47 protein-coding genes (1 of these 47 only partly in view) are annotated in these 42,964 nt (G+C 35.5%); 16 read left to right on the forward strand and 31 right to left on the reverse strand.

Annotation, left to right across the window (positions count from 1 at the left end):
- The 3 genes from M0G43_RS10380 to M0G43_RS10390 form a co-directional block, all read right to left on the reverse strand.
- Window positions 1–372, reverse strand: the 5' portion of a protein-coding gene (locus M0G43_RS10380) for a hypothetical protein (RefSeq protein ID WP_248025962.1). 246 nt of this gene lie to the left of the window's left edge; only the first 372 of its 618 coding nucleotides appear in the window; it begins with the start codon at window positions 370–372; the stop codon falls past the left edge of the window.
- Between the two features lie 138 nt (window positions 373–510).
- Complete coding sequence (locus M0G43_RS10385) at window positions 511–1,071, reverse strand: 2'-5' RNA ligase family protein (protein WP_317231457.1); 561 nt, start codon at window positions 1,069–1,071, stop codon at window positions 511–513.
- 3 nt (window positions 1,072–1,074) lie between these two features.
- Complete coding sequence (locus M0G43_RS10390; RefSeq protein ID WP_248025966.1) at window positions 1,075–1,986, reverse strand: EamA family transporter; 912 nt, start codon at window positions 1,984–1,986, stop codon at window positions 1,075–1,077.
- Window positions 1,987–2,161: 175 nt separating this feature from the next.
- On the opposite strand from M0G43_RS10390, the gene M0G43_RS10395 reads away from it, so the two are divergent.
- From M0G43_RS10395 to M0G43_RS10420, 6 genes are all read left to right on the forward strand, one after another.
- Complete coding sequence (locus M0G43_RS10395) at window positions 2,162–2,995, forward strand: flagellar motor protein MotB (protein WP_248025969.1); 834 nt, start codon at window positions 2,162–2,164, stop codon at window positions 2,993–2,995.
- Window positions 2,996–3,125: 130 nt separating this feature from the next.
- Window positions 3,126–4,421: a phosphoribosylamine--glycine ligase gene (locus M0G43_RS10400; protein ID WP_248025972.1), complete on the forward strand. Its 1,296-nt coding sequence runs from the start codon at window positions 3,126–3,128 to the stop codon at window positions 4,419–4,421.
- Between the two features lie 11 nt (window positions 4,422–4,432).
- On the forward strand, window positions 4,433–4,897 hold the full coding sequence (locus tag M0G43_RS10405; RefSeq protein ID WP_248025974.1) for a GNAT family N-acetyltransferase: 465 nt from the start codon (window positions 4,433–4,435) through the stop codon (window positions 4,895–4,897).
- 80 nt (window positions 4,898–4,977) lie between these two features.
- On the forward strand, window positions 4,978–7,179 hold the full coding sequence (locus M0G43_RS10410) for a T9SS type A sorting domain-containing protein (protein WP_248025980.1): 2,202 nt from the start codon (window positions 4,978–4,980) through the stop codon (window positions 7,177–7,179).
- A gap of 47 nt (window positions 7,180–7,226) precedes the next feature.
- Window positions 7,227–7,523, forward strand: a complete 297-nt coding sequence (locus M0G43_RS10415) for a DUF3817 domain-containing protein (RefSeq protein WP_248025981.1) — start codon at window positions 7,227–7,229, stop codon at window positions 7,521–7,523.
- Window positions 7,523–8,773 carry a mechanosensitive ion channel family protein gene (locus M0G43_RS10420; RefSeq protein ID WP_248025982.1) on the forward strand — a complete coding sequence of 417 codons (1,251 nt, stop codon included), beginning with the start codon at window positions 7,523–7,525 and terminating at the stop codon, window positions 8,771–8,773. Before M0G43_RS10415 ends, M0G43_RS10420 begins: the two co-directional genes overlap by 1 nt.
- 68 nt (window positions 8,774–8,841) lie before the next feature.
- Here the strand turns inward: M0G43_RS10420 and M0G43_RS10425 are convergent, their stop codons facing one another.
- The 4 genes from M0G43_RS10425 to M0G43_RS10440 all read right to left on the reverse strand — a co-directional run bounded on the left by M0G43_RS10425 (window position 8,842) and on the right by M0G43_RS10440 (window position 11,442).
- Complete coding sequence (locus M0G43_RS10425; protein WP_248025986.1) at window positions 8,842–9,537, reverse strand: OmpA family protein; 696 nt, start codon at window positions 9,535–9,537, stop codon at window positions 8,842–8,844.
- Between the two features lie 10 nt (window positions 9,538–9,547).
- Window positions 9,548–10,030 (reverse strand): lipocalin family protein, encoded by a 483-nt coding sequence (locus M0G43_RS10430; RefSeq protein ID WP_248025988.1) that lies wholly within the window; start codon window positions 10,028–10,030, stop codon window positions 9,548–9,550.
- A gap of 106 nt (window positions 10,031–10,136) precedes the next feature.
- The gene (locus tag M0G43_RS10435; RefSeq protein WP_248025992.1) at window positions 10,137–10,526 is read right to left on the reverse strand and encodes an acyl-CoA thioesterase; all 390 of its coding nucleotides are present in this window, start codon (window positions 10,524–10,526) and stop codon (window positions 10,137–10,139) included.
- Window positions 10,527–10,554: 28 nt separating this feature from the next.
- On the reverse strand, window positions 10,555–11,442 hold the full coding sequence (locus M0G43_RS10440; protein WP_248025995.1) for a DUF72 domain-containing protein: 888 nt from the start codon (window positions 11,440–11,442) through the stop codon (window positions 10,555–10,557).
- Between the two features lie 143 nt (window positions 11,443–11,585).
- On the opposite strand from M0G43_RS10440, the gene M0G43_RS10445 reads away from it, so the two are divergent.
- Both M0G43_RS10445 and M0G43_RS10450 read left to right on the forward strand, forming a co-directional pair.
- Window positions 11,586–11,999, forward strand: coding sequence for a glyoxalase (locus M0G43_RS10445; protein WP_248025998.1), 414 nt, complete (start codon window positions 11,586–11,588; stop codon window positions 11,997–11,999).
- Window positions 11,996–12,442 carry a transcription elongation factor gene (locus M0G43_RS10450; protein ID WP_248026000.1) on the forward strand — a complete coding sequence of 149 codons (447 nt, stop codon included), beginning with the start codon at window positions 11,996–11,998 and terminating at the stop codon, window positions 12,440–12,442. Before M0G43_RS10445 ends, M0G43_RS10450 begins: the two co-directional genes overlap by 4 nt.
- Here M0G43_RS10450 and M0G43_RS10455 read toward each other — a convergent pair.
- The 4 genes from M0G43_RS10455 to corA all read right to left on the reverse strand — a co-directional run bounded on the left by M0G43_RS10455 (window position 12,435) and on the right by corA (window position 15,933).
- The gene (locus M0G43_RS10455; RefSeq protein ID WP_248026002.1) at window positions 12,435–13,115 is read right to left on the reverse strand and encodes a DUF2461 domain-containing protein; all 681 of its coding nucleotides are present in this window, start codon (window positions 13,113–13,115) and stop codon (window positions 12,435–12,437) included. The genes M0G43_RS10450 and M0G43_RS10455 overlap by 8 nt on opposite strands.
- A 76-nt stretch (window positions 13,116–13,191) precedes the next feature.
- Entirely contained in the window at window positions 13,192–13,749 is a 558-nt protein-coding gene (locus M0G43_RS10460; protein WP_248026003.1) for a hypothetical protein, read from the reverse strand.
- A gap of 201 nt (window positions 13,750–13,950) precedes the next feature.
- Window positions 13,951–14,841 carry a mechanosensitive ion channel family protein gene (locus M0G43_RS10465; RefSeq protein ID WP_248026004.1) on the reverse strand — a complete coding sequence of 297 codons (891 nt, stop codon included), beginning with the start codon at window positions 14,839–14,841 and terminating at the stop codon, window positions 13,951–13,953.
- Window positions 14,842–14,865: 24 nt separating this feature from the next.
- On the reverse strand, window positions 14,866–15,933 hold the full coding sequence (gene corA, locus M0G43_RS10470; RefSeq protein ID WP_248026009.1) for a magnesium/cobalt transporter CorA: 1,068 nt from the start codon (window positions 15,931–15,933) through the stop codon (window positions 14,866–14,868).
- A 180-nt stretch (window positions 15,934–16,113) separates the two neighbouring features.
- On the opposite strand from corA, the gene M0G43_RS10475 reads away from it, so the two are divergent.
- From M0G43_RS10475 to M0G43_RS10485, 3 genes are all read left to right on the forward strand, one after another.
- Window positions 16,114–16,338, forward strand: a complete 225-nt coding sequence (locus M0G43_RS10475) for a hypothetical protein (protein WP_248026014.1) — start codon at window positions 16,114–16,116, stop codon at window positions 16,336–16,338.
- A 121-nt stretch (window positions 16,339–16,459) separates the two neighbouring features.
- Entirely contained in the window at window positions 16,460–16,879 is a 420-nt protein-coding gene (locus M0G43_RS10480) for a hypothetical protein (protein ID WP_248026016.1), read from the forward strand.
- Between the two features lie 105 nt (window positions 16,880–16,984).
- On the forward strand, window positions 16,985–18,712 hold the full coding sequence (locus M0G43_RS10485; RefSeq protein ID WP_248026018.1) for a sodium:solute symporter family protein: 1,728 nt from the start codon (window positions 16,985–16,987) through the stop codon (window positions 18,710–18,712).
- Here the strand turns inward: M0G43_RS10485 and hisIE are convergent, their stop codons facing one another.
- The 19 genes from hisIE to M0G43_RS10580 form a co-directional block, all read right to left on the reverse strand.
- Complete coding sequence (gene hisIE, locus M0G43_RS10490) at window positions 18,713–19,309, reverse strand: bifunctional phosphoribosyl-AMP cyclohydrolase/phosphoribosyl-ATP diphosphatase HisIE (RefSeq protein WP_248026022.1); 597 nt, start codon at window positions 19,307–19,309, stop codon at window positions 18,713–18,715. It abuts the gene before it with no gap.
- Window positions 19,293–20,060, reverse strand: a complete 768-nt coding sequence (gene hisF, locus M0G43_RS10495) for an imidazole glycerol phosphate synthase subunit HisF (RefSeq protein ID WP_248026033.1) — start codon at window positions 20,058–20,060, stop codon at window positions 19,293–19,295. The genes hisIE and hisF overlap by 17 nt, the downstream gene beginning before the upstream one ends.
- 2 nt (window positions 20,061–20,062) lie before the next feature.
- Window positions 20,063–20,794 carry a 1-(5-phosphoribosyl)-5-[(5-phosphoribosylamino)methylideneamino]imidazole-4-carboxamide isomerase gene (gene hisA, locus M0G43_RS10500; protein ID WP_248026043.1) on the reverse strand — a complete coding sequence of 244 codons (732 nt, stop codon included), beginning with the start codon at window positions 20,792–20,794 and terminating at the stop codon, window positions 20,063–20,065.
- Entirely contained in the window at window positions 20,791–21,378 is a 588-nt protein-coding gene (gene hisH, locus M0G43_RS10505) for an imidazole glycerol phosphate synthase subunit HisH (protein ID WP_248026053.1), read from the reverse strand. The genes hisA and hisH overlap by 4 nt, the downstream gene beginning before the upstream one ends.
- 22 nt (window positions 21,379–21,400) lie before the next feature.
- Window positions 21,401–22,534, reverse strand: a complete 1,134-nt coding sequence (gene hisB / locus M0G43_RS10510; protein ID WP_248026056.1) for a bifunctional histidinol-phosphatase/imidazoleglycerol-phosphate dehydratase HisB — start codon at window positions 22,532–22,534, stop codon at window positions 21,401–21,403.
- Window position 22,535: 1 nt separating this feature from the next.
- Entirely contained in the window at window positions 22,536–23,570 is a 1,035-nt protein-coding gene (gene hisC / locus M0G43_RS10515) for a histidinol-phosphate transaminase (RefSeq protein WP_248026058.1), read from the reverse strand.
- A gap of 1 nt (window position 23,571) precedes the next feature.
- On the reverse strand, window positions 23,572–24,852 hold the full coding sequence (gene hisD / locus M0G43_RS10520) for a histidinol dehydrogenase (RefSeq protein ID WP_248026065.1): 1,281 nt from the start codon (window positions 24,850–24,852) through the stop codon (window positions 23,572–23,574).
- Window positions 24,849–25,706 (reverse strand): ATP phosphoribosyltransferase, encoded by an 858-nt coding sequence (hisG, locus tag M0G43_RS10525; RefSeq protein WP_248026075.1) that lies wholly within the window; start codon window positions 25,704–25,706, stop codon window positions 24,849–24,851. Before hisG ends, hisD begins: the two co-directional genes overlap by 4 nt.
- A gap of 260 nt (window positions 25,707–25,966) precedes the next feature.
- Window positions 25,967–26,782, reverse strand: coding sequence for a prohibitin family protein (locus tag M0G43_RS10530; protein ID WP_248026079.1), 816 nt, complete (start codon window positions 26,780–26,782; stop codon window positions 25,967–25,969).
- Between the two features lie 15 nt (window positions 26,783–26,797).
- A complete protein-coding gene (locus tag M0G43_RS10535) occupies window positions 26,798–28,831 on the reverse strand; it encodes a VWA domain-containing protein (protein ID WP_248026081.1) in 2,034 nt (677 codons plus the stop codon).
- Between the two features lie 48 nt (window positions 28,832–28,879).
- Window positions 28,880–29,626 carry a 3-oxoacyl-[acyl-carrier-protein] reductase gene (gene fabG, locus M0G43_RS10540; RefSeq protein WP_248026089.1) on the reverse strand — a complete coding sequence of 249 codons (747 nt, stop codon included), beginning with the start codon at window positions 29,624–29,626 and terminating at the stop codon, window positions 28,880–28,882.
- 119 nt (window positions 29,627–29,745) lie between these two features.
- Window positions 29,746–30,618, reverse strand: coding sequence for a succinate--CoA ligase subunit alpha (gene sucD, locus M0G43_RS10545; protein ID WP_248026092.1), 873 nt, complete (start codon window positions 30,616–30,618; stop codon window positions 29,746–29,748).
- A gap of 75 nt (window positions 30,619–30,693) precedes the next feature.
- The gene (locus M0G43_RS10550) at window positions 30,694–31,089 is read right to left on the reverse strand and encodes a nuclear transport factor 2 family protein (protein WP_248026093.1); all 396 of its coding nucleotides are present in this window, start codon (window positions 31,087–31,089) and stop codon (window positions 30,694–30,696) included.
- The gene (locus M0G43_RS10555) at window positions 31,090–32,025 is read right to left on the reverse strand and encodes a UDP-3-O-(3-hydroxymyristoyl)glucosamine N-acyltransferase (RefSeq protein WP_248026095.1); all 936 of its coding nucleotides are present in this window, start codon (window positions 32,023–32,025) and stop codon (window positions 31,090–31,092) included. It lies immediately after the preceding gene.
- 6 nt (window positions 32,026–32,031) lie between these two features.
- A complete protein-coding gene (efp, locus tag M0G43_RS10560) occupies window positions 32,032–32,598 on the reverse strand; it encodes an elongation factor P (RefSeq protein WP_248026098.1) in 567 nt (188 codons plus the stop codon).
- 110 nt (window positions 32,599–32,708) lie between these two features.
- Window positions 32,709–33,494 carry an acyl-ACP--UDP-N-acetylglucosamine O-acyltransferase gene (gene lpxA / locus M0G43_RS10565; protein ID WP_248026103.1) on the reverse strand — a complete coding sequence of 262 codons (786 nt, stop codon included), beginning with the start codon at window positions 33,492–33,494 and terminating at the stop codon, window positions 32,709–32,711.
- Window positions 33,495–33,504: 10 nt separating this feature from the next.
- A complete protein-coding gene (locus M0G43_RS10570; RefSeq protein WP_248026106.1) occupies window positions 33,505–34,911 on the reverse strand; it encodes a bifunctional UDP-3-O-[3-hydroxymyristoyl] N-acetylglucosamine deacetylase/3-hydroxyacyl-ACP dehydratase in 1,407 nt (468 codons plus the stop codon).
- Complete coding sequence (gene lpxD / locus M0G43_RS10575; RefSeq protein WP_248026119.1) at window positions 34,898–35,926, reverse strand: UDP-3-O-(3-hydroxymyristoyl)glucosamine N-acyltransferase; 1,029 nt, start codon at window positions 35,924–35,926, stop codon at window positions 34,898–34,900. The genes M0G43_RS10570 and lpxD overlap by 14 nt, the downstream gene beginning before the upstream one ends.
- A 120-nt stretch (window positions 35,927–36,046) precedes the next feature.
- On the reverse strand, window positions 36,047–37,267 hold the full coding sequence (locus M0G43_RS10580) for an HD domain-containing protein (RefSeq protein WP_248026122.1): 1,221 nt from the start codon (window positions 37,265–37,267) through the stop codon (window positions 36,047–36,049).
- Window positions 37,268–37,303: 36 nt separating this feature from the next.
- Between M0G43_RS10580 and M0G43_RS10585 the strand changes: the two genes are divergently transcribed.
- The 5 genes from M0G43_RS10585 to M0G43_RS10605 all read left to right on the forward strand — a co-directional run bounded on the left by M0G43_RS10585 (window position 37,304) and on the right by M0G43_RS10605 (window position 41,872).
- On the forward strand, window positions 37,304–38,857 hold the full coding sequence (locus M0G43_RS10585; protein ID WP_248026125.1) for a bifunctional response regulator/alkaline phosphatase family protein: 1,554 nt from the start codon (window positions 37,304–37,306) through the stop codon (window positions 38,855–38,857).
- A 90-nt stretch (window positions 38,858–38,947) separates the two neighbouring features.
- Window positions 38,948–39,412, forward strand: a complete 465-nt coding sequence (gene tsaE / locus M0G43_RS10590; protein WP_248026135.1) for a tRNA (adenosine(37)-N6)-threonylcarbamoyltransferase complex ATPase subunit type 1 TsaE — start codon at window positions 38,948–38,950, stop codon at window positions 39,410–39,412.
- Between the two features lie 250 nt (window positions 39,413–39,662).
- Window positions 39,663–40,214, forward strand: coding sequence for a hypothetical protein (locus M0G43_RS10595; protein ID WP_248026137.1), 552 nt, complete (start codon window positions 39,663–39,665; stop codon window positions 40,212–40,214).
- 63 nt (window positions 40,215–40,277) lie between these two features.
- Complete coding sequence (locus tag M0G43_RS10600) at window positions 40,278–41,477, forward strand: alanine dehydrogenase (protein WP_248026140.1); 1,200 nt, start codon at window positions 40,278–40,280, stop codon at window positions 41,475–41,477.
- Between the two features lie 20 nt (window positions 41,478–41,497).
- Window positions 41,498–41,872, forward strand: coding sequence for a hypothetical protein (locus M0G43_RS10605; RefSeq protein ID WP_248026143.1), 375 nt, complete (start codon window positions 41,498–41,500; stop codon window positions 41,870–41,872).
- A gap of 29 nt (window positions 41,873–41,901) precedes the next feature.
- Here the strand turns inward: M0G43_RS10605 and M0G43_RS10610 are convergent.
- On the reverse strand, window positions 41,902–42,964 hold a 1,063-nt coding region (locus tag M0G43_RS10610), incomplete at its 5' end, for a T9SS type A sorting domain-containing protein (RefSeq protein ID WP_248026145.1).

The raw sequence follows: 42,964 nt of genomic DNA on the forward strand, positions 1-42,964 counted from the left end.
AATGAATGTGTAGAACGTATATTTTCCATCAGCATCTGTTTTGACCCAACCTCTGTGATGAATATAGCGTTTGTCATTTTTCTTTCTTAAATCATAAAATCCATTTTCATCTGGTTGTGAAATGTAGATGATAACATCTTTTGCAGGTGTTACACCGTCGCTTTGATAGACCGTTCCTGTAATCTTCAGTTTGTCTTGTTTTGAAGCAAAATCTGGAATACTGTCAGTATTATTCAGTTGCTTTTCTGAATAATCATATAAGGCGTGACGCTCTAAATAATCTTCTGTAGTACTCAATTCTTGAGCAATGATACTGGAAGCAGAAGTCATCAAAATTGCGATAAAGCAGATAAAGTTTTTTAGATTTTTCATAGGACTTTTATTATTAATCAGTTTAAAACTAAATATTTAAGTCCGACAGGTCTAAAAAAACTTATAAAGTCAAAAAAACTACGATAAAGTGAAATTTATGGTCAAATTCTTCGATGAAAACCTATTTTGATTTTGCTGTTATTTTGCAGAATTTAACTCAATTTTGAAGGCCACATCCCATTTTTCAGAGTTATCAGGATTGAATTTTCTTTTCAATACGGTCAAATGATTTACGCCAAATGAAGCACTATATGTTTGGTGTTTAAAATAATTCCAATTGCGCTGAAATTGATCGATGTCATCAGGTTTTGCAATCGTAATATGAGGATGAGTTATAAATGGAGTTAGACGCTTTGAAAACTTCAAGCGCTTTCTAAAAATCTCAACTAAAAATTTTTGAAGAGCTATGATTTCTTCCCTATTATGCTCAAGATATATGACATTGGTACTTTCAAAAATTTTAAAATTGTTAATATTCACAGTGAATACTTTCATCCAAGCGCTGTATAAGGAAAGTTCTTTCTTCAGAATTTCTTCGAAAGATTCATCAGCAACAACCCTTATCATCGTAATATGGGGTTTTGAATTTACATATTTAGCATAGCCAAATTTAGTTTTAGATTCTCTTTTGATTCTTTGTATCTCATTACTAACCTTTTCACAAGGTTCAATTATTATAAAAAATTCAAAAAGCATCATTTACTATTTTCGGAATCTATTAAAGATAATAAATTTTTTCTTCGTGTTAATGAAATAAACACCAGTCAACAGAATGATTGCAGCAATGATGGACTGTGTGGTAATCAACTCATCGAGAAAATACCAACCCAGAAGTAGCGCTATAATAGGATTGACATATGTGGAAGTGGCCACTTTTTCTGGAGAGACTATTCGTAACAAATAATTGAATGCAGTGAAGGCTACAATGCTTCCAAAAAGAATGAGCAAAACCATAGACCAAAGTACGTCATTGCTCCACGTGTTTGGTGCAGACCATTCTTCGCCAAAAACCATACTAGCCGTGAACAACATCATCCCTCCCATCACCATTTGATAGCCAGTGTTGATGAAAAAGTTGGAAGGTAAATCTGCCTTACCGACAAAGAGACTGCCATAAGCCCAACTGACCATACAGGCAAAAATCATTACCATTCCTATAATGCTTCCTTCCTTATTAATGACTTGTTTTTGGCTTACCAACAAATAGATGCCAACAATGCCCAGAATAACGCCTATGATAGACATTGGCTGGATTTTCTTTCCTTGCAAAATTTTCATCAATATCAAAACCACTAATGGCTGTGCTGAAATTTCCAAGGCGGCAAAACCACTATCGACATATTTTAATGCCCACACCACCACTCCATTTCCGAAAGTCAAGAATAAAAAGCCTGCAATGGCTGTATTGATGAGTTGCTTTTTCGTTATGGCCAATGAAAGACCCATCAATTTTGCAATCAAAAAGATGAGGCATCCAGCAGTTGTGAATCGAATCGAAGCCAACATAAAAGGAGGCAATTCTGTAACCGCAATTTTATTCAGAAGATACGTTGAGCCCCAAATCACATAGATTGAAAAGAACGAAAGAACGATAAGAGCGGTGTTGCGTTGCAAAAGATTAAGATTGGTTTTTCAGTTGTAAAATTAAGCATTTAATGCTTCTGCTTGCCTATTTAAGATTTTATAATATTGAGTTAAAAACGTTAAAAAAATCTAAAATTTAACAATTTGAACATCTTAAAGGTTTTTACATCCGTAGTTATAGAAAACCATTTAAACTATAATAATTATGAAAAAACTTTCAATAACACTTTTAGCAGTCGTTTTATTATCATCTTGTGTTTCTAAAAAGAAATACGTGGCGTTAGAAACCGAAAATGGACAGTTAAAAAGTGAACTGACCAAAACGAAAGTCGAAAAAGAAGATCTTGAGGCAAAATTTAGTGCCATTCAAGCAAGAGTAGACCAATACAATAAAAAAATCAACTCTCTTACAGAAGAAAACAACGCCAAATTGGTACAAGCCGATGGAACAGTGATCTCTGAAAACACTAAAAAGAACATGAGAGAAACTTTAAAGAAAGTTCCACCAGCTTATTTTGTAAACGTGAAAACGTTGAAAGATTCGATGAATTTGGCAGTTTCTTATAATCTTAAAAATTCAATGGACACTACTAGTCTAGAAGAAGATGAAGATATCGCCATTGATATTAATGAAACAGTAGTTATGATTTCAATTTCTGATAAAATGTTGTTCAATTCTGCTAGCTATAAAGTGAGCAGCAAAGCAAATGATATTTTACAGAAAATTGCCAATGTGATCAATTCTGAACCAAGCGTTGAAGTGATGGTAGAAGGTCATACAGATTCAAAAAGCATCCGTACCTCGAGTATTGCTGATAACTGGGATTTGAGTGTATTGCGTGCCACTTCGGTAGTTCGTAAACTACAAGATGACTACAATGTAGCTCCAGAAAAATTGATTGCTGCTGGTAGAAGTTTTTACCATCCATTGGCAGAAAATGATACAAAAGAAAATAGAGCCACTAACAGAAGAACGCGTATTGTGATTCTTCCTAACATTGATAAATTCTTTGCATTAATGGCTTCAAATGAACAATAATTTATTTGAACGAATTAATTAATCCGAGAAAAGACTGTTTGTTTCAAGCAGTCTTTTTTTTGGTTTTACTATTAAATTTTCAATCCAAATTATTTATACCTTCGTTTAATTTATTTCGCTATTCAAAACCTTGAAAAAAACATCTTCATTCAGTAAAAAATTTCTCTTTGTGTCACGTTGGGGAGAAATCTTGGACACAGCATATGCGGCATTGTCAGAAGGAAACGACGTCAAATTATACATTGAAGACAAACATTGTCGAGAAATTGGCACTGGCTTTATCAAGAAAGTTAAGGATTGGAAAAAGCAGATTGACTGGGCAGATGTCATCATTTTCGATTATACCGGTTATGGCAAGGTTTGTAATGAATTAAGAGCTTCTGGAAAGCTGGTGATTGGTGGCAATGAATACACAGATTCATTGGAGCTCGATAGAAATTTTGGTCAGAATGAATTGAAGAAGCATAAAATAAAAACGCTTCCTTATAAAGAGTTTGTCAATTTTCAGGATGCCATTGAGTATGTTCAGAAAAATCCGGATGCATATGTCATTAAACCTTCTGGAGAAACCCAAGAATTGAAGCAACTTCTATTTGTAGGTAGTGATGACGAAGGTTTGGATGTTATTAGGGTTTTAAAAGCCTATGATAAATCTTGGGGAAATGATTTTGGCAACTTTCAACTTCAGAAAAAGGTCAAAGGCGTTGAGATTTCTGTTGCGGCATTTTTCAACGGAAAGGAATTTCTTCGACCGCTAAATATCACATTTGAGCACAAAAAACTATTCCCGAAGGAATTAGGTGTTTCTACTGGCGAAATGGGTTCAAGTATGTTTTGGGTGCACGACTCCCCTATTTTTGATGCCACGCTTAAAAAGTTTGAAGCCACCTTGGCAAAAACCAATTTCGTTGGACATATAGATATCAACTGTATCGTTAATGGCAACGGAATTTATCCATTGGAATTTACTTCGCGTTTCGGCTATCCGCAGATATTCATTCAGCGAGCAGGTATTTTGGAACCTATTGGGCAACTTCTTTATAAGATTGCTAAAGGCGAAAGTTTTAAAATCAATACCAAAAAGGGTTTTCAGGTTGGTGCTTTTATTGTGGTGCCTCCTTTTCCGTATGATGACAAAAAAGCGTTCGAATTGTTTTCAAAAGATGCTGTAGTGGTTTTTAGAAAAGATATGAAAGAAGGCATCCATCCGATGCATCTCAAGAAAATTAATGATGAATGGCTCATTACCGGAAATACTGGAATTGCCCTTTTGGTGACAGGAACTGGACTGTCTATGAAAGACGCTCAAAAAATGATGTATAATCGCATCAGTGCTATTATCGTCAACAACGGTTATTATCGCACGGACATTGGAGATCGCTGGTTTGAGGATTCTGACAAACTATTTTCTTGGGGATTGCTGTAATATTATATTAAGTGGAAACAACTTTCAGTTTACTTAACTCAAATGATTCGAAGCAGTTTTTTGACATTCTTCCGAAAGATTGGCAAGATGAGATTGTTCCCTTTTGGGATAATTATAGAGTTGATTCCAAAATATATGTTATTAAGGAAGATGAACAAATCATTGGTGGAGGCGTCGTTTTTTCTACCTGCCCACCAGATGTTGACTATTATAAAAAGGAAGCACAACAGTGGTTTGATAAGAATTTTCATTATTTAGGATTTATCTGGATTGATAAAAATAAACGCAATAGAAATCTTGGTTCTTACTGGCTTTACGAATTGAAAAAAGCATACCCAAATCAAAAGTATTGGTTATTGATTGAAGAAGAACATCTTCATCGGTTTTATCAAAAAAATGGATTTGTTTTAGATAAAATGATTGTGAATAACGGAACACCAGAATGGTTATACACTTTTGAATCTGCTCAATTTTAAGGCAATAAAATCCAATGGAATAGCATTAATCGGCCATACTTTTTTACATTTGTGTATTCATCAATAAAATTGCTACATCCATGAAAAAAATTACAATAGGTATTTTCTGCCTTATTTCTTTATTGTCTTTTGATGGTTTTGCACAACATACTGTGGCGCGCGATTGGAATGAAGCTCTATTAGAGGCTATAAGATCTGATTTTTCAAGACCTACTGTGCATGCAAGAAATCTGTTTCATACTTCTTTAGTGATGTATGATGCATGGGCTGTTTTTGATTCAGAAGCTGAAACTGTTTTACTTGGCAAGACTTTTGGAGGTTTTAATTGTCCTTTTAATGGAATTACCACTCCTTCAGATGTTGATGCTGCTAGACATGAAGTATTAAGCTATGCAGTATTTAGGTTGCTGTCGCATCGTTTCGCCCTTTCACCTGGTGGACAATCGACACTTAATTCTTTTAATGATTTATTGGCATCTTATGGTTACGACAAGAATTTTACATCAATTGATTATAGTTCTGGTAGTTATGCCGCTCTTGGGAATTATCTTGGTGCCAAAATGATTGAATTCGGTTTGCAGGATAATTCCAACGAACAAAATGGATACGCAAATGAATACTACATTCCTTCAAATGAGCCTATGATTATGCAATCAGGCTTCTATGCGGATAGTTATGATTTGGCCGACCCTAATCGTTGGCAACCACTGGCGTTTGATACATTTGTAGACCAAAGTGGTAATGTATTTCCGGCCGCCACACCTCCATTTTTAGGTCCAGAATGGGGAGATGTAACACCATTTTGTTTGAAGAATGAAGATTTAGAAATTTTAAATGATGGATTTGATAGCTATGTTTACAACAATCCTGGACCGCCAGCCTATATACAGAATTCTAATGAAGATGGCATAGACGATCCATATAAATGGTATTTTTCGCTTGTAGCATCATGGTCGTCGCATTTAGATCCTGACAATACTACAATGATTGATATCTCACCAGGATCACAAGGGAATATCAATTTTGAAGATTTACCACAAACTTTTGAAGAATACAAACTTTTCTATGACTTTATGGAAGGTGGAGATCCAAGCACTGGTCGTGCTTTGAACCCAGTGACCAATATGCCTTATGTGCCAAATATGATCAAACGTGGCGACTATGCACGGATACTTGCTGAATTTTGGGCCGATGGACCGGCGTCTGAAACACCTCCAGGACACTGGTTCACGATTCTAAACTATGTGAGTGATCATCCTTTATTGGAAAAACGATTTGGAGGACAAGGACCCATTCTGAATGATTTAGAATGGGATGTTAAAAGCTACTTGTCATTAGGTGGGGCAATGCACGATTGCGCAGTTGATATTTGGGGAATTAAAGGGTACTATGACTATATAAGACCAGTATCCGCAATAAGATATATGGCATGGAAAGGGCAAAGCAGTGACATGTCATTGCCAAACTACGATCCTCATGGTTTACCGTTGATTCCTGGAAGAATAGAGCTCATTGAAACTGGAGATCCTTTATCTGGAGATTCTGATGAAAATGTCGGAAAAATCAAGATTTTTGCGTGGAAAGGACCTGATTATATTTCAGATCCAGAAACAGATATTGCACATGTGGATTGGATTTTAGGAACAAAATGGTGGCCGTACCAACGTCCTACATTTGTTTCACCTCCATTTGCAGGTTATTTATCAGGACATTCTACTTTTTCAAGAGCTGCAGCTGAAAATTTGAGTCTTATAACAGGAAGTCCTTATTTTCCTGGAGGCATTGGGATATTTGATGCTGAACAAAATGAGTTTTTAGTTTTTGAAGAAGGCCCGACTCAAGATATTGAGCTGCAATGGGCTACATACACAGATGCTTCAGATCAGTGCAGTCTTTCAAGAATTTGGGGTGGTATCCATCCTCCTACTGATGATATTAAGGGAAGGATTATTGGACATAAAATTGGTATTGACGCTTATAATTTGGCATTGGACTATTTCAATGGAACTTTGAGCGTTGTTACGCCAGAAGAAAATCTTTCTGCTACAAAATTATTTCCTGTTCCATTCAATAATAGTTTGAATATCAGCTCAAATTACAACGGATTGATGACCATCCATCTGACTTCAATTGATGGAAAAGAAGTTTTGAAAAAAACTGTCAATAAACAAGTGAATACTGTTTCTCTGAATACTGAAACTTTGCCGACAGGCTTCTATTTTGTTAAATTGATGGACAACAATAGCAACCTGATTTCAGTAAAAAAAGTCATCAAAAACTAAAGTTTTACAACTGCATGAGGTATTTTTGCACTACAAAATAATACCTCATGTTTCCACTTGTAAAAACCTTTAGAATTGTTGCATTTTTCGAAGGAATCTCATATTTGCTTTTGTTTTCGAATATGCTCATTACAAAGCCTAATTTTCCAGAACTTTACAAAGCAATTTTATATCCTTTGGGAATGACCCACGGCTTGCTGTTCATTGCTTATATAATTCTCGCAATTCTTGTTGGCTCAAGACTTAAATGGGATAATAAAACATTGTTTATTGTTCTATTGGCCTCTGTAATTCCCTTCGGAACATTTTTCGTTGAGAAAAAGTATCTCAAACCAATATCATAATGAACGAGTTTTACGCACATTATTTTTGCGACTATTTTACCGAATTGGGGCTGTCTGATAGGATGGTGACTTTTCTCAATATGGTCACTTTATTGCTGATTCTGTGCATCCTAATTTTCATTTCTGATTTCATCGCAAGAAAAATTTTAGTTCAAGCCTTCACCAGGTTTGCTAAACGTTCGAAAACTAATTTTGACGATTTATTGGTTAGCCATAAGGCACCAAGAAATATTGCACATTTAGTTCCATTGTTTTTAACTATTGAATTAGTGCCTCTTGTTTTTTATGATTACCCGCAATTTGAAAGGATATTCACTGTTTTCTTAAAAGTTTATGGCGTCATTTTGACCATTTGGATTTTAAGAAGCATTTTAAGAGCTCTTGAATCTTATTTTAAAACGGTTCCAAGGTTACGCGACAAACCAATTGATAGTTATATTCAAGTGGTCATGTTATTTGTTTGGATCACCGGTTTTGGGCTGTGTTTCGTAGTGTTAACAGGAGTTCCTCTATGGACATTTTTTACCACACTTGGTGCTGCATCCGCAATTTTACTTTTAATCTTTAAAGATACCATTTTAGGTTTTGTGGCCAGTATTCAAGTATCCATCAATGATTCTGTCAGGATTGGTGATTGGATTACGATGGATAAATATGGCGCTGATGGTGATGTCATCGAAATCAATCTTGCTACGGTACAGGTTCAGAATTTTGATATGACCATCACTCACATTCCTACCTATGCATTGCTTTCTGATTCTTTCAAGAACTGGCGAGGAATGCAAAATTCAGGTGGAAGGCGAATTAAACGTTCCATTCTATTGAAGGCAAAGAGTATCCACTATTTATCTGATGAACGGGTTGAAGAATTAAAACAAATACAATCGATTAAAGAATATTTGAATACCCGCCAAAGCGATATTAAGAATTACAATACTAACAACGATATTGACAAATCACTGCTCATCAATGGTCGAAATTTGACAAATCTGGGTGTTTTTAGAAAGTACGTTCAAACTTATATCCAGAATCATTCAGGTATCAATAAAGAAATGTTTATCATGGTGAGACAATTAGCTCCTACTCCTCAAGGAATTCCATTGGAACTTTATGCCTTCAGCAGTGATAAACGTTGGGAAAATTATGAATACATTATGTCTGATATTTTTGACCATGTCCTGGCTGCAGTTCCTTATTTTGATTTAGAGATTTTCGAACTGGCACCCTCTATTTCTTACCCTGAAGCATAATAAAAACCGTTTAAGAAAATAAGTTGAATTCTTCTTAAACGGTTTCAATATTTAAAACTAAAAATCTATTAGTTTTTCGCTTTTTCCATTGCTTCTTGTTTCATTTGCTCATTTGCAATAATCGCAAGCTCAACACGTCTGTTTTTGGCTCTTCCTTCAACAGTGTTATTGTCGTATTTAGGTTGATTTTCACCGTACCAATTGGTTGTGAATCTTCCTGATGAAACACCTTTACTTGACAAATAAGAAGTCACAGATTGAGCACGTTGTTTTGAAAGTGTCATGTTATAATCATCTGCACCTGTATTGTCAGTATGTCCTTCGACCAAGATGTTCGTGTCTGGATATTCTTTGAAAATTCCGGCCAACTTATCCAAAGTAGCAGCTGATTTTGTGTTTATATTGTATTTATTGGTGTCAAAATAAACACCACTACTCTCATCAAAAACCACGTTAATTCCCTCACCTACGCGTGTTACTTCAGCTCCTGGTATCTCTTCCTCAATTCTTTCTGCTTGTCTGTCCATTCTGTCACCAATATAGCCACCTGCAACGCCACCAACGACGGCACCAATAATGGCACCAAGCGCAGTGTTGTTTTTATCACCGACATTGTTTCCAATAACTCCACCTATTACGGCACCACTTGTCGCACCAATAACAGCTCCTTTTTGTTTGTTGTTTGCATTTCTTGTTGCTTCACAACCTAAAAACAACGAAGCGCTAAAAAATATTGTAATAAGAATTTTACTATATGTTTTCATGATATACTATTTATTGGGTTATTCTTGTAAAATTTAAATTGATTTTGAATGGTTTCCCTTCAAAATTTACTGTTTGAACCAACTGCATTGAATTGTCATCCAAATAATTCAGTGTCATTCTATAACCTGTATTTTTCTGGATGTCATTCTTTTTCTCATCGGTAAATTTCATGGTGAAATCATAATTACCTGTGTCTTTACCTATTTCATTCGCTGACCATCGAATATATCTTTCTCCAGTCGGGCAATTGGCATTTATGATGTTATAACTTCCAGTACTGTTGTTTGAACGGAAAAACCACTGGCTCCCCTCAAAGCAAGAAGCAGTTGTATCGTCAAATAATGTCGTATTGAAGGTACCAGGCGAATCGTAAGTCACTTTGGTAAGTGTCCATGTACCGTCAACTGTTTTTCGTGCAGTTTTTTCTTGTTTTGATAATGAACAAGAAGTTAACAGCAGCGTTATTGTAACTAATGTTGCTAATCTTTTCATATTATGGAGGTTTTAAATAATTGATCAAATTGAATTGATACCTTTCAAAGTAACAACAAATCATGAATTAGCTATGCCTCAAATACAGCAATTGTTAGCACAAAAGCTATTGCTTCATTCTATCCTTTACAAATTCAATTTGAGTTTTTCCATGTGGTTTTGGAATTCCGTCTTCATCCAGGTTTACCATTATAATGTTATCTACAGTTAAAATGGTTTCGCGTGTCATTTTATTTCGAGCTTCGCATTTTAAAGTGAGGGAAGTTTTTCCAAATTTAATGACCTCAATGCCTATTTCAACGATGTCTCCTTGTTTGGCAGAACTCATAAAATTTATTTCAGAGATATATTTTGTGACTATTTTTGAATTTTCAAGTTGAATTATTGTGTACAGGGCAGCCTCCTCATCGATCCAAGCAAGCAACTGCCCTCCGAAAAGTGTTCCGTTTGGGTTCAGGTCTTCAGGTTTTACCCATTTTCTGGAATGAAATCTCATAGTTCTTTAAAATGTCAGTAATTATAGGTTAAAATAATTGAGGATTGGAATCACCATTAGGGATTTTTAAATCGCTTCCCAATTCTTTGTTCAGTTTATCAATAAAATAAGCTGAAAGCAAAGGCGATTCCTTTTCTATATTTTGATGAATAAAGAAATCAATCTCTTTGATGCCTTGGTCTCGCCACTCTTTCAATCTTTTTACCCATTCATCCAAGCGATCACAATCAGTAGGATGATTTGCGCCAACGTATCTCACGAAGGCAGTTGGGTTGGTCAATCTCATATGCATCAAATCGCGTCTTCCTGCAGTATCAACAATAACATTAGAAATGTTGTTGTTTTCCAACAAATCATAAAGCTGATTAGCTACAGTTTCATTGTTGTACCAATCTGTATGTCTAAATTCGATAGCCAAAGGAAATTCTTTTGGCCAATTTTCAACAAAATTGACAACACGATCAAAATCTTTTGGAGCGAAGTTATTGTGCATTTGAAGAAAAATGGTCCCGAGTTTTTCTTTTAGGTTTGAAGCTGAATTCAAATAATCATCAACGACTGACTGAACTTCGTTCAAACGTTTCCAATGGCTGATTTCTTGAAAAAGCTTCGGAAAAAATTTGAAATCATCAGGTGTTTTTTCGTACCATCCAGCAAATGTGTCTGTAGGGAATATTCGATAAAAAGTGGCATTTAACTCAATGGAGTTAAATTGTCGTGAGTAATATTCCAACTCATCTTTTGTACCTCTCGGATAAAAACCTTTTAAATCTGCCTTGTTCCATTTGGCACAGCCTACATAGATTTGTGGCGGATTCTCATCCTTAACTTGGTTGAGAACCCTAGCAGTATCGATATGATCTTGAGGAATACTAAAATCTATTTCTTCTGGGTTGCCTACACTACCAAATTTCATAATTATTTATTTTACTCAAAGATACGGCATATATGAGTTTATTTGAAAAATTTTGGGAAGTTGTTAATAAAGCGGTTAACAACAATTGAGAGGTCTTTCCTATAACCTATTCATTCTTCCTATTTTTAAAAAAAACAAACGTCATGTCTAACCGAACTACTCATTTACTGAACATTCGTCCAGAACTTTCTGACGCAATTATTTTTGAAAACATGAGCTCTGATGAGCGATTTCAAAACACTACGATAAGGCCAATCATCAAGCTGCAACATGACTTGTTGATTGAAGTTTTTAAAAATTATGTGGCAAAGCATAAAAATGTGTTTTATGAACTATCTTTGCAAAAACAATTAGACTACATCGAAAACGCTATACATAAGGACATGAAATTCCGAAATTCGATTAAAGGAATGATTATCGGACAGTTTACGGTTGAAGAATATGCCATTTATACCCAAAACTCTTCAGCTTTGAATAAACGAATCATGAATATTGTGAAAGAGCGTTTTATTGGTCATATACAAGTATTTGAGCCTACCATGGCGAAAGCTATATGAAAATAAAACAAGAACTACTGCAGGCGTGCATGGATTACGCCAACAAACGCATTTCCAATTACAAAACTGAAATAGAAACAATCAAAGATTCTATTGAAAACAATGACAAAGCCGGTGATGATGATGATGATTCTGGCAACGGCAAATTGTTCAATGACTTGGAAAAAAACTCACAGCATCTGAATGATGCCAATAAGATGTTAGAGATTTTAAAAAATATCAGTCCCAATTCGGTTTCGGATAAAGTGATTGTAGGAAGTGCGGTGAAAACTTCCACCAACAATTTCTTTATATCTGTTAGTGCAGGAAAAATAGACATCGAAGACGGAAGTTACTTTGCCATTTCACACCTCTCACCTATTGGAATGCTGTTATTGGGTAAAAGTAATGGAGATGTGATTGAGTTTAACGGTAATAAATTTACCATTAAAGAAGTCATATAAGCGATTCACCATTTAAGTTGGTGGTCAATACCTCGCTCATGTAATTGAAGAAGGGTCTAACTACTTTAAAAGAGGCATTGACATCTTCAACAAAATCATTTGAAGTTACTTGATTGTCCGTATAGGTTTTAGTGAAGATATATTGCTTTTTCCGAATCAAGTCGATAGCTGGATGCTCCTTATCAAAACCTTTCGGAGCTGTCTTTAGTTCATCTCCTACAAAATTTCCCCAAACTTCCTTAAAATTATTGTTGGATAGAATCTTCCTCATTTCATGATCATCAAATTCAAATTCTTTTCGTATCCTAAAAAGATCTTCTTTTGATGGTTCCCAAAAACCAGTCGCGATAAATGATTCATTATTGGGTTGAATATGCAAATAATAACCACCTCTCAATTCTGGTTTTTTTCTATGGAATGAACCACCAAAATGTGTCTTATATGGTGATTTATCTTTAGAAAATCGAACATCGCGATAAATACGGAACAGTTTCGTACTATCAACTTCATCGTGTTGATTAAGCATTTCGAACAACTGTTTGTAAACTTTTTTTACGCCAGATTCTATGACCTTAAACTCATTTTTATGGTCATTAAACCAATCTCTATCATTGTTTTGTTGGAGTCTTTTAAGGAAATCTAGAACCTTTGGAGATACTTGTTGTTTTTTCATATTAAAAGAAATATCAATTTAAATGTACAAAAAAGCCCCGACTTAAGGTCGAGGCTTTTTTTACATAATAAATTTATTAAAAATCTGTCACTTCATATGATTCAATGACCATTACATCTTTATCCTTGTTATAATATTCCACAATAAAATTACCTTTTGTATCAAAATATCCTACTCCAGGAAAACCATTTATTGTTGTCAAATAAAAATGATTGCTTTTTGTAATTCGGGCTTGTCCATATGGCACATTGTCCGAGATCATATTAAATCCATAAGGATCAGACTTGAACGCAAATCTTTTATCATTAAAGTTATAATAAACCGTTTTGTCGGTGACATCATAAAAAGGGTCGGAATCCCTATCAATCTGAATGGTTTTGGTGACTTTAATTGGCGTATCCACTTTATCTCCATCAGGTGTATTGCCAGGACGTTGCTTTGTTTTAATTTCTTGCTCCTTTTTAGTCGTTACTTTTGACGTGCTTTGAGATACAGGCACCCCGTTTTTCATTACCGTGGTTTTAGTAGTGGTTGTCTCCTCCATTTTATCAACAGGTTTCTTCTTCTCTGTTGGCTCCTGTGAAAATGCCGTAGTAATCATTAAAAATGAAAATATATAAACTAAATTTTTCATGGTATAGTTTTTTAAAAAGTTAAACTTAAATCGAGTTATTGTTTTATCATCAATATTTAGCTATTGATATATGCTCTCTTTTAAATTTACGATTTAACTAATAAATTGGTTGGTAGCTTAACACATTTTAACATAGATATATAGCTACTTTGTTAAGTGATGTTAAAATTGCTTTAGAGATTTAAGAACTTAAAATTTAAGTTATTCCTGTTTATCAGAAAAACTTTGAATTTTAAGATCATTATTGAATTCCAAAGTTCGAATTGGAAATGGAATGTTTATGCCTTCTGCATCAAACGCTTTTTTGATTGCAATGATGGCCTTATTGGACGCGTCTAGTTTATGGACATTTCGAGTACCTTCTATCCAAAACCTGCATATGAAATTGATTGAGCTGTCTCCAAATTCAGTAAAATAAAATTCAACTGGTTTGTTGTCATCAATTTTTCTAAAGGTGTTGCTCAAGGTAGTCTTCACAAGTTTTTCAACAAATTCTAAATCTGATTTATAACCCACACCACAACCTACTGTCACTCTAATATAGGGTGTCAATGAAAAGTTTTTCATGGGCGTTTCCAAGATTGTCTTGTTCGGAATAAAAACAATGTTATTATCAGTTTCTTTAAGCGTAAGATTCTTTAAATTGATATCAATGATTTCCCCTGCAAAATCATTTGTCTCAACCCAATTTCCGATTTGGATTTTTTTTCTGAAAGAAATCATTATTCCAGAAATGGTATTTGATAAGGTGCCTTGCAATGCTAAACCTATCACCAAGCCCAAAACTCCTGCGCCTGTAATCAAAGAGGTTAAGGTCTTACTCAAATCCAAAATGCCCAATGCCAAGAAAATGCCTAGAGTAATGACTGCAATATAAGCCAGTTTTGAGATTATATTGACTATAGATTGTTGTTTGACGCGTCTAGCTGTGATTTTGTTGACCAGCTTGAAAACGTATTTGGCCAAAATATAAGCGATGAGAATAACAAGGATTGCCAGAGCCATATTGGGAAGCCCTTCAACAATTGCGTTCATCCAACCAATTAGCTTATTTATTAACCCATCGTATGCTTTACCCAGTTCTTCTTTCATCATAATAAATTTTATGTTTTTAAATTACAACCATTTTTTTCTACGGAAATACAGAAGCATTAATAAAAATATCACAATCATTACACCCCAAAGTATATAGTAGCTGTATCTATAGTGCAATTCTGGGATATTGTCGAAATTCATCCCATATATACCTGCTATAAACGTTAGAGGAATAAATATGGTAGCAATGATGGTTAATACCTTCATTACTTCATTCATCTTGTTGCTAATGACACTCATATACATATCCATCAAACCCCAAACCATCTCTCTATACAAATCTATGCTCTCATTTACCTGTACAATATGGTCGTATAAGTCCCTTAAGAAGCTATGCGTTTTTTGTTCTATGAACATACAGTCAGTTTTCTCCAATCTATTGATAACTTCTCGAAGAGGAACCACTGAACGCCGAATCTTTAGTATTTCTCTTTTATGAACCTGAATATTATTGGACATATCATTATTTGGTTCAGAATTGAAAACAGCATCCTCCAAATCCTCCACCTTGTCACCAAAAATATCTAGGACAGTAATATAATGGTCTACCACAGCGTCTAAAATGGCATACATCAAATAGTCCGAACCCGAATTTCTGATTCTCCCTTTTTCATTGGAGATTCTTACTCTTAAATCATCAAACACATCTCCGTCCGCCTCTTGAAAGGTCAGTACATATCCATCTCCAACAACCATACTGATATGCTCAAAATATAACGTATCATCACTTTTATGGTATAGCATTTTAAAAACGATGAACAGATAGTTCTCAAACTCATCCATTTTAGGCCGATGTTGAGTGTTTACTATATCTTCCAGAGTCAGCGGATGAAGCCCATAATGATTTCCCAGCTTTTCGATTTCAGATAAATTATTGAGTCCGTTGATATTGATCCACGTAACAGTATCTTTTTGTTTAAAGTTAAAGGCATCCTCAACACTTTTGGAATTTATAACTTTATATAGAGTTGGGCTATAATTGATGATATCAACATCTGTGATTGAAGATGATTTTTCACCTCGATACGACATCGTTCCAGGAGACAAATTCCTGACCTTATATGATTTATTTTTCTTCTTTTGCTTCATACTTTTTTTGATATATTGAGATGAATATCTAAAAATATAAAATCTTTTAAAGTTATATAATGATTGCCAACATTTAATTAAAATGGAACATCCTCAACATTAACGATTAATTAAGACTTTTTATCTTGTTTATTGCATAAAAATTAGCTAATATGCACTTTATTATAGAAACGAAATTTTATGGGAAGACCACCAACAAAGCCAATAAAATTTAGAGATGGATTTTATTTAGAGATACGGAATAGAGGTGCAAATACAGGAATTAAACTTCATAGAAATACTGAAGAGCAAATGCTCCGAACGATCAAAGACTACGAGCAAACCAAAGATGTCATTATTTTAGGAGAATCCAAGAATGGCAAATGGGTAGAAAAAAACCCAGTGATGCACGTTGTGGAGGATTAGCCGTTCATTGTTTAGTTATTAAATGTTGAGATAATTTAAGCTGATATTAAAATATTTCATAAATTGTTACGAATTATCTCAAGATATTTCAATTGTATTTTAACTAACTAAACGATTATTTATGACGAATTTTTCAACTAAACCACCTGTGTGGTTTTGGATTGTTAGCGTCCTTGCGCTACTTTGGAATTTAATGGGAGTTATCGCTTACCTAACTATGGCTTTTGCAACAGATGAAATGATTGCAAATATGACTCCAGAACAACAAGAAGCTTTTGCTATAGACTATCCTGCATGGGTTACAGGCGCTTTCGCACTAGCAGTTTTCTGTGGGTTTTTAGGCTGCATTGCTTTATTGATTCGTAAAAAATGGGCTTATAGCTTATTAATTATTTCTGCTATTGCAGCAATTGCACAGCACATTTATATCTTTACAAATATTGATATTCCAGATTATGTGATGCCGATTATGGTTATTATAGTATGTATATTGCTAATCTTTTTTGCGAAACACGCAATCAATAAAAATTGGATCAGATAACCCATCACCAACAATTTTATTCAAAGGCATTAGTACCATCTAATGCCTTTTTATTTGACAATTAATGTTAGATTTGTTTGACTAACTTTTATTCTCCTCGCCATTATGGTTATATCTACACTAGATTGGGTTATCATCGCAGGTTTCCTGATATTATTTGCCTTTATTGGCATCTATGTTTCAAAGCAAGCTGGAAAGGATTCAAAAGCTTTTTTTCTATCGGATAGAAATATGCCTTGGTGGTTGCTTGGCGTAAGTATGGTTGCAACCACTTTTGCAGCTGATACACCCAATTTTGTAGCAGGCGTTATCAGGGAAGACGGTGTTTTTGGGAATTGGATTTGGTGGAGTTTTTTGCTCACTGGAATGCTTACCGTGTTTTTCTATGCCAAATTGTGGAGAAAAAGTGGCATTACAACCGATTTGGAATTTTATGAATTGCGCTATAGCGGAAAAAGTGCAGCCTTTTTAAGAGGTTTCAGAGCTATTTATTTAGGCGTTTTTTTCAATATCGTGATTATGGCCAATGTTTGCCTTGCCGCCATAAAAATTGGTCACGTGATGTTCGGTCTATCATCTTGGGAAGTACTCTTGATTGCCTCTCCTATCGTGGTGATTTATTCGGCTTTTGGTGGATTGAAGGGTGTGTTGCTCACTGATTTCGTGCAGTTTATCATCGCAATGGTGGGAAGTATTTGGGCAACGGTCTATATTCTTGATATGCCTGAAATCGGAGGATTGGACAAACTGTTGTCGACACCATCTGTGGCTGCTAAAACTGCAATGTTACCTGATTTTTCCAATCCTGAAGTACTGATTCCATTATTGATTGTGCCATTGGCAGTACAATGGTGGAGCGTATGGTATCCTGGAGCAGAGCCTGGCGGTGGAGGTTACATCGCTCAAAGAATGTTGGCTGCCAAAGATGAAAAGCACGCCACTTGGGCCACTTTGTTCTTCAATTTTGCACACTATGCATTAAGACCTTGGCCTTGGATTATCATTGGGTTGGCATCTATTGTGATTTATCCGAATATTGAAAGTTTGCAAGCAGCCTTTCCTGATTTGAATCCAGCATTTGTCAAGAATGATTTATCGTATCCAGCAATGTTGACATTTTTACCTGCCGGACTTTTGGGAATTGTCATCACATCGCTTATTGCCGCTTTCATGAGTACCATTTCAACACATCTGAATTGGGGAAGTTCATATATGGTCAATGATTTTTATGCTCGATTTGTAAGACCCAATGCTTCAGATAAAGAGCAAGTTGCCATAGGAAGAATTTCAACTGTGGCAATGATGGTATTAGCTGCACTATTATCTCTGGTTTTGGAGGAAGCGCGTGTTGGATTCGATTTGTTATTATCGATTGGAGCCGGAACCGGATTGCTGTTCATTTTGAGATGGTTTTGGAGTAGAATCAATCCTTATAGTGAAATTGCGGCAATGGTCATTTCGTTTTTAATTGCCCTGTTTTTCTTTATCAACAACAAAATGCAAGAACCCATAGTTGAGATGAAAGGTTATTGGCAGCTTGTAGTTGGAGTTGTCATTACTACTATTGGTTGGATTATCGTCACGCTCATCACAAAACCTTCTGATGAAAACACATTGAACTCTTTTAACGCACTTATCTTTGGTAAAGAATCCAAATTCAAAGGTTTTGGAATGAAGATATTGGGATTCTTTTCAGGTGTTGTCGGTGTCTATTGTGCATTGTTTTCCATTGGCAATTTTATTTATGGAAAAACTGGATTGGCAATTGGACTTTTAGTTGTGACTCTGCTATGTGGAGCGCTCATTATCAAATCATTCAAACAGCCTAAATAGTTATCGACGTTCCTTTAGAGTTTCAATAACATTATTCAGCTTAAATCCTTTGGCCTGAATCAGAATCAGAAAATGAAACAGCAAATCGGCACTCTCATTCAGAAATAAGTCATCATTTGTATCTTTTGACTCAATGACCAATTCAACGGCTTCTTCACCAACTTTTTGGGCAATTTTATTGATACCTTGACTGTATAAAGCCGACACATAAGAATTCACTTGATTCGAGTTGTTTATTCTATCTTCAATAATTTCTTCCAATTCAGACAAGAAACCAAATGTATTTTCATTTGATTCATTCCAGCAGGTGTCAAAACCTTTATGACAACAAGGACCTTCAGGTTTGGCAGAAATCAACAGTGCGTCATTATCACAATCCACTTTTATATCAACCAAATTCAAAATATTGCCACTAGTCTCACCTTTTGTCCATAATTGCTGTTTGCTTCTGCTAAAGAAAGTGACGTGCTTCGTTTGAAGGGTTTTCTCAAGTGATTCTCGGTTCATATAACCAAGCATCAATACTTTTTTGGTTTCTACATCCTGTATGACAGCAGGAATTAAACCGTCTTTGTTTTTATCAAAGTTTATTTTCATATCGAATAGGAATTTGCTGCAATTGCAGTTCTTTTTTTAATGTTTGAATTTCTATTTCACCAAAATGGAATATACTTGCGGCAAGCGCGGCATCAGCATTTCCAATTTTAAAGGCATCAGAAAAATGCTGAATATTCCCTGCGCCACCAGAAGCGATGACTGGAATGGTCAACAAATCATTCAACTCCGACAATGCTTCATTGGCATAGCCATTTTTCGTTCCATCGTGGTCCATCGAGGTAAAAAGAATCTCCCCAGCACCTCTTTGTTCTGCTTCTTGAGCCCAATCAAATAGGTTCAATTCCGTCGGAATATTTCCTCCAGAAGAGAAAACTTGCCATTTTTTGTTGATTTGCTTGGCGTCAATGGCGGCAACAACACATTGGTTACCATACTTATTTGAAACCTTGTCAATCAAAGTCGGATTTTTTATTATTGATGAGTTCATAGAGATTTTATCGGCGCCATTTTGCAACAACATATCTACGTCCTCAACCGATGAAATGCCACCACCTACTGTAAATGGAATATTGATTTCTTCAGCGACCTTCAAAACCATCTCGATTAAGGTTTTACGTCTTTCTTCTGTAGCAGAAATGTCCAAAAACACCAGTTCATCCGCACCATCTTCAGCGTACTTTTTCGCTAGCATCACAGGGTCGCCAGCATCTCTCAAGCCTTTAAAGTTGATACCTTTGACCGTCCTTCCGTTTTTAACGTCTAAACAGGGAATTATTCGTTTGGTTAACATAATCAAATGAAATTTTTTAAATCCGCAAGACTAATTTTGTTTTCATAAATAGCTTTACCAATAATTACGGCTTCGCAACCCAATTCTTCCAGTTTTTTGATATCCCCAATCAAGGAAACTCCACCAGAAGCAATTAATTTTATGGATCTTTCTTCATTATCAGAACATTCATCAAGGATTGCTTTATACAAATCGAATGATGGACCTTGTAACATACCGTCTTTTGAAATGTCTGTACAAATGACGAATTGGACGCCTTTCACATGATAATTTTTAATGAACGGAATAACTTTGTGAGAGCTTGACTCTTTCCAACCATTCACAGCAATAAGTCCGTTTTCGCAATCAGCACCAAGGATTATTTTATCCGAACCATAAATCGACAACCATTTTTCAAAAGTTTGAGGTTCTTGTACTGCGACACTCCCAACAGTTACTTGCTTTACGCCACAATCAAAAGCGATACGCAGGTCTTCATCTGATTTTAGGCCACCACCAAAGTCAATTTTCAAATTCGTTTTAGAAGCAATCAGTTCCAATGGCCTATAATTCACAATTTGCTTTGCTTTCGCACCATCCAAGTCAACTATATGCACGTACTGAATACCAGAATCTTCAAATGCTTTTGCAACTTCCAAAGGATTTTCACTATATACCTTTGAAGTTTGATAATCACCTTTTGTCAACCGCACACATTTACCTCCAATAATGTCAATTGCTGGTATTATTCTCATGATTTAATTTCTATAAAGTTTTTTAAAATTTGTTCGCCTGCTGCGCCGCTCTTTTCAGGATGGAATTGCACACCGTAAAAATTATCTTTTTTCAAGGCGGCACTATAGCTGATGTCATAATCAGTAATTGCAATAGTTTCTGACGACAGCTCTGCGTAAAAACTATGCACGAAATATTGATATTCATTGGTTTGAACAGTTTCAAACAAGTCTGACTTCAAATTTCTAATTGTATTCCAGCCCATATGAGGAACTTTGAGATTATTTGAAAATCGCTTTACATTCGTTTCAAAAATATTGAGACCATTGGTTTTTCCTTCTTCAGTATATTGGCACATCAACTGCATCCCGAGGCAAATACCAAAAACTGGCTGTTTCAAGGTTGGAATCAAACTATCCAATTGAGAGTTTTTCAACATCTTCATTGCACTACTCGCCTCTCCTACACCAGGAAAAATTACGCGGTCTGCTGATGAGATGTCTTCTCTGTCATTCGATAGGGTCACTTCGATACCCAATCTATTGAATGCAAATTGGATGCTTTTTATATTCCCAGCCCCATAATCAATTATGACTACTTTCATTTTTTTTAATTCTGTTATTCTTTTAAAATAAACCTTTGGTGGTAGGTAAGACCATTTTTTCAATATCTCTTTTAATGGCCATTTTAATGGATTTTGCAAATGCCTTAAATATAGCCTCAATCTTGTGGTGCTCATTGGTGCCTTCTGCCTTAATATTCAAATTGCATTTTGCACCATCAGTGAAAGATTTAAAAAAGTGATAGAACATTTCGGTGGGCATTTTTCCAATCATTTCCCGTTTGAATTCAGCTTCCCAAACCAACCAATTTCGTCCACCAAAGTCAATTGCGACTTGTGCCAAACAATCATCCATAGGCAAACAAAACCCATAACGTTCGATTCCCAATTTGTTTCCCAATGCTTTTTCGAAAACCATTCCCAACGCAATTGCTGTATCTTCAATGGTGTGATGCTCGTCAACTTCTAAATCACCGACAACATCTATTTTCAAATCCAATTGTGCGTGGCGCGCCAATTGGTCTAGCATATGGTCAAAAAATGCAATACCTGTTTGAATGTTGCTCTTTCCTGTACCATCAAGATTCAATTCTATGGAAATATCTGTTTCATTGGTTATCCTAACAACTGAAGATTTTCGTTCATCACTCTTCAAAAACAGATAAATAGCTTCCCAATCATTGGTTTCAAGAGCAATATATTCATCCAAACTATTGGGTTTGACAGTTATTTCAGTGGTTCCTAAATTTGAGTTATCATTGATGAAGATTGCTTTTGACCCCAAATTTTTAGCCAATTCAACATCAGTCAATCGATCACCAATGACAAACGAATTTGCCAAATCATAATTTTCAGTAAAATACTGTGTCAACAAACCTGTATTGGGTTTTCGAGTCGGTGCGTTTTCTTTTGCAAAAGTTCTATCAATCAATTGTTCTTTGAAAATAATGCCTTCCGACTTGAAGGTCTTAATGATAAAATTGTGAACTGGCCAAAAGGTGGATTCAGGAAATGATTCTGTACCCAAACCGTCTTGATTGGTAATCATTACCAATTCATAATCCAACTCTTTCGCTATTCGACTTAAGTATGGCAATACTTTTGGGTAAAATGATAGTTTTTCAAAACTATCTATCTGTTCATCAGATACTTCATTGATTAGCGTTCCATCCCTATCTATAAATAATACACGTTTCATTTTATAGTGATTTTAATATGGCTATTAGGTTCTTACATTCTTCTGGCGTTCCAATCGTAATTCTCAAGCAATTTTCACACTTCGGCTGTGAAGATATATTTCTGACCACAATACCTTTTGCAATCAATTGATTGTATCTCTTTTGTGCATCATCGACTTCAACCAATATAAAATTGGCATCGGTTGGAAATATTTTGATGACAAAATCTATGGAATTGAGTTCCTTAATGAGAAAACTTCGTTGATTTTTAATTGTTTGTATTTGCTGTAACGGCGCATCCTTTTCGTTCAATTCGTTGATGACTTTATCAATCGTCAATTGATTGATGTTGTATGGATATTTTATCTTATTTAAGATTGAAATAATTTCGGTCGAAGCAAAACAAATTCCAAGTCTAATTCCTGCCATTCCGTAAGCTTTTGATAGCGTTTGTGAGACAATCAAATTTGGGAATTTTTCCAATCGCATTGACCAACTTTCATTTTGGGAAAACTCAATGTACGCTTCGTCAATGACAACAATTCCGTTGAAATTTTTTAATAATTCTTCAATTTTTGATTGGCCGATACTATTCCCTGTCGGATTGTTAGGCGAACATAAAAACAGAATTTTGGTGTTTGCATTCGATAGGCTTAAGATATCATCTACATTCGGCTGAAAGTCTTTTGTCAATTCTATTTTGATGATTTCTAAATCATTCAAGTTTGCAAGCACCTCATACATTCCGTATGTTGGTGGCAATATCACTACGCTATCTTTTTTAGGCTCACAAAACATTCTGATAATCAAATCCAAAATCTCGTCACTGCCATTTCCAAGGAGCATATTATCAGTAGAAACACCTTTTAGATTTGACAACAATTGCTTTAGTTCCAGTTGTTGCGGGTCTGGATAACGATTGATGCCGTTATCAAAAGGATTTTCATTGGCGTCCAAAAAAACCATTTCTCTGTTTGCACCTTTGAATTCATTTCGTGCTGAAGTGTAAGCCTTCAAAGCTTTTATACTTGGTCTTATGAAATTCTGAATATTCATCTTAAATATCTTTTAATCGGATTGAAACTGCATTTTTGTGCGCCTGTAAACCTTCGGCCGCTGCCATATTTTCGATAGTTTCACCAATGGTCTTCAGTCCTTCCCTTGTTATTTTTTGATATGTGATACTTTTTTGAAAGCTATCTAAATTGACTCCTGAATATGCTCTAGAAAAACCATTAGTTGGTAATGTATGATTCGTTCCGGATGCATAATCGCCAGCACTTTCCGGAGTAAAATTCCCCAAGAACACCGAACCTGCATTCACTATTGAATTCGTAAAAAACTCTTCATTTTTCGAGCAAATAATTAAATGTTCTGGTGCATACTCATTAATTAGCTCCAATGCAATCTCTTCATTTTCAATATAAATCAGTTTTGAATGTTCAATTGATTTTTGAATGATTGATTTCCTCGGAAGGTTATCCATCTGAAATTCCAGTTGGTTTTGAACCTGCGACAACATCGTTTTAGAGGTTGTTACCAAAATCACTTGACTATCTGAACCGTGTTCCGCTTGGCTTAACAAATCTGAAGCCACATAAGAAGGATTGCCAGAATCGTCCGCAAAAACCAGCAATTCACTTGGTCCTGCTGGCATATCGATAGCCACACCATATTTGGTAGCCATTTGCTTTGCAACAGTGACAAACTGATTACCTGGACCAAATATTTTATAAACCTTCGGAATGCTTTCTGTTCCAAAGGTCAAACCAGCTATAGCTTGGATTCCACCTACTTTATAAATCTCGGTAACACCACAAAGTTGTGTCGTATATAAAATTTCGTTCGCAATGTTTCCATTTTTGTCTGGAGGTGTGCATAAAATAATGTCTTTGCAACCTGCAAGTTTAGCTGGTACAGCCAACATCAATACCGTAGAAAATAAAGGAGCAGTCCCTCCAGGAATATACAATCCGATTTTTTCTATGGCTTTTTTCTCTTGCCAACACAGTACTCCAGGCATCGTTTCCACTTCAACTCTATCAGTTCGCTGGGCATCGTGAAATTTTTCAATGTTTCCCTTGGCAACTTTAATGGACATTTTCAATACTTGAGAAATTTTGCTTGAGGCATTACTAATATCCTCCGCTGATACTTTCATCGATAAAGATTCAACACCATCAAACATTGAAGTATATTTTGCTATGGCTCTATCGCCATTTCGCTGCACGTCGGCAAAAATTTCATTGACAGTAGATTCAATTGCATCTATTGTTGTAGTTGGTCTCATTAAAAGTTGAGACCACTCTTCTTTTTTAGGGTTTTCTATTATTTTCATAACACCATATTTTCTATTGGACATACCAAAATTCCTTCGGCACCATTCTGTTTTAATTCGTCGATAATTTCCCAAAACTCGTTTCTATGGATAACCGAATGCAATGAACTCCAACCTTCTTTAGCAAGAGGTAAAATTGTTGGACTTTTCATACCTGGCAGTATGTCGATGATACGTTCAAGTTTGTCATTAGGTGCATTCAGGAGAATATATTTACTTTGACGACCTTTTAAGACCGATTGGAAACGGAAATGCAATTTGTTCAAAATGAGTTGATTTTCTTCTGATATTCTACTCGAAACTGCTAAAACCGCTTCGGATTTCAAAAGAACTTGAACTTCTTTCAAACCATTTTTAAACAAGGTACTTCCACTGGAAACAATATCTACGATGGCGTCTGCCAAACCAATATTTGGAGCAATTTCCACGGAACCATTGATGACGTGCAGGTTTGATTGTATATTGTTCTTCTTCAGAAACTCACTTACAGTATTGGGATAGGAAGTTGCAATGCGTTTACCTTGTAAATACTCAATTCCAGTGTATTTTGTGGATTTTGGAACAGCTACAGATACCTTGCAGGATGAAAATCCAAGCCGTTCAACAATCGAACTATTTCCTCCATTTTCAATCAGAATATTTTCACCGATTATGGCAGCGTCAACAATGCCATCTTGCAGATATTGAGGAATGTCTCCATTTCGAAGGTAGAAAATTTCCAATGGAAAGTTTCGAGCGGATGCCTTTAACTGGTCTTTGCCATTATCTATGGAAATGCCAACATCACTTAAGATTTTTAACGAGTCGTTGTGTAAACGACCTGCCTTTTGGATTGCAATTTTTAATTTACTCATTTTTCTTTCTTTGGTTAAAAGTGTTTGAGCAAATCGTTTGGAAAGAATTCCACCTTGGTGGAAATAAAAAAACCGCCTGACTTACTCAAACGGTTTTAAAAATATCTTGGATTTATTCAATACATTTTCAGCTCGCTTGAGTGCAAGTATGAAAATGATGATGATGGTTTTGAATAAATTTCATTTCTGTATTTCTTATCGCAAAGATTGAAAATTAATTTTTTCAATCCAAAATTTCAATTATTAATTTTTTGTTAACCTTACTGATTTCCCAAAATTATAGGCATTCCAGAATCACCAGAACCAATAACAATTACTTTGCTGTTATTTGATTCTGAAAGTTTTATAGTTGCTTCTATACCCTTGTCCTGAAGAATTTTATCAGTTAGTGATGCACTCAAAATCTTATTGGCATCAGCCTTACCTTGCGCTTCGATGATTTGTCTTTCAGCTTCTTTTTGAGCAGTTACCAATCGAAATTCGTACTCCAAGGATTCCTGTTCTTGTTTCAATTTTCGCTCAATCGCATCTTTAATAGTTGACGGCAAAGTTACATCCCTAACCAAAACTTCATTCAATTGAACATACTGTTTATCCAATATTTTCTTCGTTTCTTCAAAGATCTCATCTTGTATAGCATCACGTTTACTGGAATATAATTGTTCGGGCGTATATCTTCCCACAACACTTCTGGCTGCACTTCTAATGGCAGGCTGAATAACGCGTTGCAAGTAATTTTCACCAAGATTTTGATGGAGTTTACCCAAATCATTGTAAACCGGTAAATACCAAGCAGACGCATCAATTTGAATTTCTAGACCATTTGATGACAACACTTTCATTTTTTCAAACAACTCCTGTTGCCTAACTTCGTAAACAATAACATCATTCCAAGGTGCAATCACGTGAAACCCTTCTCCAAGTGGTGGTTCATCGGTTACGACGCCTCCTCCAAAAGTCTTATATAGTACGCCGGCTTCTCCAGAGCCTATGGTCACGGCAGATTTCGCCAATAAAATAATTAAGACAATAATTGCTATGATTGCAGGTAGTGCAATTTTAGGTAATCTATCCATAAAAAGTGAGTTTAGTTAAATTAATCCGTTGTATTTTCTGATAAACCATTCCAGAGAAAGGCACAAAACGATAACGGCAAGTAAAAATTTCCAATCGATTAAAGGTACGACATTTTTACTACTTTTTTGAATGGTCACAAAGCGCTCATCACTTATCAGTTCATTGATGATGTCATCACTTTCATTTATAAAATAAGGCTTTCCTTGACTATTGGTCGCAAGGCTTTGAAGTTTTGTTACATTGGCATTCAAAAATTGTTGCTCAACATTATAATCCAAAATCTTAATCTCACCAGAATTTGAAACGTTTTCATTTTTGACTGACACTGTAAACGCATAATCACCAGAAGGCAATCCGCTTAAATCAACTTCGTAACTATTGTTTTTCAGAATAAAAGGAAATGTTCTTGTAGCTTCAGTCTCCTTGTTTTTGAGAGTGATATTAAGTGTAGCACTTTTATCAAACTCATAATTTTTGTTGAAATACTGCGCACTTATCTGTACGTCATCGTTTCCGTTGTAGAATGATTCGTAGACGACATTCAGACGCGTTTTCTTTTGGTTTGAACTCAAATATTGAACGAGTTTCCCCATAAAATCATCAAAGCTGGCAAACGATTTGGTATCCAAGTACGTTTGTGCGCGCCATCTCCAGATACCTTCACCTAAAAGTAAGGCCTCTCTCCTATCATTCGCTTCAAACGATAGTAGTAATGGTTCATTCAGTTGTGTTCCATTGACTGATTTAAACAAAATGGTTTCCGTTGGAACTTTGAATTTAGTGACACCAAATTCTGATTTTAAAGGTGGAAAATCACTAAAATCCAAATCATCGATGATAAATGGCGAATAATTGATGTTAAGAATTGGTTGAAATTCTTCCGTTTGATTTGTTATTGTTTGAGTGTATAAATTTTGAAAACCGTTGAGTGCCGACCAATTAGTTTGAGCTCCAACAATGGTAAATTTGTTCAATCTTAACTTTTCAACTTCTTCATAAACTGTTTTAAAGTTGTTGTTTGGTTGATATAAAATAACCAATTGAAAATCATTTGATTGATTTAAAAAATCATTGGGTTTTAAAATCGTGGCTTGTCGTTGTTCATTACTTTCAATTGACTTTTTTAATGCTCCCAAATCTGGGTGAAGTACATCTGAAACTATGGCCACACTTGTCTTTTGGTCAATAACTTCAACTGCGAAATTCTTGACATTATTTGCAATATTTTTCTCACTTTCGATGGCAACAATTTCTGCCTTGTAACTGCTCACTCCAACTCTATCGGCTGGCAAGGTCAAATTGAAAACCTTTGAAGCATTTTCTTTGCTGAAATTTACTTTTTCGGAATAGACGGTCGCATTACCTGATGAAACTCTCAATTCAGAATTGACATTTTCGGTTCCAGAGTAAACAGTTATGATTTCCACAGGAAATTTATTTTTTAAATAAGCATATTTATTGACGTTCAACTGCTGGATTTTCAAATCCAGATACTGTGTTGTGTCTCCTAAAATCACAGGAAAAATAGGCTGTTTGAACTTGCTGGTTGCATATTCGTAATCATTTCCATAGGTTTGATTTCCATCGGATACCAGCAACGTTGGCGAAGTAGAATTAGCAAACACTTGAGACAAACGTTCAAATAGCAATGATGGATTTGATTGTTTTTCGTTAAAAGTCAATGAATCATTGGCATTGACTTCCTTCCCGAACGTGTAAACCTCCAAATTGAACCGCTCATTCAACTGATCATTCGATCTTAAATTTTGCAGTAGTGTCTTAACTTTTGAATCTTGTTTCAGATAGCTTATGGATTCAGAATTATCAACCGCAATAACAAGATTTGGCTTTTCATTGTAGTAAGTGATTTTGTCGAATTTGGGATTGATGAGCAACAGCAACACGGAAAATATTGTCACAAATCTCAAAAAAGCGAGCAACATATAGATTGTTGATCTTTTTTTGGACTTATATATATACTGAAAAAGCGCTAATGATAGCGCTATAATTCCAGCTAATATGATATATAAAACCGTTTCTTTTTGCATTAACTAATTAAGAGTTTTGCCTGCCTACTGAATACTGAACACTGCATACTATGTCAGCATACCACCATCCACATTCAATGTCTGTCCTGTAACATACGCACTCATATCGCTCGCCAAGAACACGCATACATTAGCAATATCCTCTGGAGTGCCTCCTCGTTTTAATGGGATGGCATCTCTCCATCCTTTAACGGTTGCTTCATCCAGTTTTGCAGTCATTTCAGTTTCTATAAAACCTGGTGCAATGACGTTGCTTCGGATGTTTCTTGAACCCAACTCCAATGCCACAGATTTAGAAAAACCGATAATTCCAGCTTTTGATGCTGCATAGTTGGTTTGTCCTGCATTTCCTTTTACACCAACCACCGAACTCATATTGATGATAGAACCTTTACGCTGTTTCAGCATTGTTCTTTGAACGGCTTTGGTCATATTAAAAACTGACTTCAAATTGACTTCAATAACCTTATCAAAATCTTCTTCTGTAATTCGCATCAAGAGGTTATCTTTAGTAATACCTGCATTGTTCACCAAAATATCAATACTTCCGAATTCTTCAACAACAGCGTCAGCCAATTGTTGTGCTTCATTAAAATCGGCAGCATTACTCTGATAACCTTTTGCTTTGACCCCTAAATCATTCAATTCTTTTTCAAGTGCATTTGCCGATTCAACAGATGAGCTATATGTAAATGCCACGTTCGCTCCGTGTTGAGCAAAAACTTCTGCAATTCCTTTTCCAATTCCGCGAGAAGCACCTGTGACGATTGCTGTTTTTCCTTCTAATAGTTTCATTTGAAATAGTTATAAGATTAGTTGTTGACCAAATATAATAATAACAAGTTGTATGAAATAAAAAACCTCATAAAATTATGATGAATTTATGAGGTTTTATAGGTATTATTTAGTTTGGTTTATCCCAAAACTTCTTTTACTTTTTTACCGATTTCGGCAGGAGAATCAACTACGTGAATGCCGCATTCGCGCATAATTTTCTTTTTCGCCTGTGCAGTATCATCACTTCCACCCACAATTGCGCCTGCGTGTCCCATAGTACGTCCTGCAGGAGCGGTTTCACCAGCTATAAATCCGATGATAGGTTTTTTGCTTCCACTGTTTTTATACCATTTTGCTGCATCAGCTTCCAATTGACCACCGATCTCTCCAATCATCACAACAGCTTCAGTTTCTGGATCATTGATCAACAATTCAACGGCTTGTTTTGTAGTAGTTCCAATAATTGGGTCGCCACCAATACCAATTGCTGTCGTAATGCCCAAACCTTGTTTTACCACTTGGTCTGCAGCTTCGTATGTCAACGTTCCAGATTTTGAAACGATACCAACTTTTCCTTTTTTGAATACAAAACCAGGCATAATTCCAACTTTGGCCTCACCTGGAGTGATAACACCTGGACAGTTAGGCCCAATCAAACGACAATCTTTATCTTTAATATAATCTGCGGCTTTAATCATATCAGCAACAGGAATTCCTTCAGTAATACAAATAATTACTTTAATCCCAGCGTCTGCAGCCTCCATAATGGCATCAGCAGCGAAAGCCGGTGGAACAAACAATATAGATGTGTCTGCTCCAGCTTTTTCCACAGCATCCTTCACTGTATTGAAAACAGGTCTGTCTAGGTGTGTTTGACCTCCTTTTCCTGGAGTTACGCCACCCACAACGTTGGTGCCATATTCTATCATTTGTGTCGCATGGAATGTTCCTTCGCTACCTGTAAAACCTTGCACTATAATTTTTGAATTCTTGTTTACTAAAACACTCATTGTATTGGTTTAATTTATGATTTTAAAACGCCACAAAAATAAGGTTTTTTGAGGGTTATTTATGAATTGATTGTCTTATTTTAAAAATGATTTCAGACTTGCTGGATCTTCATCAGCCAATTGACTTATTTCGTAGCCTTTAAATAATTTCCCCTTTTTTATTTCCCAAATCGAGATAAAATGGGCTAAAGGCTGTTCTTCATCAGGGTTTTCAATAGGAGTGACATAAATGGTATATCGTGCTGTAACGGATTTACCCTCTTCGAGTAAGTGACTCAATTTATACTTAAAAGACAGATATGCTTTTTGAATATTTTGCAGCATAGCTTCGATGCCGTCATAATCTAAAGCATTGAATCCTTTACTGCTATTCCAATATAACTTACAATCCTTATGAAAAAAAGACATCGCATTGTCATCTTTTGCCAGGTCTAGATTATAAAATTGTTTGATGATTTTTTTGGCAGACATTTAAAGGTTTTTTAATTTTTCTATGAGTTCTGGAATTCTTTTGATATAGGCCATTTCCTTGAACTTCTCACGTGCATCCTCGGCTGGTGAGCCAAAATAGGTTTTGTTTTCTTCCGTAGAATGACCTAATCCAGATTGTGCATACAAAACCGTACCCTTGGCAATGGTAATTCCACTTTTTACGCCCACTTGGCCCCAAAGTGTGACCTCGTCTTCAATTACAACACAGCCAGCAATGCCTGTTTGCGAAGCAATCAAGCATTTTTTACCAATAATGGTATCATGTCCCACTTGAATTTGATTATCCAATTTCGAGCCTTCACCAATAGTAGTATCACCCGTGACGCCTCTATCAATTGTACAAAGCGCACCAATATCAACATTATCTTTTATAACCACTCTTCCACCGGAAATTAATTGGTCAAATCCTTCAGGACGTTTTTTATAGTAAAAGGCACTTGCTCCAAGAACAGTTCCTGCATGAATGGTGACGTTGTTACCAATAATTGAATCATCATAAACACTCACATTTGAATGAATAACACAATTTTCACCTATGGTTACATTGTTGCCAATAAAGCAATTAGGCTGAATGATGGTATTCTTGCCAATTTTAGCTGAATTAGAAATAGATGAACTCGAAGATTGAAAAGGTTTGAAATGTTTTGTCAGTTTATTGAAATCCCTAAAAGGATCGTCACTTATCAGTAATGCTTTACCTTCTGGGCATTCCACTTCTTTGTTAATTAAAACAATGGTTGCTGCTGAATTTAAAGCCTTATCGTAATATTTAGGATGATCAACAAAAACAATATCACCCGCCTCTACTACGTGAATTTCATTCATTCCAAGCACAGGAAAATCATCAGCACCAACATAAGTGGTTTCGATGAGTTCTGAAATTTGCTTTAAAGTATATGGTTGAGGAAATTTCAATTGAAATTATTCTTTAATTCGCTCTTTGTAAGTACCCTTTTCTGTCTCAATTTTAATCTTGTCTCCTTCGTTAATAAACAAAGGCACATTGACTTCTGCTCCAGTTTCTACAGTAGCTGGCTTTGTAGCATTCGTTGCTGTATTACCTTTAACTCCTGGTTCTGTAGCAGTTACTTCCAAAATAACCGTTGCAGGCATCTCAACTGAAAGAGGCATATTATCTTCAGTATTGATTAAAATAGTTACTACCTCACCTTCTTTCATTAAGTCTGGACGGTCCAACGCAGCTTCTGTTAAACGAATTTGAGTATAATCTTCTGTATTCATAAAATGGTAAAACTCACCATCATTGTACAAAAATTGAAACTTATGTGTTTCTACCCTTACATCTTCAATTTTGTGTCCAGCAGAAAATGTATTATCCAATACTTTTCCGTTGGTCACACTTTTCATTTTTGTTCTTACGAACGCAGGACCTTTTCCTGGTTTAACGTGTAAAAACTCGATAATTTTATAAATATCATTATTATATCTGATGCATAATCCGTTTCTAATGTCTGATGTACTTGCCATAATATTGCCCACGAAAGTGGGTTTCTTTTATTTGTTAATATTTAGTTTTTCAATCGCTTCTCGACTCCTCTCGAAGTGACAGTATTTATTTATTTTTTAGTATTCAAAATTCAATTTGATTTAAAATATCCTTTCATAATTCCTCTATGAGAATTTTTGATGAATTGAAGAATTTCATCACGCTCTGGAGTTGCTTCCATTTCGGCTTCGATAATTTCTGAAGCTTGGGTATTATTGTAATTTTTTTGATAAAGAATACGATAGATGTCTTGTACCTCTCTGATTTTTTCAGATGAAAATCCTCTTCGTCTTAATCCTACGGAATTGATTCCAACATAGGATAAAGGCTCACGTGCTGCCTTCACATAAGGTGGAACATCTTTACGAACCAAGGATCCACCAGTTACAAATGCATGATTTCCAATGGAACAAAATTGATGCACTGCTGTCATTCCCGCCAATACAACGTAGTCGCCAACCGTGATATGCCCTGCAAGTGTGCTATTGTTTGAAAAAATGCAGTTGTTTCCAACGATACAGTCGTGTGCTACATGACAATAGGCCATAATTAGGCAATTGTTTCCAATGACGGTTTTCATTCTATCAGTCGTACCTCTATTGATAGTAACACATTCTCTAATGGTCACATTGTCGCCAATTTCAGTAGTGGTATCTTCATCATTATATTTAAGATCCTGTGGAACTGCCGAAATAACTGAACCAGGAAAAATATTGCAATTTTTCCCAATACGAGCACCTTCCATAATTGTGACGTTACTGCCTATCCATGTTCCTTCACCAATTGTCACATTGTTATAAATAGTTGTGAAAGGTTCTATAACGACATTCTTTGCAATTTTAGCACCTGGATGCACGTAAGCTAATGGTTGATTCATTTCTTCTTGATTATTTTACTTTTGAAATTTGCGCCATTAATTCAGCTTCTGCACATAGTTTTCCATTGGCATACGCATATCCTTGCATATGGCAAATACCACGACGTATAGGTGTAATTAAGTCACATTTAAAAATTAGGGTATCACCTGGAACTACCTTCTGTTTGAATTTAACATTATCTATCTTCATAAAAAATGTCAGATAATTTTCTGGATCTGGAACAGTGCTCAAAACCAAAATTCCACCTGTTTGCGCCATTGCTTCTACAATTAAAACGCCTGGCATAACTGGTGCTCCTGGAAAATGTCCTGCGAAAAACGGTTCATTCATGGTGACGTTCTTCATACCTATAACACCAGAATCTGTAAGTTCAAAGATTTTATCAATCAATAAAAATGGTTGTCTATGTGGCAGCATCTCCATGATTTTGTTCACGTCCATCAATGGCTCTTGATTCAAATCGATATTAGGAACATTGTTGCGTCGCTCATTCTTGATGAGTTTTGACATTTTTTTCGCGAACTGCGTATTGATATAATGGCCTGGCTTGTTGGCAATGACTTTTCCTTTAAGTCGCACACCAACCAATGACAAGTCTCCTATGACATCCAGTAGTTTGTGTCTTGCAGCCTCATTTGGATAATGAAGCGTCAAATTATCGAGAATACCGTTTGGTTTTACAGCAATGGAATCTTTTTTGAAAGCCACTCTCAACTTTTCCATGGTTTCGGGTGACAATTCCTTATCAACATATACAATGGCATTGTTTAAGTCACCGCCTTTTATCAAACCATTCTCCAAAAGCATCTCAATTTCATGCAAAAAGCTGAAAGTCCTAGCATTTGAAATATCTTCTTTGAAATCTCCAATATGGTTTAATGTGGCATTTTGTGTTCCTAACACTTTAGTACCAAAATCGACCATTGTGGTCACCTGATATTCTTTTGCAGGCATGATGACAATTTCACTTCCTGAATCTTCGTCAATATAAGATACCACATCTGTAACTACATACTCTTCTCTAAACTCTTTTTGTTCTTCAATTCCAGCTTTTTGAAGTGCTTCGACAAAAAATTTGGAAGAACCATCCATAATTGGTGGCTCTGAAGCATCCAACTCAATAACAGCATTGTCAATATCCATTCCTACCAAGGCGGCCAATACATGTTCAGAAGTTTGAATGGTCACACCATTTTTTTCCAGACAAGTGCCCCGTTGTGTATTGGTCACAAAATTTGCATCAGCTTCAATCACAGGACTTCCTTCCAAGTCTATTCGTTTAAAGGCAAACCCAAAATTTTCCGGAGCCGGCTTAAATGTTAAGGTTACATTCTTGCCTGTGTGCAAACCAACACCTGTCAAGGACACATCATTTTTTATGGTCCTCTGCTTTATTTCTGTTTTAACTATTGCCATTTACTTTTTTATCAATTTCATTTATTTCTCTCATAATTTTTGGAAGATTCTTAAAATAGACATATGACTTATTGAAATCGCCATATGCCAATGCTGGTGAACCTTGCAACACCTCATTATCTTTTACGTTTCTACCAATACCCGATTGAGCCTGAATCTTCACATTATTTCCAATGGTTATATGCCCCACTATACCGACCTGACCACCAATAATACAGCTTTCTCCTATTTTTGTTGAACCTGCAACTCCTGTTTGTGCGGCAATTACAGTATTTCTTCCAATTTCAACGTTGTGTGCAATTTGTATCTGATTATCCAGCTTAACACCTCTTCTAATAATTGTTGATCCTAAAGTGGCCCTATCAATAGTAGTCGCTGCCCCTATATCCACATAATCTTCCAAAATGACGTTTCCTGTTTGAGGAACTTTGGAATATTCTCCCTTTTCATCTGGAGTGAATCCAAATCCGTCTGCACCAATAATGGCACCGGAATTGATAACACAATGGGCTCCAACTATGCACTCAGAGTACACTTTTGCACCTGCAAACAGAATGGTATTTTCTTTAATGGTAACATTATCTCCAATATAACAGTTTGGAAATATTTTGACATTGTCTCCTATTTTGACATTTTCACCGATGTAAGTGAAAGCACCGACATAAATATTCTCGCCAAGTGTTGTCGAATCAGCAATAAAAGAAGGCTGCTCAATGCCACTTTTATTCATCTTAATTTGATTGTAATATTCCAATAACTTTGAAAAGGATTTGTATGCGTCATCAACCTTGATAAGTGTCGTCGAAAGTCCATTTTCTGCTTCAAATGTCTTGTTGACTATCGTAATGGAAGCTTTTGTTGAATAGATGTAAGATTTGTATTTAGGATTTGCCAAAAAGGTCAAAGAGCCCTCGGTTCCTTCTTCAATTTTAGACAGTTTTGAAACTTCAACATCGGGATTTCCGACAATATCACCTTCCAGAATGCCTGCTATTTGTGTGGCTGTAAATTTCATTAAACGCAAAAATAGAAAAAATGTCGCATATTTTGTTGATTGACCTAAACTAGTTTATCAGCATGTTATTAGCATGCAGGACGAGTATGTTGCATCAATTGTTACAATGAAAACAAAATATCACTTTGGGTAGCAGAGATAATACTTTGTGACTGGCTCTGACAGTGCTTTCAAGTTCAATTGGTCGGAAGCTTTCACAATATCATGAATTTTTCCGGTTTTAAGTAGAATGTTAATTTGTTGTGCGTCGTGCTGATAAGCTTGGTTTGAAATTTCTCCCATAAACACAAAGTAATCAGCTTCATATCTTGAAATCTTATAGTTGTCCATCAACTTTTTAAGATGTTTTTCTTTAGATTCAGGCTTAATGGTTTTGTTTTTCAACTTTATCTTTAACAAATCTCTATTGATAATCATTTCAGAGAGATTCTTCAACACAAAATCTTCACAAGATTGCCATTCTTTCATTGCAGAAATGATATCATAATCATCCAACTTCGAAAATTTTTCTAAAGTTTGCTCGTTGAAATTTTCAACTGAAATGTCATTATTGAGGAAATATGAGAGTGCTGTATTAGCAGGCAGCTTCTGTCCTTTTTTGGTCAATTCTTTGGCTCGCTTCAACATTCGCATCAGAAGTTGTTCGGCTGCCAAGCTCGTTTTGTGCAAATAAACTTGCCAATACATCAATCGTCTTGCAACGAGGAATTTTTCTACACTATAAATACCTTTTTCTTCAATTACCAGCTCATCATTCTTAACATTCAACATCGTGATAATACGTTCACTATTGATATTTCCTTCTGCTACACCTGTATAAAAACTGTCTCGCTTCAAATAATCGGCTCGGTCCATATCCAATTGGCTAGATATCAATTGACACATAAATCTACGAGGATATTTGCACTTGAAAATTTCTATGGCAAGCGTTAAACTTCCGTTAAATTCAAGGTTTAATTGCTCCATAAATTTGAGCGAAATTGCCTCATGCGAAACGCCATTTACAATACTATGTTCCATGGCGTGACTGAACGGTCCATGACCAATATCGTGCAATAAAATAGCAACGTATAATGCATTTTCTTCATCTTCTGAAATCGCAACTCCTTTAAAACGAAGCACATTGACCGCTTTTTGCATCAAATGCATACATCCAAGTGCATGATGAAAACGCGTATGATGCGCTCCTGGATACACCAAATAGGACATGCCCATTTGCGAAATTCTTCGCAATCTTTGAAAGTATCGATGCTCAATCAGTTCAAAAATCAATGCATTCGGAATGGTAATAAATCCGTAAATTGGGTCGTTAAATATTTTGAGTTTGTTACTTGATTTCAAACGAGAAAATTTACATTAAACTTTAAACAAATATACATGAACACTATAAATATTCTTTGGGTTGACGATGAAATTGATTTACTAAAACCTCATATTCTTTTTTTAGAACAAAAACAATACAAGGTTACCACCTGTAAAAGTGGCACGGAAGCCATTGAAGTGATTGATGACAACAATTTTGACATTGTGTTTCTTGATGAAAATATGCCTGGACTGACAGGTTTGGAAACACTAAATGAAATCAAGGAAAAACGTGCCAACCTTCCTGTGGTGATGATTACAAAAAGTGAGGAAGAATATATCATGGAAGAAGCCATTGGAAATAAAATTGCTGATTACTTGATAAAACCTGTTAATCCCAATCAAATTTTGTTAAGTCTGAAGAAAAACCTTGACCATTCTAGGTTAGTATCTGAAAAAACCACCTCAAATTACCAACAGGAATTCAGAAAAATAGCCATGGATCTTTCAATGGTGAACAGTTATGACGAATGGGCTGAATTGTATCAAAAGCTCATCTATTGGGAATTGCAGCTTGAAGATATAGAAGATGTTGGCATGACCGAAATACTCGAATCACAAAAGAATGAAGCCAATCTTCAGTTTGGTAAATTTATTGAGAAAAATTATGAAGACTGGTTTGATGATGGCGCAGATGCTCCGACGATGTCGCATAAACTTTTTAAAGATAAAGTTGTTCCAGAATTGAGCGATAAACAGCCTACTTTATTTATTGTCATCGATAATTTGCGTTATGACCAATGGAAAGCCTTTGAGCCTGTGGTAAATAATTATTACAAAAAGATTTCAGAAAAACCATTTTACAGTATCCTACCTACAGCCACACAATACGCAAGAAATGCTATTTTTTCAGGATTGATGCCAAGTGATATGGAAAAGAAATATCCTCAATATTGGAAAAATGATACTGACGACGGAGGAAAAAATCTGCACGAAGAGGACTTTTTACAAGCCCAGCTAAAACGGTTAGGATTACAAAATCTGAAGACTGAATACCACAAAATAACCAACTTAAAACAGGGGAAAAAGCTTGTTGAGAATTTCAGATCTTTGAAAGACAATAACCTTACGGTTGTAGTCTATAATTTTGTAGATATGCTCTCACATTCCAAAACAGAAATGGAAGTAGTGAAAGAACTAGCATCAAACGACAAAGCTTACCGTTCCCTCACTGTGAGTTGGTTCAAGAACTCACCACTACTTGAGATGATTCAGCAAGCACAACAATTAGGATTTAAATTGATCCTTACTACCGATCACGGAACCATCAATGTCAAGAATCCTTCAAAAGTGATTGGAGATAGAGACACCAGCTTAAATCTTCGTTACAAGACAGGACGAAGTCTCACTTATGAAGAAAAAGATGTTTTGGTGGCAAAAGATCCAAAATCCATTCATTTGCCATCCATCACAATGAGTAGCTCGTTTATTTTTGCGAAAGGAGATTTGTTTTTGGCTTATCCCAACAACTTTAACCATTATGTAAGTTATTATAGAAATACCTATCAACATGGTGGTGTTTCATTGGAAGAAATGGTCATTCCATTTGTTGTTTTGAATCCAAAATAATCCTTGAAACGCAAAAAAATCCGTTGAAATACATATTTTTTTAGTTTTTCTCAAAATTTATTCTTATTATTGTCGCAGAAAATGTTAGAAATGCATAAATCTGTCGAGTTTCAGTATCAACTTGGTGACATTGAATTAATTACAAAACAAGTCTTGGATGCCTTAACTTCAAAAAATATTCTTCTTTTTGGAAGTATGGGAGTTGGCAAAACAACTTTTGTAAGTGCACTTTTAAAAATTCTTGGGAGCCATGACGATGCAAGCAGTCCGACATTTTCAATAGTAAATGAGTATGAGTTGCCAAATGATATGATGTATCATTTTGACATGTATAGAATAAAAGATGAAGATGAAGCTTTACAGTTTGGTTTTGAAGATTATTTGTCTTCAAATCATTGGATAGTTATTGAGTGGCCAGAAAGGATACCAAATTTACTTCCAGAAAATGCGGAAATCATCGAAATTATTTTAAATAGCGACTATACTAGAACCCTCAAATTGAATAATAAAATAGACTTAACTAATAAAAATATGGCAAAAAACTGCATCAACTGAAAAAATCAGTAATAGCCCTCCAATAAAGGCTTTCCGAAAGGATTTACGGAAAAACCGTAACAATTCAAGGACTGTTTCAATAAACTTTAACATTTGCTTATAATAATAGGTAAAGGTGTTAATGTTACTTTTGAATCATAATTAATTAATTAAATCCCTTGAATTATGAAAACTAAAAAGTACATCGTCGCGATTGCTTTGTTCGGAGGAATGTTATTTGCAGCTTCTGCTACAAATTTAATTGACCTAAATGGACAAGGAACAACACAAATTGAAAGAGCATCTATTAAAATCCCTGCGGGAGGATAAAAAAGTTCTAAAAAAACAATTTATTTTAGGGAGTGTGTTGGCTATTTTTATAGCGACATCTCCCTTTTTGTTTTATTTATACGAGTATGTTCCAGAATCAAAAGTATGGGACACCTTTCTATTTACTTACAATAGTGGGTATTTTGAAAACACTAAAACTGCCATGTGGATGTTAACTGGCAAAGTCGTTCCCTTAATCTTTTTAATTATTTGGTTTTTCACTTGTCGTCAATGGTGGTATCATTCATTGTTAGTTCCAATAATTATGTATGTATATCAGATTGCCGTTGCTATTAAACAAGATACAACATTAGACGAGTTCGATTTAATATATATGGTTCCTATAATGGCATTAATTGTTCCATCCATTTATTTAATTCGTGCAAGGGTCTTCAATAAACTTAATGATGCCAACAAGACATTTGAAGAACTTGAAGAAGAGTTTATGATTAAACCAACAACCTTTTGGGGTAAGGTCAAACAATATTTTTAATTTTATATTTCAATAACTTCAATTGAATAATTATTTGTAATTTGAGTCCTCAATTTGATCTCAATGAGCAAACAATTATCCCCTTTTACCAAAGCACAATTAATTCCGCAGGAAGAAACGTTGGAGATCTTCAAAAAACGAGGCGATTTATTTATTGGTATTCCTAAAGAGACCTATTTTCAAGAAAAACGAGTTTGTTTGACTCCTGATGCGGTCTCTGCTTTAGTCACAAATGGACATAGGGTTTTAATAGAATCTGGTGCAGGTGATGGTGCTAATTTCAAAGATAAACAATACAGTGATGCTGGAGCAGAGGTCACTAGAGATACTGCCAAAGTTTTTTCCTGCCCTATCATTTTAAAGGTTGAACCACCTTCATTGGATGAAATCAAATTGATAAATCCACAAACCTTACTAATTTCAGCACTTCAACTCAAAACCCAAAACAAAAAATACTTTGAAGCATTAGCCTCTAAACGTATTACGGCATTGGCATTTGAATTTATTAAAGATGAAGATGGTGCTTATCCGGCGGTAAGAGCGTTAAGCGAAATTGCAGGTACCGCCTCCATTCTTATTGCTTCAGAGCTGCTCTCAAATATCAACGGCGGAAATGGATTGATGTTTGGAAATATCAGCGGAGTACCTCCTACAGAAGTTGTAATTATAGGCGCGGGTACAGTCGGGGAGTTTGCAGCCCGTTCAGCTATTGGACTTGGAGCGAATGTCAAGATTTTTGACAATAATATTAGTAAGCTTCGAACAGTTCAATCCAATCTTGGACAAACTTTATATACTTCCACGCTTCAGCCTAAAAATCTTATCAAAGCTCTTAAACGATGTGATGTTGCTATTGGAGCTGTAAGAGGCACCAATAGAGCACCCATTGTAGTTACCGAAGATATGGTTAATACAATGAAGGCAGGAGCTGTAGTAATTGATGTGAGTATTGACATGGGTGGTTGTTTTGAAACCAGTGACGTCACAACCCATGATCGACCCACTTTCGATTATAATGGTATCATTCATTATTGCGTTCCCAACATTCCTGCACGTTATTCACGCTCTGCTTCAGTTTCCATCAGCAATATATTTACACCATACTTATTAAAGGTTGCAGAAGATGGTGGCATTGAAAATGCACTACGTTTTGATAGAGGTTTAAAAAATGGATTGTACTTTTATCACGGAATTTTGACTAGTAAATCTATAGCCGATTGGTTTGATCTTAAATATTCTGATGCCAATCTTTTGATTTTCTAAACAATTAAGTTACTTTTTAAATGAAATTTATTAACCGTGTTGGGTATTATTTAGGTGGGTTTTCTGTAGGGCTTATCATTCTAGCTTTTTTTTTACAAGGAAAAAAAACATCTTGTGACTATGGACCAAATGCAAGAACCACTAAAAATATCGCCGATAAGAATAAATTGTATTCTGACGAGGTTAAAAGAATAATGACCATATACGAAATAGATACGTTGACTGTTTCAAACCTGGTAAGGTTTGGGGATGTAGACTTCTCCAGAAGCAATACAAAATTGAAGGATTGCAAAACCTATCTTATCAACAATACCTTTAAGGAACACAAGGTGGAATTATTTGTAAAAAATTGCGATTCAATAGCGATAATTGAAAATATCACTGTAAAAAAATAGCTCGAAGTACACTCGAGCTATTTTAAATTTTATCTGTTAACAACTATTTTCTTGGTGATGGTCTTTTGATTATCCGTCAACTTTAAAAGATAGAGCCCGTTAGAGTAGTTTGATAAATCCAAAGTCCGTTCGATACCAAAACGTCCATCTTCTTCAGAAATCATTTCATTAAATATCATCTTTCCTGATAAATCATACATTGAAATATTAGTCACAGTCAATATTCCAGATATGCGGATATTCAAATTTCCAGAAGTTGGATTTGGATATACCAAAAATTGATATGCTTCCGGCTCTTCGGGTTCCTCAATGCTTGAACAATCGTTTACAAATACCATTACTTCGGCTGTGTCGTAATCTAGTTCGTTATAAACTGTCACTGAATATTCAGTATCTTCAGAAGGACTCACAGAAATACTCTGTGTAGTTTCACCAGTATTCCATAAATACTCCTCTCCACCACTTGCAGTAAGTGTTACTTGTTCATTTAAACAAATTGTTTGATTTTCACCAACAAATGCTACTACTTCAGGTACAACATTAACTCTTACCTCTTTATAATCATAACAATTATTTACATAACCTTTTACTGAATAAACAGTATTTTCATTAGGACTTACGGCTATGTTAGGTTGTGTTGCCCCATTATTCCATTCATAAGTATTTGCCCCTGTTGCGGAAAGTGTAACGAATTCTCCTTCAAGAATTGTCACGTCAGATCCATTTGTAATATTAACTTGAGGATTTGGATGTACAATTACGGTAACATTATCTGTATCATAATTAGAACCGATATAAGCCGTCACTGAATACATTGTTGTACTATTTGGATTAACATATATGGACTGTGTTGTTTCTCCTGTACTCCATAAATAGGTATCACCTCCTGAAGCGGTTAAAGTAACACCGTATCCAGCACAAGTATGTACATTCGGTCCTGCATCGGCCGTGACAGCATTCGCGGTGGCGACCGTGACGGTGACACTGTCGGTGGCCTGGCAGCCCTGTCCGTTGGTGCCAGTTACCGTATAGGTCGTGGTGGCCGTAGGGCTGACGGTGATGCTCGCCGTGCTAGCCCCGTTGCTCCACTGG

Origin of the sequence: Subsaxibacter sp. CAU 1640 (assembly GCF_023156585.1) — a bacterium.
In the GTDB taxonomy this organism is placed as follows: domain Bacteria; phylum Bacteroidota; class Bacteroidia; order Flavobacteriales; family Flavobacteriaceae; genus JBPOFM01.

What these genes read in the sequence shown, in the direction of transcription:
- M0G43_RS10395 (WP_248025969.1), top strand. Translation starts at nt 2,162, where the DNA reads ATGAAAAAACTTTCAATAACACTTTTAGCAGTCGTTTTATTATCATCT.
- M0G43_RS10450 (WP_248026000.1), top strand. Translation starts at nt 11,996, where the DNA reads ATGAAAATAAAACAAGAACTACTGCAGGCGTGCATGGATTACGCCAAC.
- M0G43_RS10435 (WP_248025992.1), bottom strand. Translation starts at nt 10,526, where the DNA reads ATGAGATTTCATTCCAGAAAATGGGTAAAACCTGAAGACCTGAACCCA.
- M0G43_RS10385 (WP_317231457.1), bottom strand. Translation starts at nt 1,071, where the DNA reads ATGATGCTTTTTGAATTTTTTATAATAATTGAACCTTGTGAAAAGGTT.
- hisA (WP_248026043.1), bottom strand. Translation starts at nt 20,794, where the DNA reads ATGAGAATAATACCAGCAATTGACATTATTGGAGGTAAATGTGTGCGG.
- hisB (WP_248026056.1), bottom strand. Translation starts at nt 22,534, where the DNA reads ATGAAACGTGTATTATTTATAGATAGGGATGGAACGCTAATCAATGAA.
- M0G43_RS10600 (WP_248026140.1), top strand. Translation starts at nt 40,278, where the DNA reads ATGAGCAAACAATTATCCCCTTTTACCAAAGCACAATTAATTCCGCAG.
- hisF (WP_248026033.1), bottom strand. Translation starts at nt 20,060, where the DNA reads ATGTTAACCAAACGAATAATTCCCTGTTTAGACGTTAAAAACGGAAGG.
- M0G43_RS10460 (WP_248026003.1), bottom strand. Translation starts at nt 13,749, where the DNA reads ATGAAAAATTTAGTTTATATATTTTCATTTTTAATGATTACTACGGCA.
- efp (WP_248026098.1), bottom strand. Translation starts at nt 32,598, where the DNA reads ATGGCAAGTACATCAGACATTAGAAACGGATTATGCATCAGATATAAT.
- hisD (WP_248026065.1), bottom strand. Translation starts at nt 24,852, where the DNA reads ATGAAAATAATAGAAAACCCTAAAAAAGAAGAGTGGTCTCAACTTTTA.
- hisG (WP_248026075.1), bottom strand. Translation starts at nt 25,706, where the DNA reads ATGAGTAAATTAAAAATTGCAATCCAAAAGGCAGGTCGTTTACACAAC.
- M0G43_RS10550 (WP_248026093.1), bottom strand. Translation starts at nt 31,089, where the DNA reads ATGTCTGCCAAAAAAATCATCAAACAATTTTATAATCTAGACCTGGCA.
- M0G43_RS10480 (WP_248026016.1), top strand. Translation starts at nt 16,460, where the DNA reads ATGACGAATTTTTCAACTAAACCACCTGTGTGGTTTTGGATTGTTAGC.
- M0G43_RS10415 (WP_248025981.1), top strand. Translation starts at nt 7,227, where the DNA reads ATGTTTCCACTTGTAAAAACCTTTAGAATTGTTGCATTTTTCGAAGGA.
- M0G43_RS10465 (WP_248026004.1), bottom strand. Translation starts at nt 14,841, where the DNA reads ATGAAAGAAGAACTGGGTAAAGCATACGATGGGTTAATAAATAAGCTA.
- M0G43_RS10595 (WP_248026137.1), top strand. Translation starts at nt 39,663, where the DNA reads ATGGACAAGGAACAACACAAATTGAAAGAGCATCTATTAAAATCCCTG.
- M0G43_RS10535 (WP_248026081.1), bottom strand. Translation starts at nt 28,831, where the DNA reads ATGCAAAAAGAAACGGTTTTATATATCATATTAGCTGGAATTATAGCG.
- M0G43_RS10570 (WP_248026106.1), bottom strand. Translation starts at nt 34,911, where the DNA reads ATGGCAATAGTTAAAACAGAAATAAAGCAGAGGACCATAAAAAATGAT.
- corA (WP_248026009.1), bottom strand. Translation starts at nt 15,933, where the DNA reads ATGAAGCAAAAGAAGAAAAATAAATCATATAAGGTCAGGAATTTGTCT.
- lpxD (WP_248026119.1), bottom strand. Translation starts at nt 35,926, where the DNA reads ATGAAATTTACAGCCACACAAATAGCAGGCATTCTGGAAGGTGATATT.
- M0G43_RS10425 (WP_248025986.1), bottom strand. Translation starts at nt 9,537, where the DNA reads ATGAAAACATATAGTAAAATTCTTATTACAATATTTTTTAGCGCTTCG.
- hisH (WP_248026053.1), bottom strand. Translation starts at nt 21,378, where the DNA reads ATGAAAGTAGTCATAATTGATTATGGGGCTGGGAATATAAAAAGCATC.
- hisC (WP_248026058.1), bottom strand. Translation starts at nt 23,570, where the DNA reads ATGAATATTCAGAATTTCATAAGACCAAGTATAAAAGCTTTGAAGGCT.
- M0G43_RS10585 (WP_248026125.1), top strand. Translation starts at nt 37,304, where the DNA reads ATGAACACTATAAATATTCTTTGGGTTGACGATGAAATTGATTTACTA.
- M0G43_RS10455 (WP_248026002.1), bottom strand. Translation starts at nt 13,115, where the DNA reads ATGAAAAAACAACAAGTATCTCCAAAGGTTCTAGATTTCCTTAAAAGA.
- sucD (WP_248026092.1), bottom strand. Translation starts at nt 30,618, where the DNA reads ATGAGTGTTTTAGTAAACAAGAATTCAAAAATTATAGTGCAAGGTTTT.
- M0G43_RS10440 (WP_248025995.1), bottom strand. Translation starts at nt 11,442, where the DNA reads ATGAAATTTGGTAGTGTAGGCAACCCAGAAGAAATAGATTTTAGTATT.
- M0G43_RS10485 (WP_248026018.1), top strand. Translation starts at nt 16,985, where the DNA reads ATGGTTATATCTACACTAGATTGGGTTATCATCGCAGGTTTCCTGATA.
- M0G43_RS10475 (WP_248026014.1), top strand. Translation starts at nt 16,114, where the DNA reads ATGGGAAGACCACCAACAAAGCCAATAAAATTTAGAGATGGATTTTAT.
- lpxA (WP_248026103.1), bottom strand. Translation starts at nt 33,494, where the DNA reads ATGAATCAACCATTAGCTTACGTGCATCCAGGTGCTAAAATTGCAAAG.
- M0G43_RS10605 (WP_248026143.1), top strand. Translation starts at nt 41,498, where the DNA reads ATGAAATTTATTAACCGTGTTGGGTATTATTTAGGTGGGTTTTCTGTA.
- M0G43_RS10420 (WP_248025982.1), top strand. Translation starts at nt 7,523, where the DNA reads ATGAACGAGTTTTACGCACATTATTTTTGCGACTATTTTACCGAATTG.
- M0G43_RS10445 (WP_248025998.1), top strand. Translation starts at nt 11,586, where the DNA reads ATGTCTAACCGAACTACTCATTTACTGAACATTCGTCCAGAACTTTCT.
- M0G43_RS10430 (WP_248025988.1), bottom strand. Translation starts at nt 10,030, where the DNA reads ATGAAAAGATTAGCAACATTAGTTACAATAACGCTGCTGTTAACTTCT.
- fabG (WP_248026089.1), bottom strand. Translation starts at nt 29,626, where the DNA reads ATGAAACTATTAGAAGGAAAAACAGCAATCGTCACAGGTGCTTCTCGC.
- M0G43_RS10410 (WP_248025980.1), top strand. Translation starts at nt 4,978, where the DNA reads ATGAAAAAAATTACAATAGGTATTTTCTGCCTTATTTCTTTATTGTCT.
- M0G43_RS10530 (WP_248026079.1), bottom strand. Translation starts at nt 26,782, where the DNA reads ATGGATAGATTACCTAAAATTGCACTACCTGCAATCATAGCAATTATT.
- tsaE (WP_248026135.1), top strand. Translation starts at nt 38,948, where the DNA reads ATGCATAAATCTGTCGAGTTTCAGTATCAACTTGGTGACATTGAATTA.
- hisIE (WP_248026022.1), bottom strand. Translation starts at nt 19,309, where the DNA reads ATGAAAATAAACTTTGATAAAAACAAAGACGGTTTAATTCCTGCTGTC.